Origin of the sequence: Stutzerimonas nitrititolerans, from assembly GCF_003696285.1 — a bacterium.
Lineage (GTDB): Bacteria > Pseudomonadota > Gammaproteobacteria > Pseudomonadales > Pseudomonadaceae > Stutzerimonas > Stutzerimonas nitrititolerans.
The window spans coordinates 1-56,433 of record NZ_RFFL01000014.1; the positions used below are offsets into that span (position 1 = coordinate 1).

Below are 56,433 nucleotides of genomic sequence, written 5' to 3' on the forward strand. Positions count from 1 at the left end.
ACTCAGAGGCTCCGGCGAACATCGTCGAGGCGATCCTGAAACGTTGATCGGGCGAAGCGACTGGCACGCTAGCCCGGCGTCTCCAACGCGACGATCAGCTCGACCTGCAAGCCTTCGCTGCAGGGCTCGAACGCGAGTTCACAGCCGCAGCGCTCCGCGATGGCCTTGACGATGGACAGTCCCAGTCCGCTGCCATCGCCATTGCTGCTTCGCCAGAAGCGTTCGGTGAAACGTTCGACCTGTTCGGGGGCAATACCCGGCCCCTGATCCTGCACGGCGAAACGCACCTTGCCTTCGCCGAGCGGTTCCAGCATGAGGTGAACGACGGTGCCGTCCCGCGTGTGGCGTCGCGCGTTGTCCAGCAGATTGCGCAGCGCGGCGATGGCCAGCGCGGGCGGCATCGCCAGCGGGGCGCGGGGCAGGTTTTCGCTGGCGTGGAGTTCGATGGGTGGTCCGGCCTGCTGGCTGGCGTCGGCAATCGCCTGCTGTGCCACTTCGAGGGCAGTGCAGCGCAGGCCGTCATCGAAGGAAACCTGGCCTTCGACCCGCGCGAGCATGAGCAACTGCTCCAGCGTGCGATGCAGGCGATCGGTCCCGATTTCGGCCTGCGCCAATGCCCGTTTGGCGGTGTCGCCTTCGGTCATGGCGGCGACCTGCAGGTGGGTCTTGATGGCTGTCAGCGGGCTGCGTAGCTCGTGTGCCGCATCGTCGGTCAGCCGCCGTTCGCGCTCGAGGGTTTGCGCGATCCGTGCGAACAGCTGATTCTGCGTTTCCACCAGCGGCACCAGCTCCCGGGGCAAGCGCTCTGTCTGCAGCGGCTCGACCGAGTCGGCCGTGCGTTGCGCCAGCGCGTTGCGGATTCGCCGAAGCGGCGACAGGCCGTTGCCGATACCGATCCAGAGCACCATCAGACTGCCCAGCAGCGCGACGAGCACGGGCAGGGCGGCAGCCAGCATGACCGAGCGTTTCAGGGTGTCGCGTTCATCGAGGCGGTCGGCGGTGGTGACGCGCATTCCATTCTGTATCAGGGTGAAGCTGCGCCAGGCCGTATCGCCGATCAACTGGTCGTGAAAGCCGGTGCGCTGGGCGTCGAGCACGCTATCTGGCGCCGCATGGCTGCGGGCCAGGACCTCGCCGCGCAAGGAGCTGACCTGGCAGGCGAGGCCATTCTCGATGCCGAGCTGTTCCGCGCTCAAACGGGTAACGCCGTCTGCGCCCAGCTGTGGTTGCGGGAGCTGAACCAGCAGGCCGGCGACCATCCGCGCCGATGCGGCAAGGCGCTGGTCGAGCGACAGCATCAGTTGGTTGCGAACATCCATCAGCATCCAGGTGGCCGCCACAGCCCAGAGCAACACGAAGGCCGAGCCGAGCGTGAGGGTCAGGCGCAGACGCAAGCTCACGAGTCGGCTTCCCGGGTTGGGGCAGACCCGTGCCCGGCGGTTCCCAGGCGATAACCCAGCCCCCTTACCGTCTCGACGATGCCGTTGCCGAGCTTTCTGCGCAGGTAATGGATGTGCACGTTCAGCGCGTTGCTCTCGACGTCCTCGCCCAGCCCGTACACCGCATCCTTCAGCTGCTCGGCGGATAGCACGCGGCCTGGATTGTGCAGAAGCGCCTGCAGCAACGCCTGCTCACGGCGGGACAGCTCGACGGGCTGACCCGCGAGGAAGGTCGTGCAGGCGGCCGGGTCGTAGGTGAGCGATCCGTGTTCGACGAGGTGGGTGGTGCGCCCGGCCGCCCGGCGCAGCAGCGCATGCAGGCGGGCGGCGAGTTCTCGCAGATCGAAGGGTTTGACCAGATAGTCGTCGGCGCCCGCCTGCAGGCCCGAGACGCGTTCGGTCACCGCATCGCGGGCGGTCAGAATCAGCACCGGCAGGTCGATCCCGCGCCGGCGCAGGCGCTGGAGAAAATGCAGGCCATCTTCGTCGGGCAGCCCCAGGTCGAGAATCAGCAGATCGAAGCGAGCACTGCGCAGCAGCGCATCGGCCTGTGCCGCCGTGGCGGCATGGGCCACGGCGAATCCCTGGGCCTGGAGCCCGGCGACGATGCCGCTGGCGATGAGCGCGTTGTCTTCTGTCAGCAATACATGCATGGGTTGGAATCGCTCGAACACGACGGCCAAGTGTCGGCCGCCAGGATTAACGGAGCATTATGAGATGGTACGCCGAAGTCCCGATCCGCTGGTCGCAACCGCCTCGTTCCATTCGCGCGGGAGCCTGTAACCCTGGGATTGCCCTCTGTTAATGGGCTCTTAATCCCGGGCCGCCATGCTCGCTCCGTTATTGGTCGAAGGGTGTAGCGCATGCGCAGGATTATCCTCTCTCTGGTCTGTTGTCTCTGGTTCGTCCAGCTGGCAAGTGCTTCGCCGTTCACCTTCGGTCAGCAGCAGGAGAAATTCCTGCCTGTGGAACAGGCATTCAGCCTGCGGATCGAACGACCCGACATCGGCGGCGCCGTGCTGCGCTGGGATATCGCCCCCGGCTATTACCTGTACCAGGCGCAGCTGCGATTCGGCGGGTTGCCGGCCGGTAGCGAGCCGGAACTGCCGCCTGCCCAGCCGTATCACGATGAATACTTTGGTGACTCGCCGATCTATCGCGACAGCCTGGAAGTGGTCATTCCCGCGGTGGATGTCGCAGCCCTGGAGCTAGGCTGGCAGGGCTGCGCCGACGCGGGCCTCTGCTATCCGCCGCAGACGCGCACGGTGGAGCTGGGTGGTGGTGCGGCCCCGTCAGCTCCGGTACAGGCCGATGACCAGGCGTTGGCGAGCGGTCTGCAGCAGCAAACCCTTGGCTGGAGCCTGTTGATCTTCTTCGGGCTTGGCTTGTTGCTCGCCTTTGCGCCGTGCTCGCTGCCCATGTTGCCGATCCTGGCCGGTATCGTGGTGGGCAGCCAGGCCAGCCCTCGTCGCGGTCTGGCGCTCGCCGGCTGCTATGCGGTGAGCATGGCGCTGGTCTATGCGGCGCTCGGCGTCGTGGCCGCGTTGCTCGGGGCGAATCTGCAGGGCTGGCTGATGCAGCCCTGGTTGATCGCCAGCTTCGCCGGCCTGTTCGTCCTGCTCTCCTTGCCGATGTTCGGCTTCTTCGAACTGCAACTGCCGGCGGGCCTGCGTGACCGGCTGGAGCATGCCGGACGCAAGCGCAAGGGCGGCAGCCTGGCAGGGGCCAGCGCACTTGGCGTCCTGTCCGGCTTGCTGGTCGGGCCTTGCATGACCGCGCCGCTGGCTGCCGCGTTGCTGTATATCGCCCAAAGCGGCGATGCGCTGCATGGCGGGCTGGTGCTCTTCACGCTGGGGCTGGGGATAGGCACGCCACTGGTTCTGCTGGTGACCCTGGGCAATCGCTTTCTGCCGAAGCCGGGTGCCTGGATGGATCGCATCAAGATCGCGTTCGGCTTTCTTTTCCTGGTCGCCGCGCTCTACGTGCTGCGCCCGTTGTTGCCGGACGCGGTCTGGGTCGGGCTGTGGGGCGCGCTGCTGGTGGTGGTCGCCAACGGGCTGCTGCAACTGTCGCGTCAACTCGAACGACACCAGGCCCTGGGCAGGTCGGTTGCCGCGTTGTCGGGTGTATGGGGTGTGGCGCTGGTGCTGGGCGCGGCGGGCGGAGCACAGGACCCGACACGGCCGCTCGAGGTATTTACCGGTGGCGTCGCGTCGGCGATCGCGGTCGAAGCCGCGCATGGCTTCGTCGACCTGCGCGAACCGGCTGCCCTGGATCGTGAGCTCGCCGCAGCCAGGGCGGCTGGGCAATGGGTGCTGATCGATTACTACGCTGACTGGTGCGTGTCCTGCAAGGTCATGGAGAAGGAGGTATTCGGTGATGCCAGAGTGCAAGCGGCGCTCGAGGATGTGCGCGTGCTGCGTCCCGACGTGACGAAAACCAACGCAGCCAGCCGAGAATTGCTGAATCGCTACCAGGTCATGGGCCCGCCGACGCTGTTGTTGATCGGGCCCGACGGGGTGGAGCGGCGCTCCCAGCGCATCACCGGTGAGGTCGATGCCGAGCAGTTTCTCAGCCGGTGGAACGAAACCATGGAGCGAGGCTGATGCTGACGATCGATGTGGGGCCTCTGGCATTGGCCGTGCCGCATGTATTGCTGCTGGTGAGCCTGCTGCTGGCCATGCTGACGGGCTGGTGGGTCGGGCGGCGCAGCGAGCGCAATCCCGAGCAGCAACTGTTCAGGCTGCTGCTGGTGGCGTTGCTGGTCGCGCGACTGGCGTTCGTGCTGGCGTACTTCGAGCACTTCCGTGATGAGCCCTGGCGGGTGATCGATATCCGCGACGGCGGCTTCATCGCCTGGCCGGGCGTGCTGGTCGCGATACTGCTCGGCGCGTGGCTGGCCTGGCGCGAGGGCAGCCTACGCAAGCCGCTCGCTTCGGCCATGGTGGTGGGCGTGTTGAGCTGGGGGCTGGGCACCTTTGCCCTCCACGCGTTCGAGCAGGGCACGCGCCTCCCGGAAATGGGGTTGCGGGATCACCAGGGCCAGCCGGTTGCCCTGCAGGATTTTGTCGGCAAGCCCCTGGTCGTCAATCTGTGGGCCACCTGGTGTCCGCCGTGCCGACGGGAAATGCCGGTGCTGGCCGAGGCGCAGCGCGCCGAATCCGACGTGACCTTTCTTTTCGTCAACCAGGGCGAGGGCGAGCGAGTCATTGCCGACTTCCTCGATACCGAAGGACTCGGCCTGGAAAACGTTCTGCTCGACACCGGCGGACGGCTTGGCCAGTACGTCGGCTCCACGGCATTGCCGACCACGCTTTTCTACAACGCCGAGGGACGCCAGGTCGGCAGTCACCTCGGTGAACTGTCTCGCGCCAGCCTGGCGCGTGCTCTCGAACGATTAACAGGTCATTAAAAAACGTAGGCGAGGCAACGTAGGTAGTTTTTTATCAACCTGTGAGAGGTGAATACGCAACCATGAAAGATCTTCGACCACTTTCCCTTTTCTTGTCGGCCATCGCCTTGCTGCTAGCGCCGGTGGCATTGGCCGAAGCCTTGCCGCCGGCGATCCAGGCGGTCGAGTCGCGGGGCGCCGAAGTGGTGGGCAGCTTCGATGCGCCTGGCGGGTTGAAAGGGTATGCCGCGCGTTACAACGGCCAGGGCATTGCGCTGTATCTGACGCCGGACGGTGATCACGTCCTGATCGGCAGCCTGCTCGATGCCAATGGCCAGGACCTGACGCACGCCCCGCTCGAAAAGCTGGTGTACGAACCGCTGGGCAAGGAAATGTGGCAGCGACTCGAAAGCAGTACCTGGATCCAGGACGGCGCAACCGACGCGCCGCGTATCGTCTACGTCTTTTCCGACCCCAACTGCCCGTTCTGCAACATGTTCTGGAAACAGGCACGTCCCTGGGTAGAAGCGGGCGATGTTCAGGTTCGGCATGTCATGGTCGGCATGCTGCGTCCGGACAGTGCCGGCAAGTCCGCGGCCCTGCTGGAGGCGGCGGATCCCGAGGCGGCACTCACCCAGCATGAGGCGGCAGGCAAGGCGAGCAGACTCAAGCCGCTCGCACGCATCTCGGCCAAGGTCGACGAGCAGCTGGAGGCGAACCTGACGTTGATGGGGGAAATGGGTTCCTCGGCGACGCCGGCCATCTACTATCTGGACGCCGAAGGGCGACTGCAGCAACAGCAAGGTGCTCCTCGGCCCGAGTCGCTGAAGGCGATCATGGGGCCCTTGTCCGCCGAGCATTGAGCGCTTCGATAGACTCACTGCCAATGCTTACAACAATAAGATCGGAGGTTACATGAACGTTTCACACTGGCCCTTGGCAGGGCTCCTGGTGGCCATGGCCATGCATGCGCAAGGCGCTGCCACAGCCGCCGTCTATACCCAGGGTGGGGCCAATCCTGCTGCCATGGCATGCGTCACCTGCCATGGCGCCGAAGGGGAAGGTATGGCGGCAGCCGGGTTTCCGCGGCTCGCCGGCCTGTCCGCCGGCTACCTGAAAAAACAGCTGGCCGATTTCGCTTCCGGTGAGCGCGCCAACCCGATCATGCAGCCCATTGCGGCTGCATTGAGTTCCGAGGAAGCGGACGCCGTCACCACGATGCTGGCAGACAAGCCGCAGCCCGAGTTCGAGTCCATCGGTCGCGCGGCTGCAGCCGAAGGCCTCGGCGAAACGCTGGCATTGAGGGGAGCATGGGAGCGCAACGTTCCTGAATGCGTTGCCTGCCACGGCCCCGGCGGCGTGGGTGTCGGCGACTCCTTCCCGCCACTCGTCGGGCAGTCGGCCCAGTACCTGTCTTCACAGCTGGTCGCCTGGCAACAGGGCACGCGCAAGAACGATCCCAACGACCTGATGGGGCACATCGCCCGCAGCCTGACCGAGGAAGAGGTGAAGGCCGTCTCGACGTATTTCGCCAACTTGACCGAGAAGGGGGCAGGACGATGAAAATTCGCGCAAGCATCTTGCTGTTCATTGCCGTTGCCGCTTCGGCACGCGCGGACGATATCGCGATGGAGGATCAGTCGCAGATTCTCGCCAGCGCGGGCAAGCCCGCCGACAGTCAGTATTTCCAACCTCCGGAGGAAAGCGAAATTCCGGATAACGCATTCGGAAAACTCGTTCAGGAAGGGCGCGCCATATTCGTCGATACCAAGAACCGGGCGCCGGAATTCGTCGGTAACGGCTTGGCCTGCGCCAACTGCCACCTCGAGCAGGGGCGTAAAGCCAACTCCGCGCCGTTGTGGGGCGCGTACCCCATGTATCCGGCGTACCGCAAGAAGAACGACAAGGTGAACAGCTACGCCGAGCGGATGCAGGGTTGTTTCCAGTTCAGCATGAACGGCAAGGCACCCGATGCGGATGGCCCGGTGATCGCCGCGCTCACCGCTTATTCCTACTGGCTCTCGACCGGCGCACCCACCGGCCAGGAGCTTCCGGGGCGTGCCTATCCCGAGGTGCCGGAGCCCAAGGGCGGTTATGACTTGGCGAAAGGCGAGCAGGTGTACGCCGCACAGTGCGCGGTGTGCCACGGCGAAGAAGGCCAGGGGCAGAAGTCAGGCGACGATTATGTGTTCCCGCCGCTCTGGGGCGCGGACTCGTTCAACTGGGGGGCGGGCATGCACCGGATCAACACGGCTGCCGCGTTCATCAAGGAAAGCATGCCGCTGGGCAAGGGCGGCAGCCTGTCGGATGAGGACGCCTGGCACGTCGCGGCATTCATGAACAGCCACGAGCGCCCGCAGGATCCGCGCTTGATCGACGGTTCGGTGGAAAAGACCCGTGTCAAATACCACGCCAACGACGGCATCAACCTGTACGGGGTCGAGGTAAACGGCAAGGTGCTGGGCAAGGGCTTGTAAAAAGGCGGCCACAGGAACCACCACCTGGCAATACACCCGGTGATGGTTCGCTCTAAACAGGCCGTTGAAAAAACTACCTACGTTGCCATTGCTGCGTTAAAAACAGGCTCAAGATGCTCATTTAGAATACCTAAACTGCGCTTTTTCGCCTGTTTTTGCCTTGCACTGGCTGCCTCGCCTACATTTTTCAATGGCCTGCTAACCAGCCCGGCGGGTGGCCAGGGCTATTCCGATCGAGGTCGCGCCGAGCAGGGCGACGACCAGCACCATCACCGTCACGAAGGCGCTGTCGAACGCGTTTTGCGCCAGGCTGACAAGCGGGGCCGCGAGGGCATCGGGCAGAGTCTCGGCGGCGATCAGCGCGCCGTCGAGACTGTCCCGGGCCAGCGCCGGCGCTGCCTTTCCCGCCGGTGTGGCGAAGGCGGCGGAATACACCGCGGACATCAAGCTGCCCAGTATGGCGATACCCAGCGCACCGCCCAGCTCGTAGGACACCTCTTCGATCGATGCCGCCATGCCCGCGCGGTCCGGCGGCGCGTGCAGCAGCATGGCGCTGGAAGCGGCCGTCATGGCCGCACCGATGCCGAAGCCGAGCAGGCTGAACGACAGGATCTGCATCCATGGCGCTGCCCCATGGCCCAGCAGGTACAGCAGGGCTCCGGTCGCCGACAGGGCGAGGGATGTGCTCAGGATGCGTTCGGCCCCGTAACGCGGTAGCGCCAGCCCTGCCAGCGGACCTGCGACGAAGGCGCCGAGCGGGATCGGCAGAATGGTCAGGCCAGCCTGCAATGGCGACAGGCCGACGACCAACTGCAGTCGCTGGCTGATCACCAGTTCCATGCCCATCAACGCCGCGGAGGCGATCAAGGCCGTGACCACGCCCGCCGAAAAGCTGCGATCACGAAACAGCGAGAACTCGATCATCGGCACCGATACCCGGCGCTGACGCCGCAGGAAGGCCAGGCCGCACAGCAATGCCGCAAGCGCCGCAAGGCTGGCTTGCAGCACCGACGGATCCGCCTTGCCGGCTTCCTTGATGGCCAGCGTCAACCCGACCAGCGCACCCATGATCCACAGCGAGGCGAGCAGATCGAACGGTCGCTCGGGATTGCCCGGTCTGGATGGCACCCAGACGATGGCCAGGGCCAACGCCAGCACCACGATCGGCACATTGATGATGAACACCGAGCCCCACCAGAAATGCTCCAGCAGCACGCCACCGACGACCGGGCCGAAGGCTGCGCCGCCAGAGGCGATGGCGGCCCAGATGCCGAACGCCAGGGCGCGCTCCCGATCATCCTCGAAAACGTGGCGGATGATGGCCAGCGTCGCCGGCATCATCATCGCGGCGCCGACGGCCAACGCCACCCGGGCGGCAATCAGTGCCTCGGGATTGGGCGAAAAGGCCGCACCCAGGGAAGCCCAGCCAAATACCACCAGGCCGGCGATGAACATCCGCTTGTGACCGAAACGGTCGCCCAGCGCCCCCATCCCGGGCAGCAGGCCGGCGACGGTGAGCGCGTAGGCGTTGACGATCCAGAGCTTCTCGGTGGCCGAGGCACGAAGCTCGTAGGTCAGACTCGGCAGCGCCAGGTAGATTACCGTCATGTCGATGACGATCAGCAGAAGGGCGCTGGACAATATCCCCAGCACCAGCCAACGAAGAGGTGATTTCAACGAGCCGTCCTTCGGTTCCGGTGTTCCAGCCATGTCTGGATGAAGTGGCCCGAGATTATGAGCGATATCGCTGTGATGGTCTGTATGGAGCGCTGACGGGGCAAGCGTGGCATCGTCTTACGGTTCGTACCGGTTTCGAGACGATAGCTCCCCAACCCCGTACAGCAGTGTGCGACAGAAGCTGTACCTGCTTCTCAATTGTGACCTGGCGCTGGGCTTGAGCGGCTATGGACAAATGCGTTTACGTCAGCTGCCAAACCCTTTATCGCCAATTTGAAATCATTGGCAGTAATCGCCTGATGGCTGTCCTTCAGTGTCTCGCCAAGAACCTTTCGGACGACTTTTATCACCGGTTGACCCGTGGTTGCATCGACCACATAGGCCTCGACGTACAGCTCAGTGTTCTGGTCGCGATAACCGGCAGCGCTCGAAACAGCGCCGGCAACGGCCGTTACGGGCAATATCTCGTACCACTGCATGCCCTCGTCGGAGGCGGAGACGCCCGTGATGGCAGCGTTCAATACCAGAGTGCGGGAGTTGGCAGGCGCGGCATCTGCCCTAGGCAACGTTTGATATTTCTGCGCGAGTACGGTCCTTACGCTTGAACTCATTACTGACTGGAGTTCCCGCAAGGTCTGCAGATTGACTCGCTCATTGGGGTGCGGCGCCGGGTACAGCTCGAGTTGCTCAAACGCGACGGTATCGTAGGCGTCTGGGTCGAACCCCTCGGCGACCCAGCGCATCACAGGTTGACCATTTGCAGAAACGGTCTGCTGTAGGCCTTCGTAGCTTGGCAGAAAGCCAGAGTACTGGTCTTCTTTCGTGACTTTTGACGTGCAGCCAAAGAGCAAAATGCCACTTAGCCCGACACCGGTCAGAATTATCCTGAAAATATTCATGGTTTCTCCCTTTCAGTAGGTCCGGTTCAATGAAAACGGATACCTACCAAGCGATTTTATTTCGGGCTTCCGAAAACTCAGTGACCTGCTGAGACAGCGATGTACCACCAACAGAAGAACGCTCACTCGTGGCCCGGCATGTGCTGCTCGACGTTCCCGCGCCTGCATCTGCATACCTGCAACACGGGCCTGAGACACCTGGTGGCCTGTGCCAAGATGGCAGTGTGGTTTCGTTCCATAGGTATAGCTGGTTTGCTTCGCATGCGCAGGCGGCTGTACCGACCGTTACCGTGCGCTCTCTTACCGTGCGTTGGGGCCGCTTCCCTCGGTCATTGGCCAGCCTGTGCCTGGCTGCTTTCCTTGAACTTGCGCCACAGGCCTGTGCGCCGGGCACGCGCTTCGCTTTCCTCGAATTCGTAGGCGTACCGCTCCTCGACTGGCTGCTGACTGGCGTATCGCTGCGCCCATCGGGCCATGCCGGACGCGAGTTGTGCCCTGCCGACATCGAGGGTATGGCCACAGCCTGGGCAGTCGACCGGCTCTACCCATACAGCACCGATGATGCGCCCGTGATGATCGCGGTAGGTCCAATGGACGGTTGCCGACTTGCCGTGGGCCAGATCCGCGAGGTGTTGCCGGGCACGCTCAGCAAACGGCTGCTTGCGTCCAGGTGAATCGATCCCGCGGAGCCGGATCAGCTCTTGCCTGTTATCGACCGTCAGGCAAATGAGCGTGTCGCCGCGCGTCACGCTTGCGACACGGCATTCGAGTTGGGCCGCGAAGGCGGGGGCGTAGAGAAGGAACAGGGCGAGGCCGACGCTGGATGAGGCGACCATGGTCCTGTGTGGCCTTCCAGTGGGACCGAGCCAGTGACGGACCGAAAGGCGATGTCCAATCCCATGCTTTGGATCAGTGGGGTCCAAGGTAAGCACTCGGCGTGTCTCCCAGGATTTCGAACCTTCGACGATACGTCTGACTTTGCGCAGATCGCTGTATATGGCAATCCACAAATCCCACTTCCAGGCCGATGTCACCGGCAAGACTTGAAGCGGGTGGCGATTGTACGCTCATTCAGCCATTGACAAGTGATAGGCAGGATTTATCTAATCAATGCAAATCATTATCAGTTTGATCTGCATTACTTATAAGAAGGTAAATCTCCCATGCGTGTCCTTGTCGCTTCGCACCCTTTTTCGTTGCGTCCGATAGCCCTGGCTATGCCGGTGCTGGTTGCCTGTTTCGCCGTCGAGGCCCAGGAGGCGGTTGAACTCGAAGCGCAGCAGATCACTGCGCCGCGAGAGGTAGAGCGGGGTAATGGGCCGGTAGACGGTTATGTGGCCAGGCGCAGTGTCAGCGCCACCAAGACCGATACGCCACTCATCGAAACGCCGCAATCGATCAGCGTGATCACCCGCGATCGCATTCGCGACCAGGGCTCGCTGACCATTCAGGATGCGCTGCGCTATGTGTCGGGGATGCGCGGCGAGGCCTATGGCTTCGATAGTCGCGGCGATTCCTCGCTGGTGCGCGGCGTCACGCCAACGACCTTTCTCGATGGCCTGCAGCAGAGCGTCGGCTCATACAACAACACGCGCACCGATCCCTTCACTCTCGAACGCATCGAGGTCATCAAGGGCCCGTCCTCGATGCTGTACGGCCAGAGTTCGGTGGGTGGTTTGCTAAATCTGGTCAGCAAGCGCCCGCAGGCCGAGCAGAAGAACGAGCTGCAGTTGCAGTATGGCTCCTTCGACCGCAAGCAGATCGCCTTCGACAGCACCGGGCCGCTCGACGACGATGGCACCTGGCTCTACCGCGTGGTGGCGATCCAGCGCGACAGCCAGACCCAGGTCGACCACACCAAGGACAACCGACTCGTGTTCATGCCCTCGTTGACCTGGCGTCCGAACGAGCAATTCGAATGGACACTGATGGCCAATGTGCAGAAGGACGACGGCGGCACCACCAGCTCCTTCCTCCCGCATCGCGGTACCGTGCTCGGTGCGCCCTATGGCGAGATCGGCAGCGAGCGCTTCGTCAGCGAGCCGGGTTTCGACGAATACGATACCGAGCAGAAGGCGCTGACCTCGCAGATGAGCTGGCGACTGGATGATACCTGGACGTTGCGACAGAACCTGCGCTGGCAGAAGAGCAAGGTCAGCTACCAGACGATGTATGGCTGGCCGCCAGTGCTCGGGGCTGACGACCGCACGGTCAACCGCATCTGGTCCGTCTCCAAACCGGAAGTGACGATCTGGACCGCCGACCACCAGGCAGAGTCCCGCTTCGACACCGGCGCGCTGCAGCACACGCTGCTGGTCGGCCTCGACTATCGGCATTCGGTCACGGATAGCAAGAGGGCCAGCGGGGTGGCCACGCCGCTCGACCTTTACGATCCGGTGTACGGCACCTTTTATCCGGATATTGCGCTTGTCGACGAGCCGCAGCAGCGCGTGGCGCAAAAGGGGCTGTATGCGCAGGACCAGATCCGCTACCAGAACTGGCTGTTGACGCTCGGTTTGCGCAAGGACTGGGCCGATACCCGGGTCGAGGGTGGGGCAAGGCAGGAAGACGATGCCGTGACCGGACGGGTGGGGCTGACCTATCTGTTCGATAACGGCATTGCGCCCTACATCAGTTACAGCGAGTCCTTCACACCGATCATCGGCCTGAACAGGGTTACCCAGCAGTCCTACGATCCGCTCGAGGGCGAGCAGTGGGAATTGGGTGTCAAGTATCAGCCGCCCGGCAGCAATACGCTGCTGACCGCCGCGGTGTTCGATCTGCGCGAGCAGAACCGGCAGATGCCCGATCCGGCGAATCCGCTCAACACCATTCAGGCCGGCGAGGCGAGGGTCAAGGGGCTGGAGCTCGAGGGGCTGGTGGAAGTGACATCCGGCTGGGACCTGATCGGCAACTACACCTATCTGGACAGCGAGGTGGAAACGGGCCCGGCAGCGCAGCAGGGCAAGCGCATTGCCAGCGTACCTGAGCACATGGCTTCGCTGTGGACGCAGCACCGCTTCAGCATCGCCGGTATTCCGGGCTTCAGCGCCGGTGCCGGGGTGCGTTACGTCGGTGCCAGCTGGGATGGTACCGACAGCCTGAAAACGCCCTCGACCACGCTGTTCGACGCCATGCTCGGCTACGCCTATCAGGACTGGGCGTTCACCCTCAACGCGACCAACCTCGAGGACGAAACCTACTACACCACCTGTCTGTCACGTGGCGACTGCTTCACCGGCAATCGCCGCACGGTGGTGGCCACCGCGAGCTACAGTTTCTGATCGCCGAGTGCGGCCCGCAACCGAGGACAAGACGTGATTCGCAATGCCTCTATCAAACGCTGGAACATCGCCTCGCGTGTACTCGCTGCGCTGGTTGGCGGTTACGCGGTGGCTTACGGCGTGACCGCCTTTCTGGCGGTCTACCTGCCGCTGGCGCGGCCTGACCGCGTGGTGTTTTCCAGCCTGGCCAGCTTCGCCGTCTGGACCGCGGTGGTCATCTATGTGTTCGCTGCGCGCAGCGCCACGCGCGTGTGGCTGTTGCTCGTCGGCCTCACCGTTGTGCTGTGCCTGGCTGCATTCCTTCCCGCAGACTGGAGAATCCGCCCATGAATCTGCGCCAAAGCATGGCCGGGCTGCACACCTGGGGCGGGTTGCTGCCGAGCTGGCTGCTCTACGTGATCATCTTCGCCGGCACCGTGGCCTGCTTCGACAAGGAGCTCAACCGCTGGATGCGCCCGGCGCTGCACGAAGGCGTGGTCTCGACCCAGGGCGCCGATGATGTACGCGACTGGTTGCAACGCAACGTCAGCGAGGAGCTGCATGCGTTCTGGATGCACGGCCCCACCGCGAGGGAACCCTACTGGCGGCTCGGCTGGGAGGTGGACAGCACCGAAACCTTCCATAACGTGGCCTTCGATCCACGGGGCGCACGGCCCGAGCCCATGCCGGAGACGCTCGGCGGAGATTTCTTCTTCAAGCTGCACTACAACTTGCACGCGGGCGACGTCGGCATGTACATCGTCGGTCTGGCGGGCATGTTCATGCTCGTCGCGCTGGTATCGGGGCTGATCATCCACCGGCGGATCTTCAAGGATTTCTTCACCCTGCGACCCAAGGCCAACGGCCAGCGCGCCTGGCTCGATGCCCACAACCTGTTCGGCGTGGTGGGCTTCCCGTTCCATCTGATTCTCGCCTATACCGGCGTGGCCATCTTCGTCGCGTCCTACATGCCGGCCGCCGCGCAGGTGAGCTATTCGGGCAACGTCATGCAGTACTTCGGCGAGGTGATGGGCAGCTACCATCGTGAAGAGCTGCACCAGCCGGCTGCCGCGCCCAGGTCGCTCGATGCGTTGATAGCGGAATCGCGCCGTCTATGGGACGGTGCCGAGGTGGGCTGGGTCAGCGTGCATCACCCGGATGACGCCTCGGCCGTGGTCGACGTGCGCCGGCGGGACGGCTCGCGTATCGGTACGCCTCAGGACACCCTCACCTACGACGCCACCACCGGCGAACTGCTCAATCGTCAGGACGCCTCCACCGGCTATCGCGCCTACCTCTGGCTGGCCGGCCTGCACATGGCGCAGTTCGGCGGCAGCCTGGTGCGCCTGCTCTATCTGCTGATGGGCCTGTGCGGTTGCGCCATGCTCGTCGGTGGCCTGCAGGTCTGGCTGGCCAAGCGCGAGGGCAGGGGTGACAGGAGTCTGGTATGGGTACGGGCGCTGAACGCCTCGGTATTCGCCGGCCTTCCGCTCGCCAGCCTGGCGTTGCTCTGGGGCAACCGCCTGATACCGGCGACCTTCAGCGAGCGCGCCATTGCCGAAGGCTGGGTGTTCGTCGGCGCCTGGCTGCTGATGACCCTCTGGGCCGTGTTGGAGCGCAGGAACGCTCGCCGACTGCTACGCCACCAACTATTGCTTGGCGCTGTGCTTGCACTTGGACTGCCGCTTCTCAACGGGCTGACTGCCGACGGGCATCTGCTCGCGAGCCTGGCGCGTGGCGACTGGGCGCTGGCATCGGTGGACCTGTTCCTGATCGCCGCGGGCCTGATCTGCCTCGCGTGCGCTCGGCGCTTCAGTGCAGCGCCGGCCCGCGCGGTGGTGCCTGGCCGAGCCAATCGGGTACGGGAGGCATGAGCGTGCTGCTACTGGCTTTTGCCCTGAACTACCTGGCGATGCTGCTGCAATGCCTGACCATGAGTCGCCATCGTGGGGCGCTGTTGCGTGACGGAGCTCTTCTGCCGGGCAAGCCGGTCATGCGCGCGCTGGCTGTCGTCTGCTTCGGCTTGGCCCTGTGGCTTTGCGTCGATAGCCAGGGCGGGGAGATCGGCTCGGTCGTCTGGCTTTGCCTGCTGATGCTGTCCGGCGTGTTGCTGGTGCTGTTGCTGGCCTGGCGCGCGCGCTGGGTATTGCCCTTGGCACCGCTGCTGATGGTTGGCGGAGCTTTGCAGGGCATGCTCTAAAACTGTCACGAAGGCCCGCCGTGTTCAGGGCGAAGGATGGCCAGCAGTGCGGTCTCGCCCTGGCCACTGAACAGGATGGCGCGCGAACCGCTCACTCGTTTCGCCCAGCCGAGTTCGAGCGTACGTTGCATGAGTGCGGCCCCGAGTGCGCCTGCCAGGTGATGCCTGCGCTCGCTCCAGTCCAGACATGACCTGCAGAGTGAACGCCTCGAGCGAGCCGCTTCATCCGGATCGATCCCCAGTCGCCTGAACCACGCCCGCCCATGCTCCGTGAGCCATAGCCCTTCCTGGTGCTTCTCGAATATGCCTTGTTGGAGCATCTGATCGTATGCCAGCACGCCCAGCTCCCCGGCGAGGTGGTCGTAACAGATACGCGCCTTGCGCAGCGCCGGGTCGCACGGGCCTATGCGCGGGCGGGTTTCATCGGCTCTTGGCGCCATGCCCATCAACGACTCGAGAATCTGCGCCACATCGGGGCCGTCGAGCCGATAGTAGCGGTGCCGCCCCTGGCGCTCGACCTCGAGCAGCCCGGCGTCATGCAGCTTCGCGAGGTGAAAGCTGATGGTCTGCCTGGTTACACCGGCGATGTCGGCCAGTTCGGTCGCTGTCAGTGCGCCGCCGGACATCAGCGCGGACAGGACTGCCGCTCGGGCGTTGTCTCCGATGAGTACTGCGACGCGTGCAATATTGGGGCCTTCGGTCATGATTCGATCCTAGTCGAACCACCGGAATCGACAAGACGCTACCTTGTGAATTGCTTGTTCGAAGGAGGGCAGCACATGAGCATCACCTGCGTCATCCGCTACGAGATCGATCCCTTTCAGCGCGAGGCCTTCAGGGAGTACGCCGCCAACTGGGGACGCATCATTCCGAGGTGCGGCGGCCACCTGCTGGGGTATTTCCTGCCACACGAGGGAACGAACGACGTCGCCTGGGGGCTGATCGCGTTCGAGAGCCTGGCCGCTTACGAGTCGTACCGTGCCCGTCTGAAGGCCGACGAAGAGGGGGGCAGGAACTTCGCCATGGCTCATCAGCGTCGGCTGATCCTCAAGGAGGAACGAACCTTCGTCGAGGTGGTGGCGGGAACGCTTGGCTTAGCGCCATGGCCCGGGGAGGATGCGGCATGATCGCGGTTATTTTCGAGGTCCTGCCCCACGCGGACCGGAAGCGGGACTACCTCGACGCCGCGAGCGCGCTGCGTCCGCACCTGGACGGCATCGACGGCTTTCTCTCCATCGAGCGGTTCGAAAGCCTGAGCCAGCCCGGAAAGATTCTTTCGCTCTCGTTCTGGCGGGACGAGGAAGCCGTACGGCAATGGCGCAACTTCGAACTGCACCGGTCCACGCAGAAGGCCGGACGGCAGGTCATCTTCGCCGACTACCGGCTCCGTGTCGCCTCGGTCATCCGGGACTACGGCCTGAACGACCGGGACGAAGTGCCCGAGGATTCGCGTGAGGTGCATCCGTCATAGTCCGGCAGGCCGCGACTCTGGAAAGCTGGCCTTTCATTGGGCAGACGGCTGTCATGTCTCGTCTGCCTCTCGAACGGGCGCGACCTCCGGCACGTAGATCATCCGCCCGTCGTTCAGGCGGTAGGTGACGCCGGCCTTGGCGCCCTGGCCTTCGCCGATCTCGCCGCTGGACTCGTACTGCTTCAGCTCCTGGCCGTCCTTGATCAGCATGCGCATGTTGGCTTCGCCGGGGTTCTGCACGACCACGACCTTGTCCTGGCTGAACGGATTGAGCGGGTTCTGCACGATGACGATGAGCAGAATGCCGATCACCACCAGCAACAGATCGATCAGGTTGACCACCGAGAGCAGCGGATCGTCGTCATCGTCATGATCAAGAAAACGCATCAGCGCATCTCTCCGGCGCGTTCGATGGCGCGCAGCTCCTGCAGCAGCCAGCGGCGGCGCACGGTGAGGACGAAGAAGCTGATGCTGGACGCCACCAGCGCCAGGATCACCGCCGAGAACGCGACGACCAGGTTGTTGCCGATGCCCTGGGCATCGCTTTCGGTCAGCGCGAGCAGGGCCGGACCCATGGGAATCATGGTGGCGACCAGGCCCAGCATCGGCGCGCTGCGCGAGGTCACGCGCAGCCATTCCAGGCGCTGCATGATCCACAGTTCGAGATCGTCGCTGGTGCCGCCATGGGCGGCCTGGCGGGCGGCGAGGGCGGACTGGTAGCGACCCCGGCGCCGCTGCCAGCCCTCCATCACGAAGCTGCCCAAGGCGAAAAAGGCATACACCAGCGCAGCCAGGATCAGCAGCAAGACGGGTACGAGGAAAATGCGGGTGAGTTCGTAGAGACTGGTTTCGAGTGCGTTCATTGGGTTCGGTTCGTTCGGTTCAGGAAAGGAGGGCGACACGGCGGTTGTTAGGGTCTGTTGCAAGGCGCACCCCGCGCTGAAACGTCAACAGACCCTACCGCCTGTCGCAAGGCGCCGAGCAGCAGGCAGACGAGCAGGACGGTGATGCCGAGCAGGAGCCGCAGCCGGCTCGGCGTTTCGGTCGGTTGCTCGACAACCTCCTGCATCACCTGGCCGCGCACCGCTTCGCCAGCGGCCGCATTCGAAAAAGCCGGCTCGGCAGCGCCAGGTGCCGTGCTGTGTGCGAGGCCGAAACCGCCGGCCATCTGCTCGATGAATTCGCGGGTGAGCGCCTCACCCTTGTCGGCGCCATGCTCGCTCGTCAGTGCTTGCCAGCGTTCGGCCAGTTCGCGGCGGGTTTCGTCGGAGGCATCCCAGTAGCCCTTGCGGATCGCCTCGGCCATGCGCTCGATCAGCTGCGCCTGGGCGGTGGGGTTGTGCGCTTCGAACCAGCGGTCGAGGCCGAGTTCGCGCTGGTCGTTGACGAAGGTGTCATGCAGCGCCTGCCACTGGTCGGCGCGTACCATGCTGCGATCGGCCGCCTGCCAGCCCCAGAGGTTGTTGGCCACGTTCAGTATTTCCAGGGTGCCGGCGTAGCCTTCCTGCTGCATGGCGCCGATCCATTGCGGGTTCAGGTAGCGGCTGCGCAGCTCGCTGGCCAGGTAGCTTGCCGCGCCGGTGGTGCGCGGCTCGGTCTTGCGCAGGTCGGAGATATAGAGCGACGGACTGGCGCCGTCGAGATGGCGAATGGCGAGCGAAAGGCCACCGAGGAACTCGAAGGGATGGTCGGTCGACAAGACGCCGTTGAGTTCGCTGGAGCGGGCCATGACCGCCGCTTGCACGCCCCTGAGCTGTTCGGCGAACAGATTCTGGCCTTCGATCCTTTCGCCCCAGCTGGCACTGCCGTAGCCATATTGCAGCCGCGAGAGAAACTGCTCGGCCAGTTCGGCGTCGTTGTCCCAACGTGTCGAGTCGAGGGTGAGCTGCGAGACACCAGTGCCGTAGTCACCCGGTTCGTTGCCGAACAGCCGCAGCTGCGACAGGCGCCTGGCGCGTTCGGCATCGAAGCCCTGTTCCTGCAATCGCCGGGCGAGGGCGTGGCTGTTAGCGGCGATCAGGTTGCCGGGCTCATCCAGTGCCGCGAGGCGTTCCACCACGTCGGCCAGCTGGCGCATGAAGCTGTCGAACTGGTCGCGGTAAACGCTGGTGACCTGGACCACGACGTCGATACGCGGCCGACCGAGTTCAGCTGCCGGAATGATCTCCAGCAAACGCACCCGTCCGCCTGCATCCCACACCGGGCGCACGCCAAGCGCATGCAGGACCTGGCTTTCGAGAATGCCGAGATGGCGCATGGCTTCGGACGACCAGAGGCTGAAGGCGAGCTTTTCCGGCGGTTCGCCGTCATGCTCGTCCCGATAGCGGGCGACCAGCTGCTCCAGCGCCTTGCCACCCGCGTCGTAGGCTGCGCGGGTCGGCAGTTTGTCCGCCTCGAAGGCGTACAGGTTGCGACCGCTGGGCACTTCCGGGTTGCGCACCGGGTCACCGCCGGGGCCGGGCGTGACGAAACCACCGGCAAGACCGGCCAACAGCGCCTCGATCTCGCCGGTTTGGCTCAGATGGGCGTCCAGCAGCCGGGCGCGTTCGAGCTGTTCGCGCAGGCCGGCATCAGCGATCGAGTCGAGGCTTTCGCCGTCGCGCAGATAGCGTTGCAGGATGCGATAGGGAAGGCTCGCCTGCAGCCCGGCGAAGTCCTCGGCCAAGGGTTCGTCCCCGGTCAGGTCCAGCGCTTGCAGATAGGGCTCGCCCAGCTGTTGCAACACCGTGGCCAGGCGATGTTCGGGTGAGGCCGGTTCGCCGAAGGTGTGCAGGCCCAGCGGCATGTTCGCCTCGGCCAGTTCGTGCAGGTGGTCGTGCAGGGCCTGCAGGAAGCCCTTCGGCTCGGCGCGCATGCGGGCTTCGTCCCAGCCGAGGTCCGCCATCATTGAATTCTGCAGCGCCGCCTGGCGGATGCGTTCGGCGGTGGTTTCGCGCACCGCGCCTTCATCGAGCTGCTGGTATTCGTGGATGAGCGCATGCAGATCGCGCAACTCGGCGTAGAGGCCGGCAGGCGCAAAGGGCGGCGTCTGGTGGCTGACGATCACGGCGCGGCCACGGCGGCGCGCCTGGATGGCCTCGCCGATGTTGTCCTGGATATAGGGGTAGAGCACCGGTAGATCATCCAGAGCGAGGAAGGGGTAATCGCCCGTGGCCAGACCCCGATCCTTGCCGGGCAGCCATTCCTGGGTGCCGTGGGTGCCGAAGTGGATCAGGGCATCGGCCTCGAACTCCTCGTGAAGTGTCTGGTAGGCCGCCAGATAAAGATGATCGGGCGGGACCTTGCTATCGTGATAGGCCTCGCCCGGGCGACCTGCACGGGGTGGTTGTGGCATCAGCAGCAGCTTGCCGAGGCGTGCGGCGGGAATGACGAACTGCGGCTGTCCGTCGATCTCGCGCAAGGCCCAGTGCTCGGCGGGCTCGCCCCAACGGTCGAGCAACGCCTGTCGGCTTGGCCGGGGCAGGGTCGCCAGCCAGCGCTGGTAGGCCGACAGCGGTAGGGTTTCGGCCAGGTCGTCGGCCAGCAATTGGTCGAGCGTGTCCGGTCGGTAGTAGCCGCCGAGTAGGCGCTGGGCCGTTTCGATCAATTGGCTCTCGTCGGTTGCGGGCACCTGGTAACCGGCCTGCTGCAACGCGGCGGTCAGATGCGCCAGGCTGCGTGGCACGTTGAGATTGGAGGCGGCGACATTCCTTTCGCCATCGGGATGGTTCCAGAACATCACGGCCAGGCGCTTTTCGGCTGGGGCCAGCCGACGCAGCCGCGTCAGGCGGTCGACCTTGGCCAGCAGCGCGTCGATCTGCTGCGGAATCGAAACCGGTTCGCCATTCTCGATGGCGGCGATCACCAGCGGATCGGTCATGCCCCAGCTTTCCGGCACCGTCAGCAGGGTGGCGGCGGTGCGCGGCGAGACGCCGCTGCTGGAGGCTTGCCAGTGTTCTCGGTCACCGTCGCGCCAGGTGAGGGTCGACAGCACGGGGATGCCCAGTGCGAGAAATTCAGCCTGCCGCGCCGGACCGTTCTGCATGTGCTGCAGGTTGACCAGCACATCGGTGTGGGCGGGGCCGAGCAGTTTGCCCAGCGCTTGCGGGTCCCGGTCGTCCATCCAGAACGCCATCGGCGCCTGGCCGCGTGCCTCACTGCGGTCGATCAACTCATCGATCAGTTGCAGCTGACCGTCCACCAGTGCGCCGCGGTGAATGGCGAAGGCCACGCGCGGTGCGTCTGCGGCCCAGCGATCGGCAGCCCAGGCGAGGTAATCCGCGAGGTGCTCGAAGGGTTCTGGCGCAGCAGGGTGGTAGATGCCGGCATGGGCGAGTTCCGCCGGGGCGGGAATCGCATCGGTGGCATCGCCGTCATGCCAGGCACGCAGGTAGGCGAACAGGTGACGCTGGTTGCGCTCGCCGCCGTTGCCGTAGTAGCCGATCAGGCGCTTGGCGACCGTTGTCGGCAGGTTGCCGAAGGCTGGGGGGCCGCCGCCGACGCGTATCCAGGGCGTGTCGCCAGCACTGAGCCGATCGCCGAGATACTGCTGCACCCGCGTGAGGTCGGCGGGGCGCGGCGTATCCAGGATCAGGAGGTCCGGATCGCTGGGCTCGGCCCGGTCGGCGGACGATGCGATGCGCACGCCGTTCAGCGTGACGTTCGACTCGGCTGCCCATGCCGCAAGCCGGTCGAGCTTGCCCTGCAGCACGAATTCGGTCGTCAGCACCCGTACCTGGACGGCGTCTTGTCGTGCGGGATCGGCCGCCGCCGCGTCGTACCCGAACAGCGCCAGCAGCATCAAGAGGCTCAGCTTGCGCATCTCAGAACCTCAGGCTCACGCCGATGTGGTAGGTGCGACCTGGCTCGGCGAAGGTGAAGTTGTCGGAGGCGTCGCTGAAGTCCTCGTCGGTGAGGTTTTCGATGCCGCCGCGAAGGCTGATGTCGTCGGTGATGCGCTGGGTCAGCTCCAGGTGCCAGAGGCTGTAGGCAGGTACTCCATAGGCCGTGTTGCTGGAATAAGTCAGCTGGCTGCCGACGTACTCGCCACGCAGCTGGGCGCTGAAGGCTGCGCTTGGCGACCATTGCAGCCGGGTGTTGGCCAGGTGGCGGGCGCGGTCGCCCAGACGCCGGTCGGCGCTGCGGTCGATGGCGTCGAGATAGGTGTAGTTCAGGTCCCAGCGCAGGTTGGCTGGCAGGTCCAGGCCGCCGCCCAGTTCGAGGCCGCGAATGCGTGCCTTGTCGACATTGTCGTAGTTGCGCACCTCGCGGCCGCGCTGGCCGCAGTCGGAAACGCATACGGTCTGGATCAGGCCGCGCACGTTGTTCTGGAATATCCCGGCGTTCAGCGACCAGCCGTCTGCCTGATAGTCCGCGCTGATCTCGTAAGTGGTGTTGGTTTCGGGCTCGAGGTCGGGGTTGCCGTAGATGGTGAACATGCCGCCGCCACCGATGGCCGAGTAGCCCGGTGAAAGCTGTTTGAGCGACGGCGCCTTGAAGCCTCGACCGCCACCGCCCTTGATGGTCAGCGCATCGTTGACATGATGGATGAGGTAGGCGCGAGGGCTGTTGTGCCAACCGTATTGCTCATGCTGATCGAAGCGATTGCCCAGCACCAGCGACCAGGACGGATCGAACTGGATTTCATCCTGCAGGAACAGGGCGCGGTGAATGTTCTGGGCATCACCGGTGACGAAACCGCCATCCTCCAGCTGCTCCTTGCGCCATTCGCCGCCGAAAGTGACGAGGTGGATGTCTGCCAGCGGCAGGCTCAGGCTGCCATCGATGATGTCGTCGGTGAGCTCCTGACGTGGGGACGTCGGAACGACACCGTTGGTGTAGCGCTGGTTGCGCTCCAGCGTGTTGCGGTAGGCGCGCAAGGTGCTGCTGCCCCAGGCCCAGTCGCCGCTGTGGGCGATGGAGAAACGCTCGCGCTCGATGCGATCGCTGGATTCATATTCCACCGGTGCGCGGCCAGCGCTACGGGTGTTGCGCCAGCGATCCTCCAGGCCGTTGGCGTAGCTGAAGTCGATGCGCTGCGCCGTGTCCGGGGTCCAGCTCAGAGTGGCGCTGGCGCTTTGCGCGTCCCGACCTTCGATTTCCGATTGGGAAGCGTCGTTGTGCAGGGGCGTGTCCTGGCGCCGTCGTGTCTCGCCGCTCAGTGACAGCCCGAGCACGCCCGGCACCAGCGGGCCGCCGGCATAGACACCCAGGTGATGTGTCTGACCGCCCCGGCCATCCTCGCGGACGCCACCGTTGAACTGAGCCGCACCGTGCCACGCGTCGGTACCGCGCCGCGTAATGACGTTGACCACACCGCCCAGCGCCTCGGAGCCGTATAGCGACGACATGGGCCCGCGTATGACCTCGATTCGCTCGATAGCCTCCACCGGCACCCAGCCCAGATCGAAATCGGCATGCGCCACGGCGCCGGCCGCGCTGTTGATGCGTTGTCCGTTCACCAGAATCAACGTGTGCTCGCTGCCCATCCCCCGGATGCTCACCCCACGGCGCGCCATGCCGATGCCGGTGAATTGCAGACCCGGCGTGCCACGCAGGGCGTCTTCCAGATCCTGCACGGGTCGCAGGGCCAGTTCCTCACGGCTGATGACCGTAACGCTCGCGGGTGCGTCGTTCAGCTGACGTTCGGTGGAGGTGGCCGTAACGACTGTGGGTTCGAGATTTATCCGTTCTGCAGCACCGAGTGCCGACAGCGGCAGCAAGGCGAGGGCGGTGATCATTCGTGCGGGCTTGGGCAGGACGTGAAGGCGGGTGCAGCGGGACATCGCATCTTCCTTGGCTGAAGGGCACCTCTAAAAACTACCTGCGTTGCCATCGCTGCGTTGAAAACAGGCTCAAAATGCTCATTTACAACTCGTAAACTGCGCTTTTTCGCCTGTTTTCGCCTTGCGCTGGCTGCCTCGCCTACGTTTTTAGAAGCACCCTGAAAGGGCTGGCCACAAGCGAGCCGCCCGGGCTTCGGGCCGACTCGCTTCTGGCGGTGAGAGAGATCACTTCTTCGCGGTAAACCCGGCGAAGCGTTTGTTGAAACCGGCGATGCGCCCTTCGGCAGTGGTCTTGCGTTGCTTGCCGGTGTAGATCGGATGCGATGCGCTGGACACATCGAGTGCGATGTACGGGTAGGTGTTGCCATCGCTGTGCTGATGCGTACGGGTGGTTTCGGCTGTCGAGCCGATCAGGAAATACACATCCGCCGCCGTGTCGTGGAAGAGCACGGGGCGGTAGTGGGGATGAATGCCTGGCTTCATGGGGGCCTCGCAATTGGTGTGATCGAAGATGTTATATCATAACAATTCAGTTGAGCGAGACGAATATTCGCTGGTGGCAGGGAGGAGCTTTACTCCGGCGGTTCCAATCTGGTCCATGTCGGCAGCCGGCGTGTGGCTGTCCGGCGCTGTTGGCTCGGACGGGACGGCGCGCACATGCAGCCGCTGTTCGTTGCGATCCGACGCCGTAACTCGCGGTTGCGCGGCGCCCGGCCTTGGACTAACCTCCGCGTCGCCTCAGGTGCCCTTGGCAAAAAGCCACATGGGTGAAACAGGGAAGCCGGTCCATTCTCACGAAGATTCCGGCGCTGCCCCCGCAACGGTAGGCGAGTCGAGAAACCGCAACGGCCACTGTGCTCCACGCACAGGAAGGCGCGGTTTCGGGATGCCATGACGCATCCGCTCGCAAGCCCGGAGACCGGCCTGTCGCATTTCACTGACAGTGCGGCGGGCGCTGAGCGGGTGCGTACCTTTGCGGTACTCCCTTCTTTCAAGTTCTTCCGTCTGTCTCCACCGACATTTTGGTCGTGCGGGTGGGCACGACGGAGAACCTCGATCCAATGCGCAATTCCCTTCCCCTGGCCGCGGTGCTGCTGGGCCTTCCTTCCTGTGTCCTGGCCGATCATGGCGATGCCTTGCTGCTGGGCCAGCAGGTGATCACCGCCAGCCGGACCGGCCATTCGCCGGTGTCCATCGCTTCCAGCAGCCTCATCACCCGTGACGAGATCGAACGCCAGCAGGCCGGCAGCGTGCCGGAGCTGCTGCAGCGCCTGGCCGGAGTCAGCGTCACCAGCAACGGCGGGCGCGGCAAGAGCACCTCGGTGTCCATTCGCGGCACCAGCGACAAGCACGTGCTGGTGCTGATCGACGGCGTCCGGGTCGGCTCGGCCACCTCCGGCAGCGCCGCGTTGCAGAGCATCCCGGTGGAGCAGATCGAGCGTATCGAGATTGTCCGTGGACCGCGCTCCAGCCTGTACGGCTCGGAAGCCATGGGCGGGGTGATCCAGATATTCACCCGTCGCGGTGGCGCCAAGGGCTTCAAGCCTTACTTCTCGGTGGGTGCCGGTTCGCGTTCGAGCTACAGTGGGTCGGCCGGTGTGGCCGGCAGTCACGGCAACGGCTGGTTCAACCTCGGCGTGGCCAGCGAGTCCACCGACGGTATCAATGCTCGCGCCTATCGCAGCAACGAACCCAAGGCCTTCGAGCCGGATGCCGACGGCTACCGCGAACTCTCTGCACAATTGCGCGCCGGCTATCGCTTCGACAACGGCCTGGAGCTCGACGGCAGCTGGTTGCAGAGCGAAAACCACAGCGACTTTGATGCCCGTAGCTATAGCGCCAAAAACGGACTCAGTGGAACCAATGCATACAGCGACGGCTCCCTGCAGGCGCTCAGCGGTCGCGCGCGCTTCTCGCCGCTGGCCTTCTGGGACGTCACCTTGCAGGCCGGGCATAGCGAGGACCTGGATGACAGATTTCAGGACGGCGACTTCAATTCGCGCTTCGATACCCGCCGCGACAGCCTGAGCTGGCAGAACGACTTCAATTTCGGCGAGGCGCAGGTGCTGAGCCTCGGCATGGATTACAAAAAGGATCGTGTCGACAGCAGCGACGACTATGCCGAGGACAACCGCTACAACAAGGGCTACTTCGTCCAGTACCAGGCCGCTTTCGGCCGCCACGGCGTGCAGGCCGGCCTGCGTCGCGACAAGGATGAGTTCTTCGGTGCGCACGACACCGGAAGCCTGGGTTACAGCTTCGACCTGAGCGACGCGCTGACGCTGACCGCCGCCTATGGCACCGCCTACCGCGCGCCGACCTTCAACGATCTGTATTACCCGCTTACAAGGGGCATGGAAGGTAACCCGGACCTCCAGCCGGAGGAATCGGAAAGCTACGAGATCGGCATCCGCGGCAGTCATGGCTGGGGTGAGTGGAACATCAATGCCTATGAAAACCAGATCGAAGATCTGATCGTCTGGGCGGGCAGCAGCCCCATGCGTCCGGAAAACGTCGACGTGGCGCGCATCCGCGGCATCGAGACCAGCGTCGCCACCGTGCTGGCCGGCTGGAACGTGGCTGCCAACATGACCTTCATGGACCCGCAGGACCGCAGCAAGGCCAACCACGGCCATCTGCTGCAGCGCCGCGCCAAGCGCCAGTTCAACCTGGACCTTGATCGCCAGTTCGGCGCCGTCGGCCTGGGCGCGTCGCTGTACGCGGCCAGCGAGCGCTTCGACAAGGCGAGCAACGCCGAGGATTCGCGCATGCCGGGCTACGCCCTGGTGGACCTGCGCAGCGAGTACCGTTTCGACGAGGCTTGGCGCTTGCAGGTCAAGCTGGCGAACCTGTTCGACCGTGACTACGAAACCGCACAGACCTACGAGCAGCCCGGTCGCGCGGTGTATTTCACCGTGCGCTATCAGGCCCTGTAAACCGGCAATCCGGAGGATAACAGCATGCACGTCCTGTCCATGCGCGCCCAACTGGCAATAGGCGCCGCGATGATCCTGCTGATGGCCATGACCCGTGGCCAACACTTCGCTAGCGTCCAGAATCTGCCCAGCGCCAGCTGGTCGATCTTCTTCCTGGCCGGCTTCTACCTGCGTCCGCGCTGGATGTTCGTGCTGCTGTTCGCCGTGGCATCGGTGCTGGACTTCGGCTCCCTGGCCAGCGGCACCATCAGCGAATGGTGCCTGTCGCCGGCCTACTGGGCGCTGGTGCCGGCCTACGGCAGCCTGTGGCTGGCCGGGCGGCTGTTCGCCGGCTGGCAGCGCGACAACCTGCGCAGCCTGGCCGTGCTGGCGTTGACTTTGGTGGGTGCGGCTTTCGTCGCCTATCTGTTCTCCGGCGGTGGTTTCTACTTCTTCTCCGGTCGCTACCCCGAACCGACTCTGACCGGCTTCCTGGCGCGCATCGCCCAGTACGTGCCGCGTCATCTGGGTAACCTGGCGTTCTACGTCGGTACGGCGCTGGTGCTGCATGCCGGTATTTTCTCGGCGCTGCGCCTACGCGCACGGGAGGTGCACTGATGGACGGGCGCGACGAGCGGCACAAGGCGCGCATGCAGCGCAAGAAGGCGGTGGTCGACGCGAAGATCGCCGAGGCCCAGGACGAGTACGGCCTGCTGCTGGTGCACAGCGGCAACGGCAAGGGCAAGAGCAGCTCGGCTTTCGGCATGGTTGCCCGCGCGCTGGGCCACGGCATCAAGGTCGGCGTGGTGCAGTTCATCAAGGGCGCGGCCAGCACCGGCGAGGAAAACTTCTTCCGACGCTTCCCCGAGGAGGTGCGTTATCACGTGATGGGCGAAGGCTTCACCTGGGAAACCCAGGGACCGCCAGCGCGACATCGCCAAGGCGCAGGAGGCCTGGGCAGTGGCGCGTGAGCTGCTGGCCGATGAAAGCATCGGTCTGGTGGTGCTTGACGAGCTGAACATCGCGCTGAAATACGGCTATCTGGAGCTGGAGCCGGTATTGGCCGATATCGAGTCGCGGCCAATGCTGCAGCACGTCGTGGTCACCGGTCGCGGGGCACCGCCCGGGCTGATCGAGGCGGCGGATACCGTCACCGAAATGAACCTGGTCAAGCATGCGTTCAAGGCGGGCGTGAAGGCGCAGAAGGGCGTGGAGTTCTGATGCCGATGCTTACAGGTCAGTTAGGGTGGATGGCGCCTTTTTCATCCACCGCCCGCGTTGTCGGTGGATGGGTGAAGCGTCATCCACCCTACGCCAGACCTCGGAAACGTAGGGTGGATGTCGCTCTTTACATCCACCATGACTCGACTCGCCCTGCGAGGCTGCGATGAATAGCCGAAGCTGCCCGGCATTGCTGATCGCCGCGCCCGCGTCCGGGCAGGGCAAGACCACCGTCACCGCCGCCCTGGCTCGGCTGCATGCGCGCCAGGGCAAGCGCGTGCGGGTATTCAAGTGCGGGCCGGACTTTCTCGATCCGATGATTCTCGCTCGCGCCAGCGGCCAGCCTGTCTATCAGCTCGACCTGTGGATGGTCGGCGAGGAGGAATCGCGCCGACTGCTGTGGCAAGCCGCCGGCGAAGCCGATCTGATCCTCATCGAAGGCGTGATGGGGCTCTTCGATGGCAACCCCAGCGCCGCCGACCTGGCGCGGCGTTTCGGCGTGCCGGTGCTGGCGGTGATCGATGGTGCGGCCATGGCGCAGACCTTCGGCGCCCTGGCCCATGGGCTGGCGAGCTTCCAGCCGGACCTGCCGTTTTCCGGGGTGCTGGCCAACCGCGTCGGCAGCACGCGGCACGGCGAGATCCTGCGCGACAGCCTGCCGGAGGCGATTCGCTGGTACGGCGCGTTGCCGCGCAGCACGGATGTCGAACTGCCGAGCCGCCATCTGGGGCTGGTGCAGGCCGACGAACTGGCCGACCTGGACGCACGCCTGGATGCCGCCGCCGATGCCCTGGAGGCCAGCGCCGATGTGGCGCTGCCGCCGGCGGTGAGCTTTGCCGCGCCGCTTTCGCGCACGGTGGAACCGCTGCTGCAGGGCGTGCGCATCGGCGTGGCACGCGATGCGGCCTTCGCCTTTCTCTACCAGGCCAACCTCCACCTGTTGCGCCAGCTGGGCGCCGAGCTGGTGTTCTTCTCGCCGCTCGCCGATACAGCGCTACCGCTGGTGGACAGCCTCTACCTGCCCGGCGGCTATCCCGAATTGTATTTGTGCGCGCTGGCCGACAACCAGGGGATGGCCGAAGCGATCCGTGCCCATCATGCCGCCGGCAAGCCCATCCTCGCCGAATGTGGCGGCATGCTCTATCTGCTCGACGGCCTCACCGACAAGGCCGGCACACACGGCGCCATGCTTGGTTTACTGCCCGGCGAGGCGCGGCTGCAGCCGCGGCTGACGGCGCTGGCGCTGCAGACGGTCGAGCTGCCGGAAGGGCGCTTGCGCGGGCACACCTTCCACCATTCGGCGCTGGAAACATCGCTGCAACCGCTTGCGCTTGGCGAATGCCCGAACTATAAGCGCACCGCCGAGGCGGTCTACCGCCAGGGGCGCCTGACGGCGTCCTACATCCATTTCTACCTGCCGTCCGATCCGACCGCAGCCGCGGAGTTGTTGCGTCCATGAGCGAACATGCCTTCAGTCCCGAGGAGCGCGCGGCGGTCTACCGCGCCATTGCCGAACGCCGCGACATGCGTCACTTCGCAGGTGGCGAGGTGGCACCGGAGCTGCTGGCGAGGTTGCTGGAGGCTGCACACCAGGCGCCCAGCGTCGGCCTGATGCAGCCCTGGCGCTTCATTCGCATCACCACAAGGGATCTGCGCGAGCGTATCGGAACGCTGGTCGAGGAGGAGCGCCAGCGTACTGCCGAGGCGCTCGGCGAGCGGTCCAGCGAGTTCATGCGGCTGAAGGTCGAGGGCATCCACGAGTGCGCCGAGTTGCTGGTCGCCGCGCTGATGGATGGCCGCGACGCCCATGTGTTCGGCCGCCGCACCCTGCCGGAAATGGACCTGGCGTCGCTGGCCTGCGCCATCCAGAACCTCTGGCTTGCCGCTCGCGCCGAGGGGCTGGGCATGGGCTGGGTGTCGCTGTTCGAGCCGCAGGCGCTGGCCGAGCTGCTGGGCATGCCGGCCGGCGCCAGGCCGGCGGCGATTCTATGCCTCGGGCCGGTGCATGATTTCTATCCAGCACCGATGCTCGAGCTGGAAGGCTGGACCCAGGGGCGACCACTGGCGGAGCTGCTGTACGAGGACCAATGGGGGCGACGCCCTTGAGCCTTGCGTTGAGCTGTTTGGCGGGCGTTGCCCTGGATGCGTTGCTCGGCGAGCCGAAGCGCGCGCATCCGCTGGTGGCCTTCGGGCGGCTGGCCGATCGCCTGGAACGGCATTTCAACGGGCCCGAAGCGCGCGGCTGGCGCAGCCACGGCGTGACGGCCTGGTGCCTGGCGGTACTGCCACTGACGGGGCTGGCCTGGTTGCTCAGCCTGTTGCCGGGTATCGGCTGGCTGGTGGAAATCGTGCTCTTGTACCTGGCCCTGGGCCTGCGCAGCCTGGGCGAGCACCTGTTGCCGGTAGCGCGGGCGCTGCGCCTGGGTGATCTGCCGGAGGCGCGCCGGCGGGTCGGTTATATCGTCAGCCGCGATACCTCGACGCTGGACGAAGCGGGCGTGGCCCGCGCCACCACCGAGTCGGCGCTAGAGAACGGCAGTGATGCGGTATTCGCTACGCTGTTCTGGTTTGTGATTGCCGGTGCGCCGGGTGTCGTGCTCTACCGCCTGAGCAACACCCTGGATGCCATGTGGGGGTATCGCAACGAACGTTTCGAGCGCTTCGGCTGGGCCGCGGCGCGGATCGACGATGCACTCAATTATCTACCGGCGCGGCTGGTGGCGCTGACCTATGCGCTGCTCGGCCGGACCCGCCAGGCGCTGCGTTGCTGGCGCGCACAGGCGCCCTCATGGGACAGCCCCAACGCCGGACCGGTGATGGCCGCCGGCGCCGGCGCGCTGGGCGTCGTCCTGGGCGGGCCGGCGATCTATCACGGCGAACTGCACACGCGACCGCCGCTGGGCGAGGGCGAGCCGCCACGGGCGGGGGATATCGAGCGCGCGCTGGATCTGGTCTGGTCTGGCGTCGGCGTCTGGCTAGTGGTGCTGCTGATCGGAGGCTGGCTGCATGCTTGAGCACGGTGGGCGCCTGCGGGCGGCGGCGCAGCGCCATGGAGTCGCGCTGACGGACTGGCTCGACCTGTCCACCGGCATCGCCCCCTATGGCTGGGCGATACCGGAAATTCCCGCGAATGCCTGGAGCCGTCTGCCGGAAGCCGACGACGGGCTGGAAGCCGCAGCGCAGCACTATTACGGCGCCCGTTCGCTGCTGCCGCTGGCCGGATCGCAGGCGGCCATCCAGGCGCTGCCTCGCTTGCGCGGGCCGGCGCGGGTCGGGGTGGTATCACCCTGTTACGCCGAACACGCCGAGGCCTGGCGGCGCGAAGGGCATCAACTGGTCGAACTCTGCGAAGCCAGCGTGCCGAAGACGCTCGATCGGCTTGACGTGCTGGTGGTGGTCAACCCCAACAATCCCAGCGGCCGGCTGATAGGCACCGAGCAACTGCTGCACTGGCATGCCCGGCTGGCTGACCACGGCGGCTGGCTGGTGGTCGACGAGGCCTTCATGGACTGCATGCCGCAGCACAGCCTGGCTGCCCACAGCCATCTGCCGGGGCTGGTGGTGTTGCGTTCGTTCGGCAAATTCTTCGGCCTGGCCGGTGCGCGCCTGGGCTTCGCGTTGGCCCATGGCGGGTTGCTACGCGTGCTCGAGGAGCAGCTCGGGCCCTGGCCGGTCGGTGGTCCGACGCGGTGGCTGGGCAGTGTCCTGCTGGCCGATGCCGAGGGCCAGCGCAGACAGCGCCAGCGGTTGAGCGAGGATGGCGCGCGGCTCGCGGCCCTGCTGACCGAACAGGAACTGCCGCCGACCGGTGGCTGCGCGCTGTTCCAGACGGTGTGCGATGCGAAGGCCGCACAGTTGCACGATCACCTAGCGCGTGCCGGTATCCTCACACGGCTGTTCATGCCGCTCGGCCTGCGCTTCGGCCTGCCCGGTGAGGAGTCGGGCTGGGCGAGGCTGGAGCAGGCCCTTCGGCATTACCGGGAGCAGAACGCATGACCACGCTGATGGTGCAGGGCACCACCTCCGACGCCGGCAAGAGCACCCTGGTGACCGCGTTATGCCGCTGGCTGGCGCGCCAGGGCGTGGCGGTGGCGCCGTTCAAGCCGCAGAACATGGCGCTCAACAGCGCGGTGACCGCCGACGGCGGCGAGATCGGCCGCGCCCAGGCGGTGCAGGCCCAGGCCGCCGGGCTGGCGCCGCACACCGACATGAACCCGGTGCTGCTCAAGCCCAACAGCGATACCGGCGCCCAGGTGATCATTCATGGGCGGGCCGTCACTCAGATGGATGCCGCCGTCTATCACGATTACAAGCGCGTGGCCATGCAGGCGGTACTGGAATCCCATCGGCGCTTGAGTACGACGTATTCCGTGGTGATGGTCGAGGGTGCAGGCTCGCCTGCCGAGATCAACCTGCGCGCCAATGACATCGCCAACATGGGCTTCGCCGAGGCGGTGGACTGCCCGGTGATCCTCATTGCCGATATCGACAAGGGCGGTGTCTTCGCTCATCTGGTCGGCACGCTGGAGCTGCTCAGCGCTTCGGAGCAGGCGCGTGTGCGGGGCTTCGTCATCAACCGCTTTCGCGGCGATATCGCACTGTTGCAACCTGGGCTGGACTGGCTTGAGCGACGTACCGGCAAGCCGGTGCTGGGCGTGCTGCCGTATCTGATGGATTTCCACCTGGAAGCCGAGGATGCCATCGATGTGCGCCAGTCGGCCAAGGCCGCCGAAGTGTTGAAAGTGGTGGTGCCGGTGCTGCCGCGCATCAGCAACCACACCGACTTCGATCCGCTGCGTCTGCACCCGCAGGTCGATCTTCGTTTCGTCGGTCCCGGACAACCCGTTCCTGCCGCCGACCTGATCGTCCTGCCCGGCTCCAAGAGTGTGCGTGCCGATCTCGCCTGGCTGCGTGCCAACGGCTGGGAGGCAGCGATCCAGCGTCATCTGCGCTATGGCGGCAAGCTGCTGGGCATCTGCGGCGGGCTGCAGATGCTCGGCCAGCGCATCGCCGATCCGCTCGGGCTGGAAGGGGCGGCCGGCGAGAGCGAGGGGCTTGGCCTGCTGGCATTCGACACCGTGCTCGAAGCCGACAAGCAGCTGCGCAATGTGCGTGGGCGGCTGTGCCTGGAGGGTGCCAAAGTCAGCGGCTACGAGATCCATGCGGGGGTGAGCGACGGACCGGCGCTGCGCCAGGCCGCGGTCGAACTGGACGATGGTCGCCGCGATGGCGCCGTCAGCGCCGACGGCCAGGTGCTCGGCACCTACCTGCACGGCCTGTTCGAAAGTCCGGCGGCCTGCACCGTGCTGTTGCGTTGGGCCGGGCTCGGTGAGGTCGAGACGGTGGACTACCACGCGCTGCGCGAGCGCGATATCGAGCGCCTGGCCGATCTGGTCGAGGCGCACCTGGATGTCACGCGCCTGCGCGCGCTGTGCGGCATCTGACATGACCTTCAGGAGAGTCCGGCCATGATCGAACTGATCCTCGGTGGCGCACGTTCCGGCAAGAGCCGCCTGGCCGAGCGCCTGGCTGCCGAAAGCGATCTGGCCGTCACTTATATCGCCACCAGCCAGTCGCTGGATGGCGAGATGGCCGAGCGCATCGCCCTGCATCGCCAGCGCCGCCCCGCGCACTGGTCGCTGGTGGAGGAGCCGTTGCAACTGGCGCGGGTGCTAAGCGAACAGGCCGACGCCCGGCGCTGCCTGCTGGTCGACTGCCTGACCCTGTGGCTGACCAACCTGCTGATGCTGGACGACCCGGCGCGACTGGTCGCCGAGCGTGACGCCCTGCTGGAAAGCCTCGGCAAGCTGCCGGGGCGGATCATTCTGGTCAGCAACGAAACCGGTCTCGGCGTGGTGCCGCTGGGCGAGCTGACCCGGCGCTATGTGGATGAAGCCGGCTGGCTGCACCAGGCGGTGGCCGCGCGCGCGCATCGGGTGACCTTCATGGTCGCGGGGTTGCCCATGGTGCTCAAGGACGGGCGGTGACCCGCGCGCGGTCACGGTCTTATCCGCTCCATGGAGTGGAGACTGTGGAATATCGCCGGCACGGACGCCAAGCAATACGTGCGCCTGGAGGCACCTCCGGCGTATTCGCCAGGCTTGCAATCCAGCGGCAAGAGCGCGCAGCATTGGCTCCTCTTTCAGATACGCCTCATCACTCGAGGCGTAGCCTTCCGTGGTCGCTGGAAGCGACCGACTCTATTTTTACCCACCATCGAACCCGCGGCTATGGAGCGACTCTTAGCCCAGGTAATCGTTACGCTCAGCTGAGGACCAGCGCCAATGACATCTCTGCACCAACGCACTCTAAACGCGATCCGCAACAACGAGGAAAAACTGCTCGATGCCTGGACCTCAGGGTTGGATGCCAGCGGCCTGTACCGCAACGTCAAGGCTGGTGATTTCCGCGAGCAGACCGCGGGTTTCATTCGCCTGCTGATCGCCGAGGCGGGCAAGGGCGCATCCGAAGACCTGCAGAGCATCAAGTGGGACGAGATGCGTCTGTTCCTCGAACAACTCTCCCACAGCCGGGTGTTGCTGGGCTTCGATTCGCAGCAGACGGCGGGTTTCATCTTCTCGCTCAAACGCCCGATGATGCCGCTGCTGCAGGCCGAATATGCCGACGAACCCGCCATGCTGGCAGACCAGCTGTGGGCACTGTCGGAGCTCATCGATGAGCTGGGGTTGCACACCGTACGCACTTTCCAGAAGTCGCGCGAAGCCGTCATCAAGCGCCAGCAAGAAGAACTGCTCGAGCTTTCGACGCCGGTCGTAAAACTCTGGGACGGCGTCCTGGCGCTACCGATGATCGGTACGCTCGACTCGCAGCGCACCCAGGTGGTGATGGAGTCGTTGCTGCAGCGCATCGTCGATACCGGCTCGGAGATCGCCATCATCGACATCACGGGTGTGCCCACCGTCGATACGCTCGTGGCGCAGCATCTGCTCAAGACAGTCACCGCGATCCGCCTGATGGGTGCCGACTGCATCATCAGCGGCGTGCGTCCGCAGATCGCGCAAACCATCGTCCACCTCGGGCTCGACCTCCAGGGGATCGTCACCAAGGCGTCCCTCGCCGACGCGCTTGCGCTTGCGCTGCGCCGTTCCGGGCTGACCGTAAGCAAGGCGGTTTAATGGAGCGCATACCAATCTTGCGGATGGGTGACTTCCTGCTGGTTACCATCCAGGTCGACATGCACGACCAGCTTGCCCTTACGTTGCAGGACGATCTTGCCGAGCGGATCAGTCAGACTTCGGCCCGTGCCGTGCTCATCGATATCTCGGCACTGGATATGGTCGATTCGTTCATCGGGCGGATGATCAGTTCGATTTCCGGCCTTTCGAGCATCATGGATGCCGAGACCGTCGTCGTCGGCATGCAGCCGGCCGTCGCCATCACGCTGGTCGAGCTGGGACTGACGCTGCAGGGCGTCAGCACTGCGCTCAACGTCGAGAAGGGCATGCAGCTGTTGCATCAGCGGATGACCGACAAATGATCGAACGTGCAAGCGGCAGTGTGCCGGTGCGCATCGAGCAGGACGTGGTGATCGCCCGCCAGATCGTGCGAAAGCTGGCTCAGGATTGCGGCATGCGCCTGGTCGACCAGACCAAGCTGGTCACCGCCGTGAGCGAACTGGCGCGTAACACCGTCGTCTACGGCGGCGGAGGCGATATGGACTGGGCGCTGTTCGCCGAAGGGCCCCGGTCAGGCATTCGGTTGACGTTTCGCGACGAGGGGCCGGGTATTGCAGATATCAAGCTGGCGATGACCGACGGCTGGACCTCGGGTGGCGGCCTCGGGCTTGGGCTTACGGGCGCCAAGCGGCTGGTGGACGAATTCGATCTGGACAGTTCGCCGGGCGCCGGTACTCGCATAAGCATCGCCAAATGGTCCTGAATGTTCGCGGCAGCCCGACGCTGGTACTGCCGGTCGAGGAGGAGAGCCAGGTTGGCCACGCCCGGCGCGTTGCGCACGGCATGGCCAGCAAGCTGGGTTTCGATGAGGCCGATGCCGGCCGCGTGGCGCTCGTGGCGACGGAGCTGGCGACGAATCTGCTCAAGCATGCCGGGCATGGCGCGTTGCATCTGCGTGCCATTCCGGCAAGCACCGGCTTCGCCATGGAAGTGATCAGCGTCGATCGGGGCCCAGGCTTCAATCCCAACGAGTGCCTGGCGGATGGATTTTCCACGGGCGGCACCCAGGGCACCGGGCTCGGTGCCCTGGTGCGACAGGCGCAGCTGTTCGACGTCTTCTCCGATGCCCGGGGCTCGGTCGTGCTCGTGCAGCTGTATCCCCGCCACTCCTCGGCGCTAGCCTTGCGTTTCGGTGTCAGCCAGCATGCGCTCAACGGCGATCCGGCCTGCGGCGATGTCTGGCAGGTGGCTGCCGATGGGCAGCGCCTCAGTGCGCTGGTTATCGACGGGATCGGCCATGGCGAGGATGCCGAACGGGCGAGTCGTGCGGGTGCAGTGGCGTTCGCGGCCGATCCATTTGCCGATCCGGCTGTCCAGATGCAACAGATGCATCAGGCGATGAGCGGAACGCGTGGCGGTGCGGCCGCGGTTGCGCTGGGCGACATGGGCTCCGGCGTCTTGCGTTTCGCCGGGGTAGGCAACATCGGTGCGCGTCTGTTGACTCGAGGGGCGAGCCGTGGCTTGGCCTCGCACCCCGGCATCGTCGGTTCGAGGTTTCGCAAGGCGCAGGTCTTCGATTATCCGATCGAGGAAAACCAGTTGCTGATTCTCTACAGCGATGGCCTTCAGTCACGCTGGGATCTGGGCGATTACCCCGGTCTGGCGCACCGCCATCCCGCACTCATCGCCACTGTGTTGCATCGTGACTTCTGCCGGGGCCGCGATGATGTGACCGTTCTGGTAATTGCTTTGGAGGCTACCGGTGATTGATGCGATGGCGCCGGAGGGCACGGAGCCCGAGGCTGTTGAAGAACTGCGCCGCGAGAACGAATTGCTGCGCGCCGAACTCGAGGAAACCAACCAGGGCGTTCTTGCCCTGTATGCCGAACTCGACACCCAGGCCGAACAGCTGAGGCAGGCCTCCGATCTGAAAAGCCGGTTCCTGTCCTACATGAGCCACGAATTCAGGACGCCATTGGGCTCGATCCGCAGCATCACGCGGCTGCTCAGCGACGAGCTGGATGGACCGCTGAGCCCCGAGCAGCACAAGCAGATCATGTTCATCAGCGGCGCGGCCATGGAGCTCAGCGAGATGGTCGACGATCTGCTCGACCTGGCGAAAATCGAAGCGGGACGAATCACCATCTCGCCCGCCTGGTTCGACATGTTCGATCTGTTCTCGGCGCTGCGGGGGATGTTCCGGCCAATTCTGGATGGCGACTCGGTCGACCTGATTTTCGAAGAGCCCAGGAACATCCCGCGCTTGTACACCGATGACAAGAAGCTGGCGCAGATCCTGCGTAACTTCATCTCGAACGCGCTGAAGTTCACCCAGCAGGGCGAAGTGAGGGTTTCCGCGCGAACCGAAGGTGACGGCAATATCCGCTTCGCTGTTTCCGACACGGGGATCGGTATTCCGGAAAATCTGCATCGAAACCTGTTCGAGGACTTCGTTCAGATCGATTCGCCGTTGCAGAAGCGTCTGCGCGGCACGGGCCTGGGACTGTCGTTGTGCAAGCGCTTCGCCGAGTTGCTGGGTGGCAGCGTCGGGCTGGAGAGCACGCCCGGGGTGGGCTCGACCTTCTTCGTCATCATTCCTTTAGCCGTTACAGCGGAGCCGCTCGATGGTGAGTAAAAGCACGGTCCTGGTGGTCGACGATAACGCCGCGACGCGCTACGCGATTCGTCGGGTTCTGGAGCGTCATGGCTATGCCGTGCTGGAGGCCGGAACGGGCACCGAGGGCCTTGCGACCATCATGGCGGAGGCCATCGATGCCCTGATACTGGACGTGAACCTGCCCGACATGAGCGGGTTCGACATCGTTCGCCAGCTCCGCGCCGACGACCGGACGCGACTGCTGCCCGTCATCCATGTTTCCGCCGCGTCGATCCTGACCGGCGACATCATCACCGGCCTGGATGCCGGTGCGGATGCCTATCTGATACACCCCGTGGACCCCGACGTCCTGCTCGCCACGCTGCGCACCTTGCTTCGTGTGCGCGACACGGAGCAGGCGCTGCGCGAGAGTGAAGCGCGTTTCCGGGAGATCTTCACCTACGTGCCGGCGCCGATCGTCTTGATCGATGCGCAACTGAACGTTCACGAGTGCAATCAGGCGTTCAAGCTGCTGCTGGGTAAGCTACAGGCGCCGTCGGCCTTGTCGGCTTATCTGGCCGATGGGCAGGAGGCCAAACTCCAGGCCCTGCGCGAGAGCCTTTGCAGCGGTAAGCGGTGGCACGAAACGCTGACCATGCGTGTGGACGGCGAGCTGCGTGAAACCACATGGCAGATGTCGCCATACCACGCGTTCGAGATCGGCCTGGTGTTCGTCGAGGACGTGACCGAGCAGCGCCAGCGCGAGCGGTCGCAGCTGCAACAGCTCGACGATGCGAACAACGAGCTGGCACGCGAGGTTGCCGAGCGGGTACGCACCGAAGCGCAGTTGATGCAGGCGCAGAAGATGGATTCGCTGGGCAAGCTGACGGGTGGGATCGCGCATGATTTCAACAACCTGCTCACCGGCATCATCACCGGCATCGAGCTGTTGAAGAAGCGGGTGGGCGAGGGGCGGAACGAGGCCGCATTGCGCTTTGCGGATACCGCGCTGAATTCCGCGCGCAGTGCCGCCTCGATGACCAATCGCCTGCTGGCGTTCGCTCGCCAGCAACCCCTGGATGCGCGCCCGGCCGATCTGAACGCAAAGATCCAGTCGCTCGAAGAGCTGTTGCGGCGCACCATCGGCGAGCACATTTCGCTGACCCTGGAACTGTGCGAAGAAGGCGCCATCGCCCAGGTGGACGCCAGCCAGCTGGAAAGCGCGGTGCTCAATTTGGTCATCAACGCCCGCGATGCCTTGCCGCGCGGTGGCAACATCACGATCAGCACTGCCGTTCTGCACTCGACCGGCGGTTCGGGGCTGGCTGAAGGCAGCTACGTCGCGCTCAGCGTCAGGGACGACGGCATAGGCATCGATGCCGAAATCATCAGCAAGGTCTTCGATCCGTTCTTCACGACCAAGCCGCTCGGCCATGGCACCGGTCTCGGTTTGTCGTCCATCTACGGTTTCGCCAGGCAATCCGGCGGTGAGGCGCGTATAAGCAGCCGCGTGGGCCAGGGCACCGAGGTGACGCTGGTCTTGCCGGCCACCGTCGCAGCGCGTCAGCCAGTGCGCGCCGTCGATGACACGCCCATGGGCAATGGCGAGCACGTACTGATCGTCGAAGACATGCCAGCGGTGCGTATGGTGGTCGCCGAACTGCTCGGTGAGGCGGGGTATCGTTGCAGCGAAGCGGGGGATGCCGCTACAGCGCTCTCGGTGCTGCAGGATGACTTCTCGATCGATCTTCTGCTGACGGATGTCGGTCTGCCCCGGCTTTCCGGGCGGGAACTGGCAGATGCCGCTCTCGCTCACCGCCCGGACCTGCCCGTGCTGTTCATGACGGGCTACACGGAGAATGCGGTGCGTCGAGATCGCTTCCTGCGTGAGGGGATGGATATGGTGACCAAGCCCATCCAGGTTGAAGAGCTGCTGCGCAAGGTGCGGCAGATGGTGCGGAAGAAGGCCTGCGTATGATGGGGCTCGGTACGCCAGCGCAGGCCTGAAGCGCCACTCGATGAGAGTGGCGCTCTGCCGTTCAGAGCCAGCCTTTTTCCTTGTAGAACCGCTCGGCCCCTTCGTGCAGCGGCGCGGTGAGGCCGACGCGGATCATGTCCTTGGCTTCGAGGTCGGCGAAGGCGGGATGCAGGCGCTTGAAGCGTTCGAGGTTGTCGAATACGGCCTTGACCAGTTGGTAGACGATTTCGGGATCGGTCTTGGTGGTGGCGGCCAGCACCGCTTTACCGCCGATCGAAGGCACCGCTGAATCCACACCCGGATAGAGCCCGGCTGGAATCTCGGCGGCGGTGTAGTAGCTGGCGCTCTGCAGAAGCTTCTCGATTTCCGCGCCACTGACCGGAATCAACCTGGCCTCGACGTTGGTCAGCGCTTCCTGGATGGCGCCGCTGGGATGGCCGACCACGTAGGTGATGGCGTCGAGGTTGTTGTCGCCCAGCGCCGAAGCCATTTCCGCCGGCTTGAGCTCGCCGGCCAGGGCGAAGTCGGCGTTGCTCCAGCCCTTGGCCTTCATCACCTCGTCGAAGGTGTCGCGGCTACCGGAGCCTGGTACGCCGATGTTCACCCGCTTGCCCTTGAGGTCATCGACCGTCTCGATGCTGCTGTCGGCGCGGGCGACCACGGTGAGAATCTCGGTCTGCAGGGAAAACACCGCCCGAAGCTCATCGATAGGGCCGTCCTTGTCGAACGGCGCGAGCCCCTGCAGCGCCTTGTGCTGGTGGTCGGACTGGATGAAACCAAGCTCGTACTCGCCGTTGTGCAGCGAGACGATGTTGGTCACGCTGCCGGCGGTGGAAGGCGCGTTGCACTTGATCGCCGGTTGCACTTCGGCGCGGTTGAGCAGGCGGCACACCGACTGGCCGGCGGTGTAGTAGACGCCGGTCTGTCCGCCGGTACCGATGGTGACGAAACGTTCCTGGGCCACGGCCGTGGTCGCAGCCAGCGAGCCCGCCAGGGCACAACCCAGCAGGCCGATACGGATACTCTGGTTCATCGTCGAATCCCTCTCATGTTGTTGTTATTGGTGAAACAGGGGTGCATTCATGTCCTGCGGCGCGACGGCGAGGCTCATGCGGCTTCGCTGTCGGCGCCATTGCCAACGCTCGTTCAGGCGCTGGCGGCGATCACCATGATCTCCACCAGCACGTCCGCCGAGGCCAGGCGCGCCTCGACGGTCGCCCGCGCCGGTGCGCAACCGGTCGGCAACCATTCGCTCCAGACCGTATTCATTGCCGCAAAGTCGGCTTCGATGTCCTTCAGCCAGATCTGTGCGCTGAGCAGCTTCGAACGGTCGGACCCGGCCGCGGCCAGCAGGTTGTCTATCTTCGCCAGCACCTGCCGGGTCTGCCCGGCGACATCTTCGCTGCGGTCATCCGGCACCTGCCCGGCCAGAAACACCAGGTTGGCGAAGGTGACGGCGGCGGACATGCGATCGTTGGTATTGATGCGTTGCAGGGTCATTCCAGATCCTCTCGTGTTGTAGTCAGGAAGCGAGGGACAGCCCGTCCAGCGCAATGACGGAGCGCTGCTGGCCGATCAGCCCGCAGAGCACGTCGGCGCTGCCGCAGGCCAGGGTGAAGCCGAGGCTGCCGTGGCCGACATTGAGCCACAAATTGTCGATACCGGCAGCGCCCAGCAGCGGCGTGCCTTCCGGCGTTGCGGGACGCAGACCGGCCCATTGGACGGCACCGCGGTAGTCGCCCGCGGCGGGGAAGGTCTTGCTGGCCAGGTCCTGCAGCATGCCGATCCGTCCCTGGTCGAGGCTGGCGTCCCAGCCGCCTATATCGACCATGGCGGCAACCCTCAACTTGTCGCCGAGGCGCGCGTAAACGACCTTGTTATCGTAGTCGGTGACGTTGGTGTCAGGGATTCCCGCCTGGTCGCCCAGCGGCATGGTCAGGCTGTAACCCTTGAGCGGATAGATCGGCAACTCGATGCCGAGCGGCTGCAACAAGGCCACGCTGGCGGCGCCGGCGGCGATCACCAGGTGATCCACGTCCAGTTCGTCATGGCCGAGCCGCACCGCGCGTACCCGCCCATGCTCTCGACGCAATGCGTCGACCGTCTGGCCGATGTGCAGGCGGAAGTTCGGCGACTGGCCAAGCCGCTCCAGCAGCCGACGGCAGAACAGATGGCAATCGGCGACCTCGTCGCCGGGCGAATAGATGCCACCTTGCAGCGCGTCGGCCAGTGGCTGCAAGGCGGGCTCGGTAGCCACACATTGGTCGGCATCGAGCAGCTGCTGGCTGCCATCGTCACTCAGCCCCAATGCTGCCTTGTCCAGGCTGGCACGGCTGCGATAGATCACCAGCTTGCCGTTGGCGCGCCAGGCGAAGCCGTCCAGCCCGTCCTGTTCGCGCCAGTCGCGCAATACCTGCTGGCTGTGCAGCGCGAGGCGCAACAGATGCGCGCCGTTGCGCTTGTTGGTCGAGCGGCGGCAGGCGAGCAGAAAACGCACGCACCAGCGCCATTGCTGCATGCTCATGCGTGGGCGAAAGCGCAGGGGCGCCTGGTCGCCCTTGAGCATCCAGCCAAGCGCCTGCAACGGCACACCCGCATCGGCCAGCGGCGAAACGTAGCGGTAACTGAGCTGGCCGCCGTTGGCGAAGCTGGTCTCCATCGCCACCTGGTCGCGTTTTTCGATCAGCTCGACCTGATGCCCCTGGCGCACCAGCGCATAGGCCGTGGTCAGGCCGATGACGCCACCGCCGATTACCGCAATTCGCATCATGCCGCTCCGTGAAAGTGATGATGGGAGACTAGGGGTGCGCCAGCGAAGCGGCCAATGAAAGGTTGAGGGCAACCCATAACCTGGGGTTATGCTTCAGCCGACCTGATTCAGGGAAACTGCCCATGCGCCTTCGTCATATCGAACTCTTCCAGGCCATCCTGCAGACCGGCAGCCTGACCGCGGCGGCCCAACTGCTGCATATCTCGCAACCGGCGGCGAGCAAGATTCTCAAGCATGCCGAACAGCAGCTGGGTTTCGCGCTGTTCAGTCGCGTGCGCGGCAAGCTTCAGCCCACCGCCGAAGCGCGAATCCTGCAGCAGGAAAGCGAGCGCCTGGCGGCCGATCTGCAACGACTCAGACGCCTCGCCGGCAACCTTGGCCGGGGCGAAGAGCGGGCGTTGCGGTTGATCTGCACGCCGGCGCTGGCCCAGGCGCTGATCCCCCAGGCACTGCAGCGCTGGCGGCAGCACTTCACCAATACGCCGTGCCAGCTCGCCACCCAGCACACCGCGGAAATCGTCCAGGCGCTGCTGATGCGCGAAGCCGATCTGGGGCTGACGCTGCAGGCGGTGGAGCATCCGGGGCTGAGCCGTCAGGTGCTCGCGCAGGGGCAGATGATGGTGATCGCCCCGGCCAACTGGTGGGGCGCAACGGAACTGACGCAACCCTTGCGGTTGCAGGAACTGGCCGGCGCGCCTTTGATCGGCCTGGATACCCGCGACGCTCTTGGCGGCTTGTTGCGCGGGCATCTGGAAGAGCTCGATCCGCCGCCGCGTATCGATACCTGGGTGCAGACCTATCAGCTCGCGCGATCACTGGTGGCAGCGGGGCAGGGGCTGGCACTGGTCGACCCGCTGACGGCGCTGGCCGGCGATGGCCAGAAGGTCCAGGCGCGCCTGCTGGAGCCCACGATCCAGGTGCCGCTGTACGCCCTGGAACGGATACAGGAATCGACAGCACCGGCTCAGGTGGCATTGCTCGAACAGCTCCGCCAGCAGGCCGGCATGCTGATGAAAGCCGTGGTCTCCTAGCCAAGTGACGCCAGCCCTGGAGCGCTGCGCTACCATCGCTCCTTTTCCTGCTTCGGTCGGCCCGCATGAAACCAGCGTCCCCACTTGCCCTGTATCGACAGGCTATCGCCGACAAGGGCTTCGTCAGCGATGCGGCTCAATCGGTCGCCGTCGAACGGTTGCAGTACTGTCATGAAGCGCTGCATGACGAACGTTCGGAAATGTCTCCGCGTGGCGTCTATCTGTGGGGCCCGGTGGGGCGCGGCAAGACCTGGCTGATGGATGTGTTTCACGGCAGCTTGCGGGTCCCGTCGCGTCGTCTGCACTTCCATCACTTCATGCGTTGGGTGCACAAGCGGCTGTTCCAGCTCAACGGGACCGCCGATCCGCTGCAGGCGCTCGCCAGGGAACTGAGCGAAGACATCCGCGTGCTCTGCTTCGACGAGCTGTTCGTCGGCGACATCGGCGACGCGATCATCCTGGGGCGGCTGTTCCAGGTGATGTTCGAGCATGGCGTGGTTATCGTCGCGACCTCCAACCAGCCGCCGAGCCAGCTGTACGCCGATGGCTTCAATCGCGAACGTTTCCTGCCGGCGATCGAAGCCATCGAGCGCCATATGGACGTGGTCGATGTGGACGGCGGCGCCGATCACCGTCTGCGTCCCGGTGCGCAGCGGCAGCGCTACTGGGTACGAGAACCGGGTGTGGCCAGCGCCCTGGCGGAAGTATTCGAAAGCTTGGCCGAGGGCGCCATCAGCCAGGAGCCCCTGACGCTCGGCCGGCGTCCGCTACCGGTGGTACGGCGTTGCGATTCGGTGATCTGGTGCCGCTTCGCCGATCTGTGCGAGCAACCTTTCGCGGCGCTGGACTTCATCGAGCTGTGCGACCGCTTCCCGCTGATTCTTCTCGGCGAAGTGCCGGCGCTGGGCGGCGAGCAAAGGGAAGGGCGCATTGCCCGCGGAACCGAAGATGCGGCGCAGCAGGTGAAGGCCGGCGACCGCCAGTTGCCGCAGCTCGCGCGGCGCGACGATGCCGTCCGCCGTTTCATCGCTCTGGTGGACGAGTGCTACGACCGGCGGGTGCCGTTGTACGTCGAGGCCGAGGTGGCCATGGAAGAGCTCTATACGGACGGCTACCTGGCCTTTCCGTTTCGCCGCACCCTGAGTCGCCTGCGGGAAATGCAGCTGGAGCGTTATCAGTCGCGGTAGAAGACCTGCACCAGGTGATAGCCGAACTGGCTCTTCACCGGGCCATGCACCTCGCGCAGCGGCTTCTTGAAAATGACCTGGTCGATGCTGCGCACCATCTGGCCGGGGCGAACCTCGCCCAGGTCGCCGCCTTTCTTGCCCGAAGGGCAGGTCGAATATTTCTTCGCCAGCACGTCGAAGGCTTCGCCATTGGCGATGCGCTTCTTCAGCTGTGCGGCCTCGGCTTCGGTCTTCACCAGAATGTGTCGTGCCATGGCTTTGGGCATTGCGGCTCTCCTCGGATACGGCGGCGATTGTAGTCAGGACATCGGAATAACCGAAGCGAGGATATGCATCTTGTCCGTACCCGAACCTGACGAGCGGTAGTTATGAACTATGGATGGTAGCGCTACCATCTGGCGCAACAATCATAAACGCAGCACCTCGATGCTGCTGGAGAGCGACCAGTGGATTCCCGCCTCAACAGTGCTTTCCCCGGTACCGGCCGTGCGTTGGTGGTCATGGGTGTCAGTGGTGCCGGCAAGACCTACACCAGCCACGCGCTTGCCGATGCGCTTGGCTATCGTCATATCGAAGCCGATCATTTCCATTCCGAAGAAAATGTTGCCCGCATGCGTGCCGGCACGCCGCTGTCCGATGCCGACCGTGTCGAGTGGTTGCGCAAGCTCATCGCCGAGATGCAACGAGCCATCGAAGACGGCGTCGGTTTCGTGCTCGCCTGTTCCGCGCTCAAATGCCGCTATCGCAATTTGCTGCGCGATGCGGTTCCTGGTTTGCACTTCATCCATCTGTCGATCGATTACGACACTGCCGTGCAGCGCGTCGGCGGCCGTGCCGGGCATTTCATGCCGATTTCCCTGGTGGACAGCCAGTTCGCCACGCTGGAATCCCCCGAGGGCGAACCCGGCGTGCTGGTGGTCGATGCCGCTCAGCCGCGGGAGACGGTTCTCGAAGAAATCCTCGAGTGGATCAGGCAGGACTTCGGTCTGGCCATATCCGCGCGTGAGAATCTTTCCGCGCAGCCGGTTGATAGCGCTAACAAGGCGCTGATAGGTGCCACACTGACCACCGCACCCATTTATAGCGGTCGGGTCGCCCAGGGCTTCGATCGGATCACCGATTGGCTGATGGCAGCCTTGCTGGCCTTCATGGTGGTCGTGGTGTTCAGCAGCGTGGTGCTGCGCTACCTGTTCGGGACTGGCTGGACAGGCGCCGAAGAGCTTTCGCGGTTGGCCTTCGTCTGGCTGGTCTTCGTCGGCGTCGCGTCCAGCATGCGCCGGGGAGAGCTGATGGCCTTCAGCATCATCCGTGACCGCTTTCCGCATCTGCTGCGACGCATCGTCGACTCGATCAGCTGGTTGATGGTCGCCGGCGCCAGTTGCCTCGCCGCCATGGGCGGTTGGAACCAGATGCAGTTCGGCTGGACCATCAACAGTCCCGTGGTGGGCTATCCATTGGCGATGGCGATGCTGCCGGTCATGGCGAGCATGGTGGCGCTGGCGGTTCTGGCGCTGATCCAGTTGGTCAACGTCTGGCGTGGACAACCCCAGCCGCCAACGGCCATTGCCAACGTAACGGCCGACTGAACCATCCCGATAACAACAGGGCAATGCCCACCCGAGGACCGTACATGACCGTCGTCGTCTTCCTGTCTTCTCTGTTTGGCTTCATGGCGTTCGGCATGCCGATCGCCTTTGCGCTGATCCTCACCGGCGCGGTGCTGATGTGGTATCTGGATTTCTGGGATGTGCAGTTGCTGGCGCAGAACCTCCAGGCCGGCGCCGACAGCTTCCCGCTGCTGGCCGTGCCGTTCTTCATTCTTGCCGGTGAACTGATGAACGCAGGTGGCATTTCCCGGCGCATCATCAACATGGCGCAGGCCTATTTCGGCCACAAGCGCGGCGGGCTCGGGTATGTCGCGATCGCCGCCTCGGTGTTGCTGGCGAGCATGTCCGGTTCGGCGCTGGCGGACACTGCCGCGCTGGCCACGCTGTTGCTGCCGATGATGCGCGAGCGCGGCTATCCGCTGAGCTCGTCGTCCGGCCTGGTGGCGGCAGGCGGCATCATCGCGCCGATCATTCCGCCCTCGATGCCCTTCGTCATCTATGGCGTGGTGACCAATACATCGATCAGCCAGCTGTTCCTGGCGGGAATGGTGCCCGGGCTGATCATGGGCGTCGGGCTGGTGATCGCCTGGACGATGATCGCGCGAAACATCGACGAGCCTCGGCAGGAAAAGGCCACCGGTGCCGAGCGGCGCAAGGCCCTGGTGGATGGCGCGGCGGCGCTGATGCTGCCGGTGATCATCGTCGGCGGGCTGCGCGGCGGGCTGTTCACCCCGACCGAGGCGGCCGTGGTGGCGGCGGTCTATGCGCTGGCCGTCTCGACGCTGCTCTATCGCGAGCTCAACTGGCGTGGCCTGGTCGAAGTCCTCACCCAAGCCAGCCGCACCACCGCATCGGTGATGTTCCTCTGTGCCGCCGCCATCGTGTCGGCCTACATGATCACCCTGGCGCAACTGCCGGGCGAAATCGCTGCGATGCTCGGGCCACTGGCGGAAAATCCCCGGCTGTTGATGGTTGCGATCATGCTGCTGATGATCGCGGTCGGCATGGTGCTCGACCTCACGCCGACCATCCTTATTCTGGGCCCGGTACTGGCGCCGATCGCCATCAAGGCGGGCATCGATCCGGTGTGCTTCGGTGTGATGTTCGTGCTGATCGGCTCGGTCGGGTTGATTACTCCTCCGGTCGGCACGGTGCTCAACGTCGTGGGCGGGATAGGCAGGTTGCGCATGGAAGTTCTGGTGCGCGGCGTGATGCCGTTCCTGCTGATCTATCTGGTCATCGTCGCGTTGCTGATCGCGTTCCCCTCGATCGTCACCGTGCCGTTGGCATGGCTGCGCTGATAGCCCATTACCGGTCCGGTCGAGCAAGCCGGGCCACGGTTCTTGCCCAGTTACATCCACAACAACAAAACAACGAAGGTACGACAGCATGAAACGACTTCTCATAGCGGCCCTGGCGGCCACCACCCTCGGTAGCGCCATTGCAACTGCTTCTGCGCAGGCTGCCGACGATATCCGTCCACGCATGATCCGCTTCGGCTACGGCCTGAACGAAGACAGCAACCAGGGCAGGGCGGCGAAGCTGTTTGCCGAAGAGATCGTCAAGGCCTCCGACGGCAAGCTCAAGGTGCGCACCTTCGCTTCTGCCAGCCTGGGTTCGGACGATCAGATGCAGAACGCACTGATGGGCGGTGCGCAGGAAATGATGGTCGGCTCGACCGCGACCCTGGTCGGCATCGCCGAGGAGATGGCGGTCTGGGATACGCCGTTCCTGTTCGAAAGCGAAAAGCAGGCCGATCACGTCCTCGATGGTCCGATTGGCCAGAAGGTGATGGACGCACTGCAGGAAAAGGGACTGGTCGGCCTGGTCTACTGGGAGAACGGCTTCCGCAACCTGACCAACAACGTGCGTCCGGTCGAGAAGATGGAAGACTTCAACGGCATCAAATTGCGCGTGATGCCCAATCCGGTGTTCATCGATACCTTCAAGCAGATGGGCGCCAATGCGGTCCCGCTGCCATTCTCCGAGCTGTTCACCGCGCTGGAAACCAAGGCGGTCGACGGCCAGGAAAACCCCTACAACACCATCCTTTCTTCGAAATTCTATGAGGTGCAGAAGTACCTCAGCGTAACCAATCACGTCTACAGCCCGTGGATCGTCACGGCCTCCAAACGCTGGTGGGACGGGCTCTCGGCGACCGAGCAGGGCATCATCATGGACGCGGCGAAGAAGTCTCGCGACTCGGAACGCGAGGACACGCGCGCCGAAGCGCGCGAAGCCCTGGCGCAGATCGAGAAGCAAGGCATGGCGATCAACAAGGTCACTCCAGAGGAGATCCAGCGCATGCGCGAGCAGGCCAAGCCGGCGATTCAGACCGTGATCGATACCGTCGGCGAACCGCTGTTCAATGAAGTCCAGGCGGAAATCGCGAAGGCACCGAAGTGAACCTGCGCGTCCCTTCGGGGGCGTCGTGCCGAGGTAGAATTCACGCCTTTCGTCGCTGGGTCCCGCTATGAGTTCTCGTCGCCGTCGCTCGCTGGAACGGGTCACATTGTCCGATGTGGCTCGCAGTGCCGGTTGTTCATTGATGTCCGCTTCGCGTGCGCTGTCGCAACCGGAGCGGGTGTCCGATGCGCTGCGCGAGCGCGTCATGGCTGCGGTCAAGGCGCTGGGTTACGTGCCGCATACCGCCGCGCGAAGTCTCGCCAGTGCGCGCTCGAATCTGGTGGCGGTAATCATCCCGTCACTGTCGAACGCCGTGTTCGTCGATACCGTCGAGGCGATTCAGCGAGTCCTGATGCCGGCCGGGTACGAGTTGATGATCGGCGTCAGCCACTACCGTCCGGAAGAAGACGAGCGCCTGTTGCGCGCCTATCTGGCCCATCAGCCGGCCGGGCTGCTGGTCACCGGTTTCCAGCGCAGCGATGCGGCGCGCGAAGTGCTGGGCAGCTACACCAGCCCCATCGTTACCTTGATGGAACTGAGTGATGCGCCAGAGGATTACTGCGTCGGTTTTTCGCAGTTTGAGGCCGGCGCCGCCATGACACGCAAGCTGCTTGAGCGTGGCTACCGCACGATCGCCTTCGCCGCTGCGCAACTCGACCCGCGTACGCTGCAGCGCGCCGAAGGTTATCGGCAGGCGATGCGCGAGGCGTCCCGCTATGACTCCGCGCTGGAACTGCTGACGCCGGAGGTGTCCTCCATCGGCCTCGGCGCCGAACTGCTGGACCGGCTACTGGCCCAGCAGCCAGGCATCGACGCGATCTTCTTCAATAACGACGATCTGGCGCTGGGGGCGCTGTTCCGTGCCCGCCAGTTGCAGCTGGCCGTTCCCGGGCGCCTGGCCATTGCCGGTTTCAATGACCTGCCTGCCGCCGCCTGGATGCACCCGGCGCTGACGACCGTACGCACCATCCGTGGCGAGATCGGCACGCTGGCCGGGCAGATGCTGCTCAGCCTGATGCGCGGCGAAACACCAGCGCAACGGCGGATCGATGTGGGGTTCGAAGTGATGATGCGCGAAAGCGCCTGAAGCACCTTCGAAGCACGACCGGCAGGTATTGGTTCTGCCGGCTTCGTCAGCGGCTCAGTCGGCCTGCTGCGCCGTGACCTGCTGCGCGATCTCGATCATCTGCTCGCGCATCCAGCGGTTGGCCGGGTCCTGATCGGTGCTTTCGTGCCAGTAGATGTGCGTCTCCAGCGGCGGAATATCCACCGGCAGGGCGGCCTGATGCAGGTCGTGACGGCGCGCGAAGCGCTCGGGCACGGTCACCGCCATGTCGGTGTGCTGGATCACCTGGGTGGCCATCATGTAGTGCTGCGAGCGCAGGGCGATCTTGCGTTGCAGGCCCATCTTTCCCAGCGCCAGATCGACCATGCCCAGGCCGCTGCGGCGGCTGGAAATGTGCACGTGGGACAACGACAGGTATTCCTCGACGCTCAGTTTGTCCTTGGCCAGCGGATGCCCACGACGCATGGCGCAGACGTAGTTGTCCTCCAGCAGCTTGACGTGACGCACCTGCGGATCGGTGTTGAGCGGCGCGTCCATGGCGAAATCCAGTCGCCCTGCGGCCAGTTCCTTGGTGGTCTCGCGGCGCTTGGCCAGCATGCTCTCGATCTTCACGTTCGGCGCCAGGCGGCGCAGGCGCTGGAACAGGGGAGGGAAGACCACCGCCTCGGTGAGGTCGGTCATGCTGATGCGGAAGGTCTTGTTCGCCTGCAGCGGGTTGAAGGTGCGGCTTTCCTGTACCGACACGCGCAGCAGCTGCAATGCGTTGCGCACCGGGCCGATGATGTTCTGCGCCATCGGCGTCGGCACCATGCCCTGTGCGGTGCGCACGAACAGCGGGTCGTTGAAGGTCTCGCGCAGGCGCGCCAGGGCATTGGAAACGGCGGGTTGGGTGATGCCGACAATCTGCCCGGCGCGGGTCAGGTTGGCTTCGGTGTAGATGGCATCGAAGACGATAAACAGATTGAGATCGACCTTGTTCAGGTTCATGTCCGCACGCTCTCCGGCTGGGTCCTTTCGTGCTGATCATATATCGGTGATGAATGTTTATACACGAGGAAAATAGCGTAGGTAAATCATCATCCCTGCATTAGCATTTCGTTACATCGTCCAATGTAGAGAAGGTTGCCCCATGGATTTCGCCTATTCCCCCAAGGTTCAAGAGCTGCGCGAGCGCGTTCAGGCGTTCATGGACGCGCATGTCTACCCCGCCGAGAAGGTCTTCCATCAGCAGGTGAGCGAGGGCGATCGCTGGCAGCCCACCGCCATCGTCGAGGAGTTGAAGGCCAAGGCCAGGGCCGAAGGGCTGTGGAACCTGTTCCTGCCGGAATCCGAGCTGGGTGCCGGCCTGACCAACACCGAATACGCGCCGCTGGCGGAAATCATGGGCAGCTCGGGGCTCGGCCCGGAGGCCTTCAACTGCTCAGCGCCCGATACCGGCAACATGGAAGTGCTGGTGCGCTATGGCAGCGAGGCGCAGAAGCAGCAATGGCTCGAGCCCTTGCTGCGCGGCGAAATCCGCTCGGCCTTCGGCATGACCGAGCCGGGCGTAGCCTCTTCGGACGCCACCAATATGCAAGCCCGCGCCGTGCGCGAGGGTGATGAGTGGGTGATCAACGGCCGCAAGTGGTGGACTTCGGGCGCCTGCGACCCGCGCTGCAAGGTGATGATCTTCATGGGCCTGACCAACCCGGATTCGCCACGTCACCAGCAGCACTCGATGATTCTGGTGCCCATGGATGCGCCCGGTCTCAAGGTGCTGCGCCCGCTGCCGGTGTTCGGCTACGACGACGCGCCCCATGGCCATGCCGAAGTGCTGCTGGAAAACGTCCGCGTGCCCTACGAGAACGTCATCCTTGGCGAAGGGCGTGGTTTCGAGATCGCCCAGGGCCGCCTCGGCCCAGGTCGCATTCACCACTGCATGCGTTCGATCGGTGTCGCCGAGCGGGCACTGAAGCTGATGTGCGAGCGTTCGGTCAGCCGCACGGCGTTCGGCAAGCCGCTGGCGCGCCTGGGCGCCAACTTCGATCACATCGCCGAATGCCGGATCGAGATCAACATGGCGCGCCTGCTGACGCTCAACGCGGCCTACATGATGGACACGGTAGGCAACAAGATCGCCGCCAGCGAGATCGCCCAGATCAAGGTGGTCGCGCCCAACGTGGCGCTGAAGGTCATCGATCGCGCGATCCAGATCCACGGCGGTGCCGGCGTTTCCGAGGATTTCCCGCTGGCGCACTGGTACGCCATGCAGCGCACCCTGCGTCTGGCCGACGGCCCGGACGAAGTGCACCGTGTGGCGATCGCCAGGCACGAGCTGGGCAAGTACGTGCCGCGCGAGGCGCTGCGTAGCCGCTGAGTAAGGTATAGAGCGCTGGCCTTGAAGCGTTCGCGAGCAAGCTCGCTCCTACGAGATCATGCCGCCCCTGGCTTTTGTAGGAGCGGGCTTGCTCGCGAATGAATCCGCATTTACCTCTGGCCATAAAGGCTGTTCACCAGCTCGCGATAGCGTCGGTAGACCTGCTCGTAAGCAGCGACGGCGCGGGTGTCAGGCCTGACGGCAGTTTCCTCGTCCAGGCTCACACAGCGCTCGCAAATCTCTTCGAGACTGGCCTGCGGATCGTCTTGCCGCGCGTGGCACCAGGCCGCCTGGATGGCCGCGCCCAGTGCCGCCGCCTCGCCGTGCGTGGTACAGATGACCGGTGCACCCATGACGTCGGCGATGATCTGCCGCCACAACGGGTTCTTCGCGCCGCCGCCGATCAGCCGGATCCGTTCGCTGTGAATACCGCAGTCGCGCAGCAGGTCCAGGCCGTAACGCAGGCCGAAGGTCACGCCTTCGAGCACGGCGCGACAGAGGTTGGCACGGGTGAGGTTTTCGCTGGTCAGCCCATGCAGGCTGGCACTGGCCTGGGGCAGGGCGGGCACGCGTTCGCCATTGAGGAAGGGCAGCATGGTCACGCCTTCGGCGCCGATGGGTGCTTGCGCCACCAGGGCGTTGAACCGGTCGAGATCCAGTTGCAGCAACTCGCGAATGGCGCCGTTGGCGTTGGTCAGGTTCATGGTGCAGATCAGCGGCAGCCAGCCGCCGCTGGAGGAGCAGAAGGTCGCGACCGATGGCTGCGAGTTGATGCGGGGCTCCGCGCAATATCCGTAAAGCGTGCCGGAGGTGCCCAGGCTCATGGTGATCGCGCCTGGCGCGATATTGCCGGTACCGATGGCACCCATCATGTTGTCACCGCCGCCACTGGCCACCAATGCCTGGGAATTCAGCCCCAGTCGCCGGGCCAGCTCGGGGCGCAAATACCCGACAGGCTGGTGGGCTTCGATCAGCTCGGGCAGTGCCGCTGTCAAGTGGCCGCTCGGATCGATATGACGCAACAGTTCGACGTCCCAGTGCCGACTGCGCACATCGAAATAGCCCGTGCCCGAAGCGTCGCCATACTCGCTGCAGCAACGTCCGGTCAGCCAGTAATTGAGGTAGTCGTGGGGCAGCAGGACATGCGCGATGCGCTCGAACAGCGCGGGATGCTGCTCCTTCATCCAGAGCAGCTTGGACACCGTGTAACCCGGCGCGACGGCGACGCCAAGGCGCCGCAGGGAGCCGGCCTCGCCGCCCAGCCAGTCCAGCAGCCGCTGGTTCTCGGCAGTCGATTCGGTGTCGCACCAGAGTTTCGCCGGGCGCAGCACCCGGCCCTCGGCATCCAGCGTGACCAACCCATGCTGCTGGCCGGAAACGCCGATGCCGAGCACGGCCGCACCTTTCACTCCGGCCTGTGCCAACGCCGTCGCCGTAGCCTTTTCGAACGCCTCGATCCATTGCTCGGTCGCCTGTTCCCGGCGGCCGTTGGGGCCTCTGATCAGCTCATGGCTGGCCGAGCCTTCGCCCAGCACGGTGCCAGTCGCGGCGTCGAGCAACAGCGCCTTGGTGCCTTGGGTGCCACAGTCGATGCCCAGGAACATGGGGCCTCCTCGTGCTCGTTTCGTGGTTTCGATAGCCGGAGCAGTTGCGCTGGCCGCTGCACAATGGTTGGGACATGAATTCCCTCTCCCCTCGCGGGAGAGGGCAGGGAGAGGGGGCGAGCATTTTCACCCTCTCCCCCGGCCCCTCTCCCATCAAGGGAGAGGGGAGTGCACGAGTGAACACAACTGCATCGGGGTTGAGACCTCAATAATTGCTAACCCACCAACAACTCGAGCGTGCCCTTCACCCCCAGCGACCGCAGCCGCAGCAGGTTGCGCTCGAAGGCGTCCCGGAAGGCCAGCGAACGTGCAATCTGCGGACCGAAGATGTCCTCGCGGCCGAGCAGGCGCTCGGCCAGCCCCTCGTCCTCGGCGACCAGGTCCTGACAGAACTCCAGACGCGGATCGAGAATCCGGTAGCGCTCGCCGTTCTCGTCGACGCCCCGCAGATACAGCGCCCAGGCGGCGATCACCAGTGCGGCGCGGTCCAGTTCGGCGTTGTCGGCGATCAGCCGGTTGATGGTCGGTACGCTGAACTTGGAGAACTTCGACGAGCCGTCCGAACAGACCCGCTCCAGCTGGTCGGCGATGGCGCGATTGGAGAAGCGCTCGATCAGTGTGCGCTTGTAGCGTTCGAGGTCGATGCCCGGTACCGGCGCCAGTTGTGGCGTCACGTCCTCGTCCATGTAGCGCTGCACGTAGCGCCTGAGCAACGGGTCCTCCATGGTTTCGTGGACGTAGCGATAGCCGCGCAGGAAGCCTAGGTAGGTCAGTGCCAGGTGGCTGCCGTTGAGCAGCTTGATCTTCATCTCCTCATAGGGCGTGACGTCGTCGGTGAACTGCACGCCGACCTTTTCCCAGGCGGGGCGACCGTTGACGAAGCTGTCCTCCAGCACCCATTGCACGAAGGGTTCGCACACCACCGGCCAGGCGTCGTCGATGCCGTGCCGGTCCTGCAGCGCCTGGCGATGTGCGGGGCTGGTCATCGGCGTGATGCGATCGACCATGGCATTGGGAAAGCTGACGTGGCGCTCGATCCAGCGGGCCAGTTCGGCGTCCACCAGCGTCGCGAAGGCCAGCGTGGCCTTGCGGGTGACATCGCCATTGTGGGGAAGGTTGTCGCAGGACATCACCGTGAACGGCGCGATGCCGGCGCCACGGCGTCGGGCGAGCGCCGCGCAGAGCAGGCCGAACACGCTGATCGGGCTGCGCGGGGTGGCCAGGTCATGCTGGATCTGCGGCAGCGAGGCGTCGAACTGGCCGCTGCTTTCGTCCATGCAGTAGCCGCCTTCGGTGATGGTCAGCGAGACGATGCGGATCGCCGGGTCGGCGAGCCGGGCCACCACCGCTTCCGAGCCGTCCTCGACCAGCAGCATGTCGCGAATGCTGCCGATCACCCGCACCTCGGTATCCGGTCGGTCATCCAGCTCCACCAGGGTGAACAGGTGATCCTGCGCGGCCAAGGCGTCGCGCATGGCCTTTTCCTCGAGGCGGGTGCCGATGCCGCAGATGCCCCAGTCCAGTCCTTCGCCGGTATTCATCAGGGCGTCGGTGTAGGCCGCCTGGTGGGCCCGGTGAAAGCCGCCGACGCCGATGTGGGCGATGCCGGTGCCGATCCGTTCCAGGGCATAGCCGGGACGTTCGATGCCGGCCGGCAGTCGTTGCAGATTCTGTTCGTTCAACTTCATTGGATGTCTCGCGGATAGGCGTGTGCGTCCCCGCCACGGGATCTGCCGTAGCGGCTGGCGACACGGAAACGGATGACGACAGCCGTTTGGGCGATCGGCCAAGCTGATTCAGGCCACCTGGCGCAGGGGCTGGCCGACCGCCAGGCCTTCGCGGTCGAACAGGTGGCAGTGAGCGGCATCGAGGGTCAGTTTCAGCGACTCGCCATAGCGCGGCGTGAAATCACCGCGGATGCGCATGGTCAGCGGCTCGCCCGCCTGGGTGATGACGTGGCAGTAGGTGTCGCTGCCCAGGCGTTCGCTGACGTCGGCCTTGACCTCCAGTTGGCAGCTGCCGTCGGTGCTGCGGTTGAGGTGCTCGGGACGGATACCGAGTGTCACCGGATCGCCGAGGGACAAGGCCGTGCCGCCCAGCGGCAATTGCAGGCGGCACCGGGCGTCCAGCTCCACCTCGCAGCCCTCGGCATGTACGCCGACGACCGTACCCTGGAGGAAGCCCATCTTCGGCGTGCCGAGAAAACCGGCGACGAAGAGATTGGCCGGGTTGTGATAGAGCTCCATCGGCGAGCCGACCTGCTCGATGCGCCCCCCGTTGAGCACCACCACCTTGTCGGCCAGGGTCATGGCTTCCACCTGGTCGTGGGTCACGTAGATCACGGTGCCGCGCAGTTCCTGATGCAGGCGCGACAGCTCCAGGCGCATCTGCACGCGCAGGGCGGCGTCGAGGTTGGACAGCGGTTCGTCGAACAGGAAGACCTTCGGGTTGCGCACGATGGCGCGGCCGATCGCTACCCGCTGACGTTGACCGCCGGACAGCTGTTTCGGTTTGCGCTCCAGCAACGGCTCCAGGCCGAGAATGCGCGCGGCATTGGTGATCTTGCGTTCGACTTCCTGCTTGTCGACACCGGCCAGGTCCAGGGCGAAGGACATGTTCTTGCGCACCGTCATGTGCGGGTACAGCGCGTAGGTCTGGAACACCATGGCCAGGTCGCGCTTGGCCGGGCTGACCTGGGTGATGTCGCGGCCGTCCAGTTCGATCTGGCCACTGCTGACTTCTTCGAGCCCTGCGATCAGCCGCAGCAGGGTGGACTTGCCGCAACCGGACGGGCCGACGAACACCACGAATTCGCCATCGCGGATTTCCAGGTCGACGCCCTTGATGATCTCGCTGCCGTCGAAGCCTTTCTTCAGGTTGTGAATCTTCAGGTCTGCCATGTTCGAATCCTCTGTTGTTCTTCTCGGTTCGGTGCTATTTCACGGCGCCGAACGACAGGCCGCGGACCAGCTGTTTCTG

The 56,433-nt window shown here is 64.7% G+C and carries 52 protein-coding genes, 1 pseudogene and 1 riboswitch (1 of these 54 only partly in view); of the genes and pseudogenes, 33 read left to right on the forward strand and 20 right to left on the reverse strand.

Annotated elements, in window-relative coordinates:
* Positions 1–68: 68 nt before the first annotated feature.
* A complete protein-coding gene (locus EA795_RS16590) occupies positions 69–1,400 on the reverse strand; it encodes a sensor histidine kinase (protein ID WP_014852700.1) in 1,332 nt (443 codons plus the stop codon).
* Complete coding sequence (locus tag EA795_RS16595; RefSeq protein WP_043942585.1) at positions 1,397–2,092, reverse strand: response regulator; 696 nt, start codon at positions 2,090–2,092, stop codon at positions 1,397–1,399. Before EA795_RS16595 ends, EA795_RS16590 begins: the two co-directional genes overlap by 4 nt.
* A gap of 210 nt (positions 2,093–2,302) precedes the next feature.
* Between EA795_RS16595 and dsbD the strand changes: the two genes are divergently transcribed.
* The 5 genes from dsbD (at position 2,303) to EA795_RS16620 (ending at position 7,307) form a co-directional block, all read left to right on the forward strand.
* A complete protein-coding gene (gene dsbD, locus EA795_RS16600) occupies positions 2,303–4,045 on the forward strand; it encodes a protein-disulfide reductase DsbD (protein ID WP_014852702.1) in 1,743 nt (580 codons plus the stop codon).
* The gene (locus EA795_RS16605) at positions 4,045–4,851 is read left to right on the forward strand and encodes a TlpA family protein disulfide reductase (RefSeq protein ID WP_014852703.1); all 807 of its coding nucleotides are present in this window, start codon (positions 4,045–4,047) and stop codon (positions 4,849–4,851) included. The genes dsbD and EA795_RS16605 overlap by 1 nt, the downstream gene beginning before the upstream one ends.
* 62 nt (positions 4,852–4,913) lie before the next feature.
* Positions 4,914–5,693: a thiol:disulfide interchange protein DsbG gene (dsbG, locus tag EA795_RS16610; RefSeq protein ID WP_014852704.1), complete on the forward strand. Its 780-nt coding sequence runs from the start codon at positions 4,914–4,916 to the stop codon at positions 5,691–5,693.
* 52 nt (positions 5,694–5,745) lie between these two features.
* Complete coding sequence (locus EA795_RS16615) at positions 5,746–6,393, forward strand: c-type cytochrome (RefSeq protein WP_122078459.1); 648 nt, start codon at positions 5,746–5,748, stop codon at positions 6,391–6,393.
* The gene (locus EA795_RS16620; protein WP_122078461.1) at positions 6,390–7,307 is read left to right on the forward strand and encodes a c-type cytochrome; all 918 of its coding nucleotides are present in this window, start codon (positions 6,390–6,392) and stop codon (positions 7,305–7,307) included. Before EA795_RS16615 ends, EA795_RS16620 begins: the two co-directional genes overlap by 4 nt.
* Positions 7,308–7,505: 198 nt before the next feature.
* Here EA795_RS16620 and EA795_RS16625 read toward each other — a convergent pair whose 3' ends face one another.
* The 3 genes from EA795_RS16625 to EA795_RS16635 all read right to left on the reverse strand — a co-directional run bounded on the left by EA795_RS16625 (position 7,506) and on the right by EA795_RS16635 (position 10,719).
* Complete coding sequence (locus EA795_RS16625) at positions 7,506–8,984, reverse strand: MFS transporter (protein ID WP_122078463.1); 1,479 nt, start codon at positions 8,982–8,984, stop codon at positions 7,506–7,508.
* 194 nt (positions 8,985–9,178) lie between these two features.
* Entirely contained in the window at positions 9,179–9,883 is a 705-nt protein-coding gene (locus EA795_RS16630; protein ID WP_122078465.1) for a DUF3313 domain-containing protein, read from the reverse strand.
* A gap of 329 nt (positions 9,884–10,212) precedes the next feature.
* Positions 10,213–10,719, reverse strand: coding sequence for a thermonuclease family protein (locus EA795_RS16635; RefSeq protein WP_122078467.1), 507 nt, complete (start codon positions 10,717–10,719; stop codon positions 10,213–10,215).
* 327 nt (positions 10,720–11,046) lie between these two features.
* Here EA795_RS16635 and EA795_RS16640 point away from each other — a divergent pair, with 327 nt between their 5' ends.
* Genes EA795_RS16640 through EA795_RS16655 form a run of 4 tightly spaced genes read left to right on the forward strand, consistent with a single transcriptional unit; the run spans position 11,047 to position 15,346 of the window.
* The gene (locus EA795_RS16640; protein ID WP_122078469.1) at positions 11,047–13,167 is read left to right on the forward strand and encodes a TonB-dependent siderophore receptor; all 2,121 of its coding nucleotides are present in this window, start codon (positions 11,047–11,049) and stop codon (positions 13,165–13,167) included.
* Positions 13,168–13,200: 33 nt separating this feature from the next.
* Positions 13,201–13,497, forward strand: coding sequence for a DUF3649 domain-containing protein (locus EA795_RS16645; RefSeq protein WP_122078471.1), 297 nt, complete (start codon positions 13,201–13,203; stop codon positions 13,495–13,497).
* Entirely contained in the window at positions 13,494–15,020 is a 1,527-nt protein-coding gene (locus EA795_RS16650) for a PepSY-associated TM helix domain-containing protein (RefSeq protein WP_122078473.1), read from the forward strand. The genes EA795_RS16645 and EA795_RS16650 overlap by 4 nt, the downstream gene beginning before the upstream one ends.
* Positions 15,017–15,346 (forward strand): DUF3325 domain-containing protein, encoded by a 330-nt coding sequence (locus EA795_RS16655; protein ID WP_122078474.1) that lies wholly within the window; start codon positions 15,017–15,019, stop codon positions 15,344–15,346. The genes EA795_RS16650 and EA795_RS16655 overlap by 4 nt, the downstream gene beginning before the upstream one ends.
* A 5-nt stretch (positions 15,347–15,351) precedes the next feature.
* On the opposite strand, the gene EA795_RS16660 is transcribed toward EA795_RS16655, so the two are convergent.
* Positions 15,352–16,050, reverse strand: coding sequence for an ArsR/SmtB family transcription factor (locus EA795_RS16660; protein WP_122078476.1), 699 nt, complete (start codon positions 16,048–16,050; stop codon positions 15,352–15,354).
* A gap of 75 nt (positions 16,051–16,125) precedes the next feature.
* Here EA795_RS16660 and EA795_RS16665 point away from each other — a divergent pair, with 75 nt between their 5' ends.
* Both EA795_RS16665 and EA795_RS16670 read left to right on the forward strand, forming a co-directional pair.
* Positions 16,126–16,473, forward strand: coding sequence for an NIPSNAP family protein (locus EA795_RS16665; protein ID WP_122078478.1), 348 nt, complete (start codon positions 16,126–16,128; stop codon positions 16,471–16,473).
* The gene (locus EA795_RS16670) at positions 16,470–16,817 is read left to right on the forward strand and encodes an antibiotic biosynthesis monooxygenase family protein (protein ID WP_122078480.1); all 348 of its coding nucleotides are present in this window, start codon (positions 16,470–16,472) and stop codon (positions 16,815–16,817) included. Before EA795_RS16665 ends, EA795_RS16670 begins: the two co-directional genes overlap by 4 nt.
* 51 nt (positions 16,818–16,868) lie before the next feature.
* On the opposite strand, the gene EA795_RS16675 is transcribed toward EA795_RS16670, so the two are convergent.
* The 5 genes from EA795_RS16675 to EA795_RS16700 all read right to left on the reverse strand — a co-directional run bounded on the left by EA795_RS16675 (position 16,869) and on the right by EA795_RS16700 (position 24,064).
* Positions 16,869–17,204, reverse strand: a complete 336-nt coding sequence (locus EA795_RS16675) for a DUF2149 domain-containing protein (protein ID WP_122078482.1) — start codon at positions 17,202–17,204, stop codon at positions 16,869–16,871.
* Positions 17,204–17,680, reverse strand: coding sequence for a MotA/TolQ/ExbB proton channel family protein (locus EA795_RS16680; protein ID WP_122078484.1), 477 nt, complete (start codon positions 17,678–17,680; stop codon positions 17,204–17,206). The genes EA795_RS16675 and EA795_RS16680 overlap by 1 nt, the downstream gene beginning before the upstream one ends.
* 47 nt (positions 17,681–17,727) lie before the next feature.
* Positions 17,728–21,618, reverse strand: a complete 3,891-nt coding sequence (cobN, locus tag EA795_RS16685; protein ID WP_122078486.1) for a cobaltochelatase subunit CobN — start codon at positions 21,616–21,618, stop codon at positions 17,728–17,730.
* Between the two features lies 1 nt (position 21,619).
* Positions 21,620–23,581, reverse strand: coding sequence for a TonB-dependent receptor domain-containing protein (locus EA795_RS16690; RefSeq protein ID WP_122078488.1), 1,962 nt, complete (start codon positions 23,579–23,581; stop codon positions 21,620–21,622).
* Between the two features lie 225 nt (positions 23,582–23,806).
* Positions 23,807–24,064: a type B 50S ribosomal protein L31 gene (locus tag EA795_RS16700; protein WP_058075932.1), complete on the reverse strand. Its 258-nt coding sequence runs from the start codon at positions 24,062–24,064 to the stop codon at positions 23,807–23,809.
* Positions 24,065–24,304: 240 nt separating this feature from the next.
* Positions 24,305–24,523: riboswitch (cobalamin riboswitch) on the forward strand.
* 119 nt (positions 24,524–24,642) lie between these two features.
* Between EA795_RS16700 and btuB the strand changes: the two genes are divergently transcribed.
* From btuB to EA795_RS16775, 15 genes and pseudogenes are all read left to right on the forward strand, one after another.
* Positions 24,643–26,517, forward strand: coding sequence for a TonB-dependent vitamin B12 receptor (gene btuB, locus EA795_RS16705; protein ID WP_122078490.1), 1,875 nt, complete (start codon positions 24,643–24,645; stop codon positions 26,515–26,517).
* Between the two features lie 24 nt (positions 26,518–26,541).
* The gene (locus tag EA795_RS16710) at positions 26,542–27,114 is read left to right on the forward strand and encodes a hypothetical protein (RefSeq protein ID WP_122078492.1); all 573 of its coding nucleotides are present in this window, start codon (positions 26,542–26,544) and stop codon (positions 27,112–27,114) included.
* Positions 27,114–27,717: pseudogene (cobO, locus tag EA795_RS16715) on the forward strand (cob(I)yrinic acid a,c-diamide adenosyltransferase). The gene EA795_RS16710 and the pseudogene cobO overlap by 1 nt, the downstream one beginning before the upstream one ends.
* A 166-nt stretch (positions 27,718–27,883) precedes the next feature.
* Positions 27,884–29,176: a cobyrinic acid a,c-diamide synthase CobB gene (locus tag EA795_RS16720; protein ID WP_122078494.1), complete on the forward strand. Its 1,293-nt coding sequence runs from the start codon at positions 27,884–27,886 to the stop codon at positions 29,174–29,176.
* Positions 29,173–29,823, forward strand: a complete 651-nt coding sequence (bluB, locus tag EA795_RS16725) for a 5,6-dimethylbenzimidazole synthase (protein WP_122078496.1) — start codon at positions 29,173–29,175, stop codon at positions 29,821–29,823. The genes EA795_RS16720 and bluB overlap by 4 nt, the downstream gene beginning before the upstream one ends.
* Complete coding sequence (gene cbiB, locus EA795_RS16730) at positions 29,820–30,731, forward strand: adenosylcobinamide-phosphate synthase CbiB (protein ID WP_122078623.1); 912 nt, start codon at positions 29,820–29,822, stop codon at positions 30,729–30,731. The genes bluB and cbiB overlap by 4 nt, the downstream gene beginning before the upstream one ends.
* Complete coding sequence (cobD, locus tag EA795_RS16735) at positions 30,724–31,713, forward strand: threonine-phosphate decarboxylase CobD (RefSeq protein WP_122078498.1); 990 nt, start codon at positions 30,724–30,726, stop codon at positions 31,711–31,713. The genes cbiB and cobD overlap by 8 nt, the downstream gene beginning before the upstream one ends.
* Entirely contained in the window at positions 31,710–33,161 is a 1,452-nt protein-coding gene (locus tag EA795_RS16740; RefSeq protein ID WP_122078500.1) for a cobyric acid synthase, read from the forward strand. The genes cobD and EA795_RS16740 overlap by 4 nt, the downstream gene beginning before the upstream one ends.
* Positions 33,162–33,185: 24 nt before the next feature.
* The gene (gene cobU, locus EA795_RS16745; RefSeq protein ID WP_014852730.1) at positions 33,186–33,704 is read left to right on the forward strand and encodes a bifunctional adenosylcobinamide kinase/adenosylcobinamide-phosphate guanylyltransferase; all 519 of its coding nucleotides are present in this window, start codon (positions 33,186–33,188) and stop codon (positions 33,702–33,704) included.
* Between the two features lie 297 nt (positions 33,705–34,001).
* Complete coding sequence (locus EA795_RS16750; protein WP_065985448.1) at positions 34,002–34,853, forward strand: STAS domain-containing protein; 852 nt, start codon at positions 34,002–34,004, stop codon at positions 34,851–34,853.
* Entirely contained in the window at positions 34,853–35,215 is a 363-nt protein-coding gene (locus EA795_RS16755) for an STAS domain-containing protein (RefSeq protein ID WP_122078502.1), read from the forward strand. The genes EA795_RS16750 and EA795_RS16755 overlap by 1 nt, the downstream gene beginning before the upstream one ends.
* Positions 35,212–35,616 carry an anti-sigma regulatory factor gene (locus EA795_RS16760; RefSeq protein WP_122078504.1) on the forward strand — a complete coding sequence of 135 codons (405 nt, stop codon included), beginning with the start codon at positions 35,212–35,214 and terminating at the stop codon, positions 35,614–35,616. The genes EA795_RS16755 and EA795_RS16760 overlap by 4 nt, the downstream gene beginning before the upstream one ends.
* Positions 35,607–36,623 carry an ATP-binding protein gene (locus tag EA795_RS16765; protein ID WP_205891497.1) on the forward strand — a complete coding sequence of 339 codons (1,017 nt, stop codon included), beginning with the start codon at positions 35,607–35,609 and terminating at the stop codon, positions 36,621–36,623. Before EA795_RS16760 ends, EA795_RS16765 begins: the two co-directional genes overlap by 10 nt.
* Positions 36,616–37,488 (forward strand): sensor histidine kinase, encoded by an 873-nt coding sequence (locus EA795_RS16770; protein ID WP_376748156.1) that lies wholly within the window; start codon positions 36,616–36,618, stop codon positions 37,486–37,488. The genes EA795_RS16765 and EA795_RS16770 overlap by 8 nt, the downstream gene beginning before the upstream one ends.
* Positions 37,478–39,427: a hybrid sensor histidine kinase/response regulator gene (locus tag EA795_RS16775; RefSeq protein WP_122078506.1), complete on the forward strand. Its 1,950-nt coding sequence runs from the start codon at positions 37,478–37,480 to the stop codon at positions 39,425–39,427. Before EA795_RS16770 ends, EA795_RS16775 begins: the two co-directional genes overlap by 11 nt.
* A gap of 61 nt (positions 39,428–39,488) precedes the next feature.
* On the opposite strand, the gene EA795_RS16780 is transcribed toward EA795_RS16775, so the two are convergent.
* From EA795_RS16780 to EA795_RS16790, 3 genes are all read right to left on the reverse strand, one after another.
* Positions 39,489–40,460, reverse strand: coding sequence for a TAXI family TRAP transporter solute-binding subunit (locus EA795_RS16780; RefSeq protein ID WP_122078508.1), 972 nt, complete (start codon positions 40,458–40,460; stop codon positions 39,489–39,491).
* A 113-nt stretch (positions 40,461–40,573) separates the two neighbouring features.
* On the reverse strand, positions 40,574–40,927 hold the full coding sequence (locus EA795_RS16785) for a RidA family protein (protein WP_122078510.1): 354 nt from the start codon (positions 40,925–40,927) through the stop codon (positions 40,574–40,576).
* A gap of 22 nt (positions 40,928–40,949) precedes the next feature.
* Entirely contained in the window at positions 40,950–42,194 is a 1,245-nt protein-coding gene (locus EA795_RS16790; protein ID WP_122078512.1) for a D-amino acid dehydrogenase, read from the reverse strand.
* A 125-nt stretch (positions 42,195–42,319) separates the two neighbouring features.
* Between EA795_RS16790 and EA795_RS16795 the strand changes: the two genes are divergently transcribed.
* Together EA795_RS16795 and zapE are read left to right on the forward strand one after the other, a co-directional pair.
* Positions 42,320–43,228, forward strand: a complete 909-nt coding sequence (locus tag EA795_RS16795) for a LysR family transcriptional regulator (protein WP_122078514.1) — start codon at positions 42,320–42,322, stop codon at positions 43,226–43,228.
* 65 nt (positions 43,229–43,293) lie between these two features.
* Positions 43,294–44,415: a cell division protein ZapE gene (gene zapE, locus EA795_RS16800; RefSeq protein WP_058078667.1), complete on the forward strand. Its 1,122-nt coding sequence runs from the start codon at positions 43,294–43,296 to the stop codon at positions 44,413–44,415.
* Here zapE and EA795_RS16805 read toward each other — a convergent pair.
* A complete protein-coding gene (locus tag EA795_RS16805; protein ID WP_014852742.1) occupies positions 44,403–44,681 on the reverse strand; it encodes a peptidylprolyl isomerase in 279 nt (92 codons plus the stop codon). The two genes, zapE and EA795_RS16805, sit on opposite strands and share 13 nt — an antisense overlap.
* A gap of 234 nt (positions 44,682–44,915) precedes the next feature.
* Here EA795_RS16805 and EA795_RS16810 point away from each other — a divergent pair, with 234 nt between their 5' ends.
* The 4 genes from EA795_RS16810 (at position 44,916) to gntR (ending at position 49,515) form a co-directional block, all read left to right on the forward strand.
* On the forward strand, positions 44,916–46,001 hold the full coding sequence (locus EA795_RS16810; protein ID WP_122078629.1) for a gluconokinase, GntK/IdnK-type: 1,086 nt from the start codon (positions 44,916–44,918) through the stop codon (positions 45,999–46,001).
* Between the two features lie 44 nt (positions 46,002–46,045).
* Entirely contained in the window at positions 46,046–47,323 is a 1,278-nt protein-coding gene (locus EA795_RS16815; protein WP_122078516.1) for a TRAP transporter large permease, read from the forward strand.
* A gap of 88 nt (positions 47,324–47,411) precedes the next feature.
* On the forward strand, positions 47,412–48,428 hold the full coding sequence (locus tag EA795_RS16820; protein WP_122078518.1) for a TRAP transporter substrate-binding protein: 1,017 nt from the start codon (positions 47,412–47,414) through the stop codon (positions 48,426–48,428).
* Between the two features lie 67 nt (positions 48,429–48,495).
* Positions 48,496–49,515: an HTH-type transcriptional regulator GntR gene (gntR, locus tag EA795_RS16825; RefSeq protein WP_122078520.1), complete on the forward strand. Its 1,020-nt coding sequence runs from the start codon at positions 48,496–48,498 to the stop codon at positions 49,513–49,515.
* A 54-nt stretch (positions 49,516–49,569) separates the two neighbouring features.
* Here the strand turns inward: gntR and EA795_RS16830 are convergent, their stop codons facing one another.
* Positions 49,570–50,481, reverse strand: coding sequence for a LysR family transcriptional regulator (locus EA795_RS16830; RefSeq protein WP_122078522.1), 912 nt, complete (start codon positions 50,479–50,481; stop codon positions 49,570–49,572).
* A 142-nt stretch (positions 50,482–50,623) separates the two neighbouring features.
* Here EA795_RS16830 and EA795_RS16835 point away from each other — a divergent pair, with 142 nt between their 5' ends.
* Complete coding sequence (locus EA795_RS16835) at positions 50,624–51,850, forward strand: acyl-CoA dehydrogenase (protein ID WP_122078524.1); 1,227 nt, start codon at positions 50,624–50,626, stop codon at positions 51,848–51,850.
* 110 nt (positions 51,851–51,960) lie between these two features.
* Here the strand turns inward: EA795_RS16835 and xylB are convergent, their stop codons facing one another.
* The 4 genes from xylB to EA795_RS16855 form a co-directional block, all read right to left on the reverse strand.
* Positions 51,961–53,454 carry a xylulokinase gene (xylB, locus tag EA795_RS16840; protein ID WP_122078526.1) on the reverse strand — a complete coding sequence of 498 codons (1,494 nt, stop codon included), beginning with the start codon at positions 53,452–53,454 and terminating at the stop codon, positions 51,961–51,963.
* 215 nt (positions 53,455–53,669) lie between these two features.
* The gene (locus EA795_RS16845; protein WP_122078528.1) at positions 53,670–55,142 is read right to left on the reverse strand and encodes a mannitol dehydrogenase family protein; all 1,473 of its coding nucleotides are present in this window, start codon (positions 55,140–55,142) and stop codon (positions 53,670–53,672) included.
* Positions 55,143–55,250: 108 nt separating this feature from the next.
* Positions 55,251–56,354 carry an ABC transporter ATP-binding protein gene (locus tag EA795_RS16850; RefSeq protein WP_058078662.1) on the reverse strand — a complete coding sequence of 368 codons (1,104 nt, stop codon included), beginning with the start codon at positions 56,352–56,354 and terminating at the stop codon, positions 55,251–55,253.
* 34 nt (positions 56,355–56,388) lie between these two features.
* Positions 56,389–56,433, reverse strand: partial view of a carbohydrate ABC transporter permease gene (locus tag EA795_RS16855; protein ID WP_122078530.1) — the 3' end only. Its footprint extends 789 nt past the window's final position; 45 of the gene's 834 nt are visible here — the last part of the coding sequence; its start codon lies off the right edge, out of view; its stop codon occupies positions 56,389–56,391.

Coding starts and splice junctions, on each gene's coding strand:
- EA795_RS16595 (WP_043942585.1), bottom strand. CDS start 2,092: ATGCATGTATTGCTGACAGAAGACAACGCGCTCATCGCCAGCGGCATC.
- dsbD (WP_014852702.1), top strand. CDS start 2,303: ATGCGCAGGATTATCCTCTCTCTGGTCTGTTGTCTCTGGTTCGTCCAG.
- EA795_RS16605 (WP_014852703.1), top strand. CDS start 4,045: ATGCTGACGATCGATGTGGGGCCTCTGGCATTGGCCGTGCCGCATGTA.
- dsbG (WP_014852704.1), top strand. CDS start 4,914: ATGAAAGATCTTCGACCACTTTCCCTTTTCTTGTCGGCCATCGCCTTG.
- EA795_RS16615 (WP_122078459.1), top strand. CDS start 5,746: ATGAACGTTTCACACTGGCCCTTGGCAGGGCTCCTGGTGGCCATGGCC.
- EA795_RS16620 (WP_122078461.1), top strand. CDS start 6,390: ATGAAAATTCGCGCAAGCATCTTGCTGTTCATTGCCGTTGCCGCTTCG.
- EA795_RS16630 (WP_122078465.1), bottom strand. CDS start 9,883: ATGAATATTTTCAGGATAATTCTGACCGGTGTCGGGCTAAGTGGCATT.
- EA795_RS16635 (WP_122078467.1), bottom strand. CDS start 10,719: ATGGTCGCCTCATCCAGCGTCGGCCTCGCCCTGTTCCTTCTCTACGCC.
- EA795_RS16640 (WP_122078469.1), top strand. CDS start 11,047: ATGCGTGTCCTTGTCGCTTCGCACCCTTTTTCGTTGCGTCCGATAGCC.
- EA795_RS16650 (WP_122078473.1), top strand. CDS start 13,494: ATGAATCTGCGCCAAAGCATGGCCGGGCTGCACACCTGGGGCGGGTTG.
- EA795_RS16655 (WP_122078474.1), top strand. CDS start 15,017: ATGAGCGTGCTGCTACTGGCTTTTGCCCTGAACTACCTGGCGATGCTG.
- EA795_RS16660 (WP_122078476.1), bottom strand. CDS start 16,050: ATGACCGAAGGCCCCAATATTGCACGCGTCGCAGTACTCATCGGAGAC.
- EA795_RS16665 (WP_122078478.1), top strand. CDS start 16,126: ATGAGCATCACCTGCGTCATCCGCTACGAGATCGATCCCTTTCAGCGC.
- EA795_RS16670 (WP_122078480.1), top strand. CDS start 16,470: ATGATCGCGGTTATTTTCGAGGTCCTGCCCCACGCGGACCGGAAGCGG.
- EA795_RS16675 (WP_122078482.1), bottom strand. CDS start 17,204: ATGCGTTTTCTTGATCATGACGATGACGACGATCCGCTGCTCTCGGTG.
- EA795_RS16680 (WP_122078484.1), bottom strand. CDS start 17,680: ATGAACGCACTCGAAACCAGTCTCTACGAACTCACCCGCATTTTCCTC.
- cobN (WP_122078486.1), bottom strand. CDS start 21,618: ATGCGCAAGCTGAGCCTCTTGATGCTGCTGGCGCTGTTCGGGTACGAC.
- EA795_RS16690 (WP_122078488.1), bottom strand. CDS start 23,581: ATGTCCCGCTGCACCCGCCTTCACGTCCTGCCCAAGCCCGCACGAATG.
- EA795_RS16700 (WP_058075932.1), bottom strand. CDS start 24,064: ATGAAGCCAGGCATTCATCCCCACTACCGCCCCGTGCTCTTCCACGAC.
- btuB (WP_122078490.1), top strand. CDS start 24,643: ATGCGCAATTCCCTTCCCCTGGCCGCGGTGCTGCTGGGCCTTCCTTCC.
- EA795_RS16710 (WP_122078492.1), top strand. CDS start 26,542: ATGCACGTCCTGTCCATGCGCGCCCAACTGGCAATAGGCGCCGCGATG.
- EA795_RS16720 (WP_122078494.1), top strand. CDS start 27,884: ATGAATAGCCGAAGCTGCCCGGCATTGCTGATCGCCGCGCCCGCGTCC.
- bluB (WP_122078496.1), top strand. CDS start 29,173: ATGAGCGAACATGCCTTCAGTCCCGAGGAGCGCGCGGCGGTCTACCGC.
- cobD (WP_122078498.1), top strand. CDS start 30,724: ATGCTTGAGCACGGTGGGCGCCTGCGGGCGGCGGCGCAGCGCCATGGA.
- EA795_RS16740 (WP_122078500.1), top strand. CDS start 31,710: ATGACCACGCTGATGGTGCAGGGCACCACCTCCGACGCCGGCAAGAGC.
- cobU (WP_014852730.1), top strand. CDS start 33,186: ATGATCGAACTGATCCTCGGTGGCGCACGTTCCGGCAAGAGCCGCCTG.
- EA795_RS16750 (WP_065985448.1), top strand. CDS start 34,002: ATGACATCTCTGCACCAACGCACTCTAAACGCGATCCGCAACAACGAG.
- EA795_RS16755 (WP_122078502.1), top strand. CDS start 34,853: ATGGAGCGCATACCAATCTTGCGGATGGGTGACTTCCTGCTGGTTACC.
- EA795_RS16760 (WP_122078504.1), top strand. CDS start 35,212: ATGATCGAACGTGCAAGCGGCAGTGTGCCGGTGCGCATCGAGCAGGAC.
- EA795_RS16765 (WP_205891497.1), top strand. CDS start 35,607: ATGGTCCTGAATGTTCGCGGCAGCCCGACGCTGGTACTGCCGGTCGAG.
- EA795_RS16775 (WP_122078506.1), top strand. CDS start 37,478: ATGGTGAGTAAAAGCACGGTCCTGGTGGTCGACGATAACGCCGCGACG.
- EA795_RS16780 (WP_122078508.1), bottom strand. CDS start 40,460: ATGAACCAGAGTATCCGTATCGGCCTGCTGGGTTGTGCCCTGGCGGGC.
- EA795_RS16785 (WP_122078510.1), bottom strand. CDS start 40,927: ATGACCCTGCAACGCATCAATACCAACGATCGCATGTCCGCCGCCGTC.
- EA795_RS16790 (WP_122078512.1), bottom strand. CDS start 42,194: ATGCGAATTGCGGTAATCGGCGGTGGCGTCATCGGCCTGACCACGGCC.
- EA795_RS16795 (WP_122078514.1), top strand. CDS start 42,320: ATGCGCCTTCGTCATATCGAACTCTTCCAGGCCATCCTGCAGACCGGC.
- zapE (WP_058078667.1), top strand. CDS start 43,294: ATGAAACCAGCGTCCCCACTTGCCCTGTATCGACAGGCTATCGCCGAC.
- EA795_RS16805 (WP_014852742.1), bottom strand. CDS start 44,681: ATGCCCAAAGCCATGGCACGACACATTCTGGTGAAGACCGAAGCCGAG.
- EA795_RS16810 (WP_122078629.1), top strand. CDS start 44,916: ATGGGTGTCAGTGGTGCCGGCAAGACCTACACCAGCCACGCGCTTGCC.
- EA795_RS16815 (WP_122078516.1), top strand. CDS start 46,046: ATGACCGTCGTCGTCTTCCTGTCTTCTCTGTTTGGCTTCATGGCGTTC.
- EA795_RS16820 (WP_122078518.1), top strand. CDS start 47,412: ATGAAACGACTTCTCATAGCGGCCCTGGCGGCCACCACCCTCGGTAGC.
- gntR (WP_122078520.1), top strand. CDS start 48,496: ATGAGTTCTCGTCGCCGTCGCTCGCTGGAACGGGTCACATTGTCCGAT.
- EA795_RS16830 (WP_122078522.1), bottom strand. CDS start 50,481: ATGAACCTGAACAAGGTCGATCTCAATCTGTTTATCGTCTTCGATGCC.
- EA795_RS16835 (WP_122078524.1), top strand. CDS start 50,624: ATGGATTTCGCCTATTCCCCCAAGGTTCAAGAGCTGCGCGAGCGCGTT.
- xylB (WP_122078526.1), bottom strand. CDS start 53,454: ATGTTCCTGGGCATCGACTGTGGCACCCAAGGCACCAAGGCGCTGTTG.
- EA795_RS16845 (WP_122078528.1), bottom strand. CDS start 55,142: ATGAAGTTGAACGAACAGAATCTGCAACGACTGCCGGCCGGCATCGAA.
- EA795_RS16850 (WP_058078662.1), bottom strand. CDS start 56,354: ATGGCAGACCTGAAGATTCACAACCTGAAGAAAGGCTTCGACGGCAGC.